56 protein-coding genes (1 of these 56 running past the window's edge) are annotated in these 57,671 nt (G+C 42.3%); 18 read left to right on the forward strand and 38 right to left on the reverse strand.

Going from position 1 to position 57,671, the window contains the following annotated elements; genetic code table 11:
- Window positions 1–58: 58 nt before the first annotated feature.
- The 10 genes from AC30SF_RS07890 to yihI form a co-directional block, all read right to left on the reverse strand.
- Window positions 59–826: an energy transducer TonB gene (locus tag AC30SF_RS07890; RefSeq protein ID WP_489608099.1), complete on the reverse strand. Its 768-nt coding sequence runs from the start codon at window positions 824–826 to the stop codon at window positions 59–61.
- A gap of 10 nt (window positions 827–836) precedes the next feature.
- Window positions 837–1,313 (reverse strand): TonB system transport protein ExbD, encoded by a 477-nt coding sequence (gene exbD, locus AC30SF_RS07895; protein ID WP_489608100.1) that lies wholly within the window; start codon window positions 1,311–1,313, stop codon window positions 837–839.
- A gap of 3 nt (window positions 1,314–1,316) precedes the next feature.
- Window positions 1,317–1,787 carry a TonB-system energizer ExbB gene (exbB, locus tag AC30SF_RS07900; RefSeq protein ID WP_479745117.1) on the reverse strand — a complete coding sequence of 157 codons (471 nt, stop codon included), beginning with the start codon at window positions 1,785–1,787 and terminating at the stop codon, window positions 1,317–1,319.
- A gap of 312 nt (window positions 1,788–2,099) precedes the next feature.
- Complete coding sequence (gene rplS / locus AC30SF_RS07905) at window positions 2,100–2,450, reverse strand: 50S ribosomal protein L19 (protein WP_021615897.1); 351 nt, start codon at window positions 2,448–2,450, stop codon at window positions 2,100–2,102.
- 24 nt (window positions 2,451–2,474) lie between these two features.
- Entirely contained in the window at window positions 2,475–3,224 is a 750-nt protein-coding gene (trmD, locus tag AC30SF_RS07910) for a tRNA (guanosine(37)-N1)-methyltransferase TrmD (RefSeq protein ID WP_021615896.1), read from the reverse strand.
- Window positions 3,225–3,288: 64 nt separating this feature from the next.
- A complete protein-coding gene (rimM, locus tag AC30SF_RS07915; protein WP_109859901.1) occupies window positions 3,289–3,816 on the reverse strand; it encodes a ribosome maturation factor RimM in 528 nt (175 codons plus the stop codon).
- A 24-nt stretch (window positions 3,817–3,840) separates the two neighbouring features.
- Window positions 3,841–4,089, reverse strand: coding sequence for a 30S ribosomal protein S16 (rpsP, locus tag AC30SF_RS07920; RefSeq protein ID WP_005701759.1), 249 nt, complete (start codon window positions 4,087–4,089; stop codon window positions 3,841–3,843).
- 161 nt (window positions 4,090–4,250) lie between these two features.
- The gene (hemN, locus tag AC30SF_RS07925) at window positions 4,251–5,618 is read right to left on the reverse strand and encodes an oxygen-independent coproporphyrinogen III oxidase (RefSeq protein WP_489608101.1); all 1,368 of its coding nucleotides are present in this window, start codon (window positions 5,616–5,618) and stop codon (window positions 4,251–4,253) included.
- A gap of 20 nt (window positions 5,619–5,638) precedes the next feature.
- Complete coding sequence (locus AC30SF_RS07930) at window positions 5,639–6,073, reverse strand: DUF2489 domain-containing protein (RefSeq protein ID WP_021615893.1); 435 nt, start codon at window positions 6,071–6,073, stop codon at window positions 5,639–5,641.
- A gap of 14 nt (window positions 6,074–6,087) precedes the next feature.
- Complete coding sequence (yihI, locus tag AC30SF_RS07935) at window positions 6,088–6,648, reverse strand: Der GTPase-activating protein YihI (RefSeq protein ID WP_489608102.1); 561 nt, start codon at window positions 6,646–6,648, stop codon at window positions 6,088–6,090.
- Window positions 6,649–6,875: 227 nt separating this feature from the next.
- Here yihI and AC30SF_RS07940 point away from each other — a divergent pair, with 227 nt between their 5' ends.
- Window positions 6,876–8,102 (forward strand): MFS transporter, encoded by a 1,227-nt coding sequence (locus AC30SF_RS07940; protein WP_489608103.1) that lies wholly within the window; start codon window positions 6,876–6,878, stop codon window positions 8,100–8,102.
- 126 nt (window positions 8,103–8,228) lie between these two features.
- Here AC30SF_RS07940 and rpsT read toward each other — a convergent pair whose 3' ends face one another.
- Window positions 8,229–8,492 (reverse strand): 30S ribosomal protein S20, encoded by a 264-nt coding sequence (gene rpsT, locus AC30SF_RS07945; RefSeq protein ID WP_005548279.1) that lies wholly within the window; start codon window positions 8,490–8,492, stop codon window positions 8,229–8,231.
- Window positions 8,493–8,761: 269 nt separating this feature from the next.
- Between rpsT and murJ the strand changes: the two genes are divergently transcribed.
- Entirely contained in the window at window positions 8,762–10,342 is a 1,581-nt protein-coding gene (murJ, locus tag AC30SF_RS07950; protein WP_489608104.1) for a murein biosynthesis integral membrane protein MurJ, read from the forward strand.
- Window positions 10,343–10,473: 131 nt separating this feature from the next.
- Here murJ and lysC read toward each other — a convergent pair whose 3' ends face one another.
- From lysC to AC30SF_RS07965, 3 genes are all read right to left on the reverse strand, one after another.
- Entirely contained in the window at window positions 10,474–11,826 is a 1,353-nt protein-coding gene (lysC, locus tag AC30SF_RS07955; protein ID WP_489608105.1) for a lysine-sensitive aspartokinase 3, read from the reverse strand.
- Window positions 11,827–11,945: 119 nt separating this feature from the next.
- A complete protein-coding gene (proA, locus tag AC30SF_RS07960; protein WP_489608106.1) occupies window positions 11,946–13,208 on the reverse strand; it encodes a glutamate-5-semialdehyde dehydrogenase in 1,263 nt (420 codons plus the stop codon).
- A gap of 8 nt (window positions 13,209–13,216) precedes the next feature.
- Window positions 13,217–13,888 (reverse strand): trimeric intracellular cation channel family protein, encoded by a 672-nt coding sequence (locus AC30SF_RS07965; protein WP_209364341.1) that lies wholly within the window; start codon window positions 13,886–13,888, stop codon window positions 13,217–13,219.
- A gap of 211 nt (window positions 13,889–14,099) precedes the next feature.
- Between AC30SF_RS07965 and AC30SF_RS07970 the strand changes: the two genes are divergently transcribed.
- Window positions 14,100–14,906 (forward strand): hypothetical protein, encoded by an 807-nt coding sequence (locus tag AC30SF_RS07970; protein ID WP_489608107.1) that lies wholly within the window; start codon window positions 14,100–14,102, stop codon window positions 14,904–14,906.
- Between the two features lie 101 nt (window positions 14,907–15,007).
- Here AC30SF_RS07970 and fbp read toward each other — a convergent pair whose 3' ends face one another.
- Window positions 15,008–16,012 (reverse strand): class 1 fructose-bisphosphatase, encoded by a 1,005-nt coding sequence (fbp, locus tag AC30SF_RS07975; protein ID WP_295972898.1) that lies wholly within the window; start codon window positions 16,010–16,012, stop codon window positions 15,008–15,010.
- A gap of 154 nt (window positions 16,013–16,166) precedes the next feature.
- Here fbp and mpl point away from each other — a divergent pair, with 154 nt between their 5' ends.
- Both mpl and AC30SF_RS07985 read left to right on the forward strand, forming a co-directional pair.
- Entirely contained in the window at window positions 16,167–17,540 is a 1,374-nt protein-coding gene (gene mpl / locus AC30SF_RS07980; protein ID WP_489608108.1) for a UDP-N-acetylmuramate:L-alanyl-gamma-D-glutamyl-meso-diaminopimelate ligase, read from the forward strand.
- A gap of 26 nt (window positions 17,541–17,566) precedes the next feature.
- Complete coding sequence (locus tag AC30SF_RS07985; RefSeq protein ID WP_489608109.1) at window positions 17,567–18,148, forward strand: uracil-DNA glycosylase family protein; 582 nt, start codon at window positions 17,567–17,569, stop codon at window positions 18,146–18,148.
- Window positions 18,149–18,263: 115 nt separating this feature from the next.
- On the opposite strand, the gene AC30SF_RS07990 is transcribed toward AC30SF_RS07985, so the two are convergent.
- A complete protein-coding gene (locus AC30SF_RS07990; protein WP_209364336.1) occupies window positions 18,264–19,526 on the reverse strand; it encodes an HlyC/CorC family transporter in 1,263 nt (420 codons plus the stop codon).
- 75 nt (window positions 19,527–19,601) lie between these two features.
- Window positions 19,602–20,396, reverse strand: a complete 795-nt coding sequence (locus AC30SF_RS07995) for a cytochrome C assembly family protein (RefSeq protein ID WP_489608110.1) — start codon at window positions 20,394–20,396, stop codon at window positions 19,602–19,604.
- Window positions 20,397–20,548: 152 nt separating this feature from the next.
- Here AC30SF_RS07995 and ffh point away from each other — a divergent pair, with 152 nt between their 5' ends.
- From ffh to AC30SF_RS08030, 7 genes are all read left to right on the forward strand, one after another.
- On the forward strand, window positions 20,549–21,928 hold the full coding sequence (gene ffh / locus AC30SF_RS08000; protein ID WP_006716828.1) for a signal recognition particle protein: 1,380 nt from the start codon (window positions 20,549–20,551) through the stop codon (window positions 21,926–21,928).
- 152 nt (window positions 21,929–22,080) lie between these two features.
- Window positions 22,081–22,320, forward strand: coding sequence for an integrase core domain-containing protein (locus AC30SF_RS08005; RefSeq protein WP_489608320.1), 240 nt, complete (start codon window positions 22,081–22,083; stop codon window positions 22,318–22,320).
- 235 nt (window positions 22,321–22,555) lie between these two features.
- Complete coding sequence (locus AC30SF_RS08010) at window positions 22,556–22,996, forward strand: HvfX family Cu-binding RiPP maturation protein (protein ID WP_005699852.1); 441 nt, start codon at window positions 22,556–22,558, stop codon at window positions 22,994–22,996.
- 34 nt (window positions 22,997–23,030) lie between these two features.
- Complete coding sequence (gene hvfA, locus AC30SF_RS08015) at window positions 23,031–23,267, forward strand: oxazolone/thioamide-modified RiPP metallophore HvfA (protein WP_297928848.1); 237 nt, start codon at window positions 23,031–23,033, stop codon at window positions 23,265–23,267.
- 76 nt (window positions 23,268–23,343) lie between these two features.
- Complete coding sequence (locus AC30SF_RS08020; RefSeq protein ID WP_046953480.1) at window positions 23,344–24,264, forward strand: HvfB family MNIO-type RiPP peptide maturase; 921 nt, start codon at window positions 23,344–23,346, stop codon at window positions 24,262–24,264.
- Complete coding sequence (locus AC30SF_RS08025) at window positions 24,254–24,967, forward strand: HvfC family RiPP maturation protein (protein ID WP_489608111.1); 714 nt, start codon at window positions 24,254–24,256, stop codon at window positions 24,965–24,967. The genes AC30SF_RS08020 and AC30SF_RS08025 overlap by 11 nt, the downstream gene beginning before the upstream one ends.
- Before the next feature lie 462 nt (window positions 24,968–25,429).
- Entirely contained in the window at window positions 25,430–26,224 is a 795-nt protein-coding gene (locus AC30SF_RS08030; RefSeq protein ID WP_297928843.1) for a formate/nitrite transporter family protein, read from the forward strand.
- A gap of 147 nt (window positions 26,225–26,371) precedes the next feature.
- On the opposite strand, the gene putP is transcribed toward AC30SF_RS08030, so the two are convergent.
- Both putP and putA read right to left on the reverse strand, forming a co-directional pair.
- Window positions 26,372–27,862 carry a sodium/proline symporter PutP gene (gene putP / locus AC30SF_RS08035; protein ID WP_109103596.1) on the reverse strand — a complete coding sequence of 497 codons (1,491 nt, stop codon included), beginning with the start codon at window positions 27,860–27,862 and terminating at the stop codon, window positions 26,372–26,374.
- 12 nt (window positions 27,863–27,874) lie between these two features.
- Window positions 27,875–31,327, reverse strand: coding sequence for a bifunctional proline dehydrogenase/L-glutamate gamma-semialdehyde dehydrogenase PutA (gene putA / locus AC30SF_RS08040; RefSeq protein ID WP_489608112.1), 3,453 nt, complete (start codon window positions 31,325–31,327; stop codon window positions 27,875–27,877).
- A 967-nt stretch (window positions 31,328–32,294) separates the two neighbouring features.
- Between putA and AC30SF_RS08045 the strand changes: the two genes are divergently transcribed.
- Window positions 32,295–32,453, forward strand: a complete 159-nt coding sequence (locus AC30SF_RS08045; RefSeq protein ID WP_489608113.1) for a hypothetical protein — start codon at window positions 32,295–32,297, stop codon at window positions 32,451–32,453.
- Between the two features lie 63 nt (window positions 32,454–32,516).
- Window positions 32,517–32,792 (forward strand): hypothetical protein, encoded by a 276-nt coding sequence (locus tag AC30SF_RS08050; protein WP_489608114.1) that lies wholly within the window; start codon window positions 32,517–32,519, stop codon window positions 32,790–32,792.
- Between the two features lie 28 nt (window positions 32,793–32,820).
- Here AC30SF_RS08050 and AC30SF_RS08055 read toward each other — a convergent pair whose 3' ends face one another.
- Together AC30SF_RS08055 and AC30SF_RS08060 are read right to left on the reverse strand one after the other, a co-directional pair.
- Window positions 32,821–33,258: a DNA repair protein gene (locus AC30SF_RS08055; protein WP_109059941.1), complete on the reverse strand. Its 438-nt coding sequence runs from the start codon at window positions 33,256–33,258 to the stop codon at window positions 32,821–32,823.
- A complete protein-coding gene (locus AC30SF_RS08060; RefSeq protein ID WP_489608115.1) occupies window positions 33,258–34,292 on the reverse strand; it encodes an IS1595 family transposase in 1,035 nt (344 codons plus the stop codon). Before AC30SF_RS08060 ends, AC30SF_RS08055 begins: the two co-directional genes overlap by 1 nt.
- A 104-nt stretch (window positions 34,293–34,396) precedes the next feature.
- Here AC30SF_RS08060 and AC30SF_RS08065 point away from each other — a divergent pair, with 104 nt between their 5' ends.
- From AC30SF_RS08065 to AC30SF_RS08080, 4 genes are all read left to right on the forward strand, one after another.
- Complete coding sequence (locus AC30SF_RS08065; RefSeq protein WP_489608116.1) at window positions 34,397–34,738, forward strand: helix-turn-helix domain-containing protein; 342 nt, start codon at window positions 34,397–34,399, stop codon at window positions 34,736–34,738.
- A 5-nt stretch (window positions 34,739–34,743) separates the two neighbouring features.
- Window positions 34,744–36,126, forward strand: coding sequence for an AAA family ATPase (locus AC30SF_RS08070; protein ID WP_489608117.1), 1,383 nt, complete (start codon window positions 34,744–34,746; stop codon window positions 36,124–36,126).
- A 17-nt stretch (window positions 36,127–36,143) separates the two neighbouring features.
- Window positions 36,144–36,752 (forward strand): hypothetical protein, encoded by a 609-nt coding sequence (locus tag AC30SF_RS08075; protein ID WP_489608118.1) that lies wholly within the window; start codon window positions 36,144–36,146, stop codon window positions 36,750–36,752.
- 661 nt (window positions 36,753–37,413) lie between these two features.
- Complete coding sequence (locus AC30SF_RS08080; RefSeq protein WP_489608119.1) at window positions 37,414–38,550, forward strand: IS1595 family transposase; 1,137 nt, start codon at window positions 37,414–37,416, stop codon at window positions 38,548–38,550.
- 285 nt (window positions 38,551–38,835) lie between these two features.
- Here AC30SF_RS08080 and sucD read toward each other — a convergent pair whose 3' ends face one another.
- From sucD to AC30SF_RS08165, 17 genes are all read right to left on the reverse strand, one after another.
- Window positions 38,836–39,708, reverse strand: a complete 873-nt coding sequence (sucD, locus tag AC30SF_RS08085; RefSeq protein WP_048749544.1) for a succinate--CoA ligase subunit alpha — start codon at window positions 39,706–39,708, stop codon at window positions 38,836–38,838.
- 11 nt (window positions 39,709–39,719) lie between these two features.
- Window positions 39,720–40,889 (reverse strand): ADP-forming succinate--CoA ligase subunit beta, encoded by a 1,170-nt coding sequence (sucC, locus tag AC30SF_RS08090; protein WP_212510544.1) that lies wholly within the window; start codon window positions 40,887–40,889, stop codon window positions 39,720–39,722.
- An 86-nt stretch (window positions 40,890–40,975) separates the two neighbouring features.
- Window positions 40,976–42,181, reverse strand: coding sequence for a 2-oxoglutarate dehydrogenase complex dihydrolipoyllysine-residue succinyltransferase (gene odhB, locus AC30SF_RS08095; RefSeq protein ID WP_111294789.1), 1,206 nt, complete (start codon window positions 42,179–42,181; stop codon window positions 40,976–40,978).
- A gap of 116 nt (window positions 42,182–42,297) precedes the next feature.
- Window positions 42,298–45,102, reverse strand: a complete 2,805-nt coding sequence (gene sucA / locus AC30SF_RS08100; protein WP_489608120.1) for a 2-oxoglutarate dehydrogenase E1 component — start codon at window positions 45,100–45,102, stop codon at window positions 42,298–42,300.
- Window positions 45,103–45,273: 171 nt separating this feature from the next.
- Window positions 45,274–46,467, reverse strand: coding sequence for a BaiN/RdsA family NAD(P)/FAD-dependent oxidoreductase (locus tag AC30SF_RS08105; RefSeq protein ID WP_489608121.1), 1,194 nt, complete (start codon window positions 46,465–46,467; stop codon window positions 45,274–45,276).
- On the reverse strand, window positions 46,464–47,513 hold the full coding sequence (gene nrfF / locus AC30SF_RS08110; protein ID WP_489606974.1) for a heme lyase NrfEFG subunit NrfF: 1,050 nt from the start codon (window positions 47,511–47,513) through the stop codon (window positions 46,464–46,466). The genes AC30SF_RS08105 and nrfF overlap by 4 nt, the downstream gene beginning before the upstream one ends.
- Window positions 47,510–48,040, reverse strand: coding sequence for a DsbE family thiol:disulfide interchange protein (locus AC30SF_RS08115; RefSeq protein WP_489606975.1), 531 nt, complete (start codon window positions 48,038–48,040; stop codon window positions 47,510–47,512). The genes nrfF and AC30SF_RS08115 overlap by 4 nt, the downstream gene beginning before the upstream one ends.
- Window positions 48,033–49,943 carry a heme lyase NrfEFG subunit NrfE gene (gene nrfE / locus AC30SF_RS08120; protein WP_489606976.1) on the reverse strand — a complete coding sequence of 637 codons (1,911 nt, stop codon included), beginning with the start codon at window positions 49,941–49,943 and terminating at the stop codon, window positions 48,033–48,035. The genes AC30SF_RS08115 and nrfE overlap by 8 nt, the downstream gene beginning before the upstream one ends.
- A gap of 351 nt (window positions 49,944–50,294) precedes the next feature.
- On the reverse strand, window positions 50,295–51,260 hold the full coding sequence (nrfD, locus tag AC30SF_RS08125) for a cytochrome c nitrite reductase subunit NrfD (RefSeq protein WP_021615859.1): 966 nt from the start codon (window positions 51,258–51,260) through the stop codon (window positions 50,295–50,297).
- Window positions 51,257–51,934, reverse strand: a complete 678-nt coding sequence (gene nrfC / locus AC30SF_RS08130; RefSeq protein ID WP_033002482.1) for a cytochrome c nitrite reductase Fe-S protein — start codon at window positions 51,932–51,934, stop codon at window positions 51,257–51,259. Before nrfC ends, nrfD begins: the two co-directional genes overlap by 4 nt.
- Entirely contained in the window at window positions 51,931–52,587 is a 657-nt protein-coding gene (nrfB, locus tag AC30SF_RS08135; RefSeq protein WP_489608122.1) for a cytochrome c nitrite reductase pentaheme subunit, read from the reverse strand. The genes nrfC and nrfB overlap by 4 nt, the downstream gene beginning before the upstream one ends.
- A gap of 72 nt (window positions 52,588–52,659) precedes the next feature.
- The gene (gene nrfA, locus AC30SF_RS08140) at window positions 52,660–54,183 is read right to left on the reverse strand and encodes an ammonia-forming nitrite reductase cytochrome c552 subunit (protein WP_489608123.1); all 1,524 of its coding nucleotides are present in this window, start codon (window positions 54,181–54,183) and stop codon (window positions 52,660–52,662) included.
- 395 nt (window positions 54,184–54,578) lie between these two features.
- Complete coding sequence (locus AC30SF_RS08145) at window positions 54,579–54,860, reverse strand: hypothetical protein (protein WP_485860920.1); 282 nt, start codon at window positions 54,858–54,860, stop codon at window positions 54,579–54,581.
- 9 nt (window positions 54,861–54,869) lie between these two features.
- On the reverse strand, window positions 54,870–55,808 hold the full coding sequence (ccmI, locus tag AC30SF_RS08150) for a c-type cytochrome biogenesis protein CcmI (RefSeq protein WP_489608124.1): 939 nt from the start codon (window positions 55,806–55,808) through the stop codon (window positions 54,870–54,872).
- Window positions 55,805–56,290 (reverse strand): cytochrome c-type biogenesis protein, encoded by a 486-nt coding sequence (locus AC30SF_RS08155; RefSeq protein WP_489608125.1) that lies wholly within the window; start codon window positions 56,288–56,290, stop codon window positions 55,805–55,807. Before AC30SF_RS08155 ends, ccmI begins: the two co-directional genes overlap by 4 nt.
- Window positions 56,290–56,841, reverse strand: a complete 552-nt coding sequence (locus AC30SF_RS08160) for a DsbE family thiol:disulfide interchange protein (RefSeq protein ID WP_479745168.1) — start codon at window positions 56,839–56,841, stop codon at window positions 56,290–56,292. Before AC30SF_RS08160 ends, AC30SF_RS08155 begins: the two co-directional genes overlap by 1 nt.
- Before the next feature lie 29 nt (window positions 56,842–56,870).
- Window positions 56,871–57,671, reverse strand: partial view of a heme lyase CcmF/NrfE family subunit gene (locus tag AC30SF_RS08165; protein ID WP_295976735.1) — the final stretch only. 1,158 nt of this gene lie beyond the right edge of the window; 801 of the gene's 1,959 nt are visible here — the last part of the coding sequence; its start codon lies beyond the right edge, outside the window; the stop codon is at window positions 56,871–56,873.

A 57,671-nucleotide genomic window follows, 5' to 3' on the forward strand; every position in this document is an offset into this window, starting at 1 on the left:
AAAAATACGCCTCAGGTTGTCACACAATCCCGAGGCGTATTTTTATCAGTAAGAAAAACTAGTCGATTTTAAAACTAATCGGCACAGAAATCGATGCGCCCATGCCTGCCGGTCGAGGCCCAATCGATCTGGCACTATTTACCGCACTTAACGCTGCATTATCCAAATCTTCAACCCCTGAACTCTTCGCAATCGCTACACCGGTGATAGAACCATCTGCACCAATAGTAAAGGAAACCGTCACCACGCCTTGCTTACGCATCATTTTCGCACGCGCAGGATAGCGTTTGTGTCGCTCAATTTCACGGCGTAACGCAGAACGGTAAGCATCAAGCTCACTGCCGCTGGCGCCATTTCCCACTAAGTTAGGATTCGTCGTCGTTGCCGGACCGGTTGTCGTCGCCTTCGAATTCACAGAAGCATTAGATTCAACCGTTCTATCGCCTATCGGCACATCAGGGCTTGGTTTGACTTTCGGTTTTTCTTTTGGCTTTTGTTTAGGTTTTTCTTTTGGCTTCTCTTTCGGCTCTTGCGGCTTTTCCGGTTCTTTTGGTTTTTCAACCTTTGGCGGTTCCGGTTTGACGGTTGGATCCTCAACGGTTTCCTGTTTTTCCGGTTCCGGGGCTTTTTCTTCTACCGGCGGCGGATCTGCCTCCACCATGGCCATCATCATTTCCATAGAAATACTGGTTGAAATTTCACCGGTCGCACTGTTAGCACTCGTATCCGTTGTATTCACATGGCTGTCAAAAAGCCAAACTATTATCGCAATATGAATCGCAGCAGATAAGAGAAAGCTCAAGAGTGAACGTTTTGCATTCTGCATTCACATTCTCCTACTTGCCGGCACCGACGGCTTGTTCTGCAGGTTTTGTCCCTTGAGATTCCACTGATTTGAGCGCCTGCGGATTCGTGTTTTTGGGTTTCTCGCCACCTTTATCTTTCGTTGCCACAATGGCGACATCTTTAATGTCATTTTTCGCCAATAAATCCGTGACAGACACAAAATCTTGGAATGTGGCATCGGCATCAATTTTTAAAGTCACTTTTTGGGTTTTATCCCAACCGGCAATTTCAGTCTCCAACGCTTCAAGCGTGGTCGGTTTGTCATTAAAAAACAGCTCACCCTTTGCCGTAACGGTTAATAATTTTGCCAACTCGCTAGACTTAAACGCGACGGAAGCACTCGCTTTCAGCACATTCACTTGAATTTTCCCTTGTGAAATGAAAGAGGCGGTAATCAACACGATAGCCAACAATACCAACATAATATCAATAAAAGGGATAATGTTGATTTCATCAAACTTTTTCACAGACTATTCCTTATGTTCGCTATCGTCTTTATTCTTTTGCGCATTTAAAACTTTCCATTTCAAGCGGTTAACTTCAACTTTGCGCCCTAATGCGTTATAGAAAATCATGGACGGGATTGCCACCAAAATACCAAGTGCGGTCGCTTTTAACGCCAAAGATAAATGCATCATAATCTCACCGGCATTGACTTCGCCACCGGCTTGACCGATTTGATAAAAGGTTAAAAGAATGCCGATAACGGTTCCTAGCAGACCAACATAAGGTGCATTCGCGCCGATGGTGGAAATTACGGTGAGATTGCGGTTTAAATCAATTTCAAGTGCATGAATGGTGGAATATTGACTGACTTTAACGCGGGCTAAGAAAATAAAACGCTCAATCACCATGGCGAGCATTAAGACGCTCATAAAAAGCAATAAACCGATAATAATGTAATCACTGTACTTTTGTAAAAAGTCAAAAATCTGCGGCATTTGTTTTTCCTTTGAATAGGCTCGAAAAAATAAGTAAAAGAAAACTGTGAATAGGAATTTTCTTTAACTGATAATAAGTCGCATTTATTATAATCCTCTTCAATGATTTGTAAATCAAAACTTATCAATAGGTTAAAAGCATTGATGACGTGATTTAAGGAGAAAACAAGTGAGAGAATGGGAAGAAAAGAGAGAAAGGAAATCCTGTGGCTGAGGCGATAGTCGGACGCTAACAAATAAAAAAATCTGCACCTTAGTCCGTGAGTTATGTTATCTAACGTTTCGCGTGCAGATTCTTCTAAATATACGAAATTATTCGCCCAAACGCTCTTTAATACGAGCTGCTTTACCGGAAAGTGCACGTAAGTAGTAAAGTTTCGCTTTACGTACCGCACCTTTACGTTTCACTACGATGCTATCCACTGCCGGAGAGTGAGTTTGGAATACACGCTCAACACCAACACCGTTAGAGATTTTGCGTAGGGTGAATGCAGAATGCAAGCCACGGTTACGAATTGCAATAACCACGCCTTCGAATGCTTGCAAACGACGCTTACTACCTTCAACAACCCATACTTTCACTTCTAATGTGTCACCTGGACGGAAGCTTGGTACGTTTTGTTTTAATTGTTCTTGTTCAAGTTGTTTAATGATGTTAGACATTTTTGATCCTTTTTGATCCTAGAGTTAACTGAGTTTACTGTTATATTCGGCTTTCACCTGTTTTAACAGCTTACGTTGTTCGTCAGTCAGAGCTAGGCCTTCCAGTAGCTCAGGGCGTCGTAACCATGTTCTCAATAACGATTGTTTTAATCGCCATTTACGAATTTCTTCATGGTGTCCCGACATCAGCACGGGGGGCACAGTTAATCCGTCAAGCACTTCAGGGCGCGTATAATGCGGGCAATCCAGTAATCCGTCGGCAAACGAATCTTCCTCGGCGGAAGCTTGTTTACCAAGCACACCTGGGATAAATCGGGCAACTGCATCAATTAACGTCATTGCCGGCAATTCACCACCAGTGAGGACATAATCACCTACCGACCATTCTTCATCAACAACCGTTTCAATCAAACGCTCGTCAATGCCTTCGTAGCGGCCGCATAACAAAATTAACTTCTGATTCTGCGCTAATTCCTCTACGCCTTGTTGATCGAGTTTACGACCTTGCGGCGAGAGATAAATCACTTTCACACCTTCACCTGCGACTTCTTTTGCCGAATCAATAGCATCCTTTAATGGTTGCACCATCATCAGCATTCCCGGGCCTCCGCCATAAGGACGGTCATCCACGGTTTTATGCTTATCGTGCGTAAAATCTCTTGGATTCCAGCACCGCACTTGTAACAGGTTTTGCTTAACAGCCCTGCCGGTTACCCCATATTCCGTAATTGCTTTAAACATTTCAGGGAACAGACTTATTACCCCAATCCACATAATTTAGCCTTAACTTTTGAGCCTTATGTTAATGTTACCGCAAAGCGCTACGGCATACCTGAGATTAGAAACCAGCGTCCCAATCCACTGTAATCGTCTTAGTGGCGGGATCGACTCTTTTAACTACTTGTTCATACAAGAACGGAATTAACCGCTCTTGTTTTCCGAAAGCATCTTTTACGTTGGCTTTTACCACCAATACATCATTAGAACCGGTTTCCATCATTTCAGTCACGGTTCCCATGGCATAACCTTCCAGATTCACCACCGCACAACCAATTAAATCGTGCCAGTAGTAATCCCCTTCTTCCAAGGTTGGAAATACCGATAAATCGACACCGATTTCCACATTGGCAAGAATTTGCGCCGCTTCACGATCATCCACGCCTTTTAATTTAACGATCAGTTCGTGATTATGATGACGCCAGTTTTCCAGTTCGGTTGGCTGCCACTGCCCTTTGATTTTCAAAAACCAAGGTTGATAATCAAAGATACTTTCAGCTTGTTCTGTGGATGAGTAAATACGTAACCAACCGCGAATACCATAAGTCGAACCTAATTTGCCGACAGTTTCGATTCTTTGTTGTTGCATATTCATCACCTCAAAAAAGTAAAATTACGCGGCTTTTTGCGCTTCTTTTACTAAACTCGCAACGCGATCGGACAATGAAGCACCTTGGCTAACCCAGTGGTTAACACGGTCTAAATTGATACGAACACGTTCTGCATTGCCTTGTGCGATTGGATTGAAGAAACCCACACGCTCAATGAAACGACCGTCACGCGGTGAACGGCTGTCAGCAACGACGATTTGGTAAAATGGGCGTTTTTTAGCTCCGCCACGAGATAAACGAATGGTTACCATAACCTTCCTCTAATAATTTAATTACAAAAAGAAAACCCTCAAATATCGAAAGTTAAATGAGAGTTAAACTTACTTTTTTCTCTGTATATATAGACAAAAAGCCTGTGGATTTTACTCTTTTCCCGGCAAAAAGCAAGCCGGAAATACGATGTCGGCTTTTCTTAAATAATCCGCGAAAATTGCTGTTGCTTGGCTTGTACGCGAGAGTAAGTGTCAAAACACAAACAAATATTACGAATCAACAAACGGCCTTTCGGAGAAACGACAATTTGTTCATCGCCAATCTCTAATAAACCGTCGGCTGCCAAAGGCGCTAGCAACGCTAAATCTTCTGCAAAGTGTTGTTTAAAGTTAATGTTGTACTGTTTTTCTAATGGCGCATACGCTAATTTAAAGTTACAAATTAATTGTTTAATCACATCACGACGCAGGCAATCTTCTTCTGTCATCGCCAAGCCTTTGTGTAAGGCAATGCCATTTTCCTCCACATGGGCATAATAGGTTTTCAGATCCTTTTGGTTTTGTGCGTAAGTGTCGCCTAACAAGCTAATAGCCGACACACCCAATCCCAGCAAATCACATTCTTCCTGTGTGGTGTAACCTTGGAAATTACGATGCAAAATGCCTTTTTGCTGTGCAATGGCAAGTTCATCATCCGGTTTCGCAAAGTGATCCATACCGATAAATTTATAGCCGGCATTGCCCAAGGTTTCGATGGTTTTTTGCAAAATTTCCAGCTTAGTTTCCGGTTTAGGTAATTGCCATTCTTTAATTTTCGCCTGACCAGCAAAACGGCTTGGCAGGTGGGCATAGTTAAACACACTGAGACGATCAGGATTGAGCTCAATCACTTTTTGCAATGTGAACATAAAACTTTCTACGGTTTGCAACGGAAGACCGTAAATTAAATCCAAATTAGTCGATTGGAAACCCAACTCACGGGCGCGCACCAATAAAGCATTGACAAATGCCTCATCTTGCTCGCGATTCACCGCTTTTTGCACGTCTTTATTGAAATCTTGCACGCCCATACTAATACGGTTAAAACCAATGTTGCGCAAATGGTCCAGCATAGAAAGCTCAATTTCACGCGGATCCATTTCAATACTCACTTCTGCATTGTCAGCGATGTTGAAGTGTTCACGTAGCATATTCATTAAACGTGCCGATTGAGCTTCCGTTAAATAGGTCGGCGTGCCGCCGCCCCAATGCACTTGGGTCGCCACGCGATTTGTAAATAATTTCGACCGCGCTTTGATTTCTTTTTCAAGAAAATCTAAATAGATATCCGCTTTATGTTGATGACGGGTGATGACCTTATTACAACCACAGAAATAACAAAGTTTATGACAAAACGGAATGTGTACATATAACGACAGCGGGCGGTCAGGATAACGCTGTGTAGCCGCGATAAAATCCTCGTTCGTATAATGTTCATTAAACTCCAATGCTGTCGGATAAGACGTATAACGCGGACCGGATTGATTATATTTCTGAATTAATGCCAAATCCCAAATAATCTCAGACATTAAATTTCTCCCAATATTTTTTATAATTTTTCAATATCAGCCAATAGCTGATGTAACTCCAACTTAATGTTTTTTTCAAGTGCCGCTTCAGCACTTTCACGTTGCAAATCTAAACGCATACGTTCGTTCTTTTTTAATGCTTTGCGCGCCTCATGTGTCGGCATCGTTTCAACCACTTCATATAACTGCAGCATGGTAACATGGTTTTTAATGCTCATTCCCACCGGTTCTAATAGCATTTTCAGACGCAACACGCCCTCGGAAAGATTACAATCGCCATTCAGCATGGCTTTGGCAATGATCTCGATGCTTTCCTTAATACGATTGATTCGGTTTCGACGAGCTTGTTGCAACGCCTTTTTTTGCTTTTGCAAGGCAAGCAATAAATAGGTGGCATAGCCTATCATCCCCACAATGATACAAACTGCCACAAGCAATAACACTGTCTTCCACATAATAAATAACGGGTTTATTTGAATTGGTTAATGTTGATTGTCTCAAAAGTGCGGTATAAATCTTCGGCGTTTTCCTCGTCTTCTACAATACCTAATTCTTCCATTAATTGCGCGACTCGCGCCAAGCACTCATCCACAAATTGCTGATCTTTGAGAGACAATTGCTTGCCTTCTTCCAGTTGATCCAACAAGTGATTTAAGCATTCATTATTTTCCAATTGCGTCAATTCTATCATTGGATCCAATGGCGCTTTTGATTCGGTTTGTGGTATTGGAATACGTTGCCCTTTTTCCGGTTTATTGACGAATTCCACGATTAACGGTAGTTTTTTACGACTGCCAATGCGCGGATCTTTCATCTCCAACGCTTGATTTTCGGCTTTCGCATTCACCGCACTATGGCGGGAACCTGAGGCTAATCCTTTGTGTTTACGTTTTTTCTTCTCTTCACGCGCCTTTGCATCAAGTTCATAACGCGTTGCCTGACGACCTGAACGTGGTGCGGTCGGTTTTTTATCTGTTTTGCGGGTCGGCATAATATCCGTCACGCGACGGGTCTTTTTCTGACGGGACATAACGTATCTCTTAGCGAATAAAATTAAGCGGCGATTGTACCACCGTGTAAGAAATTTAACGAGAGGAACGCCAAATCTTCTACCGATTTTATCATGCCATTCATTGAAATTTTCTTAAAAAGCAGTAAACTAGCGCACAATTTTTTGGCCTTGTTTTATGCAAGCTAAAAAATCACTTCTTTATAAACTTTAAATGTTACCTGTGAGTAACAGAAGGACAATTCAACATGACTACAAAAGTAAATAGCTATGGCTGGAAGGCCTTGCTAGGCTCTGCCGTCGGCTATGCGATGGACGGTTTCGATCTTCTTATTCTCGGTTTTATGCTTAGTGCCATTTCTGCGGATTTAGGATTAACCCCGGCGCAAAGCGGTTCTTTAGTGACGTGGACGTTAATTGGGGCAGTTTTCGGTGGCATTGTTTTCGGTGCGTTAAGTGATAAATATGGCCGTGTGCGCGTGTTAACCTGGACAATCATTCTTTTTGCGGTATTTACCGGTTTATGCGCATTGGCGCAAGGTTATTGGGATTTACTGGTTTATCGTACGATCGCCGGTATCGGTTTAGGCGGTGAGTTTGGAATCGGTATGGCATTAGCGGCGGAAGCTTGGCCGGCACGTCATCGTGCAAAAGCGGCTTCTTATGTGGCGCTTGGCTGGCAGGTTGGAGTGTTAGGCGCGGCATTGTTAACCCCATTATTATTGCCACAAATCGGTTGGCGTGGCATGTTTGTGGTAGGCATCTTCCCTGCATTTGTCGCGTGGTATTTACGTGCCCGTTTGCATGAGCCTGAAATTTTTGTGCAAAAACAGACCGCACTTTCAAAGCCAACAAACCGTTGGGCGTCTAAATTGGAGTCATTCAAGTTATTGGTGAAAGATAAAGCCATCGCCAAAGTCAGTTTGGGCGTGGTCATCCTGACCTCCGTACAAAACTTCGGTTATTACGGCATTATGATTTGGATGCCGAACTTTCTTTCTAAGCAACTTGGCTTTAGCTTGACGAAATCCGGTGTATGGACGGCAGTGACCGTTTGCGGCATGATGGCGGGCATTTGGATTTTTGGACGTTTGGCCGATCATATTGGGCGTAAACCGAGTTTCTTGTTGTTCCAAGCTGGGGCTGTCGTCAGTATCATCGCCTATTCACAATTAACGGATCCGAATACCATGTTAATTGCCGGGGCATTCTTAGGGATGTTTGTTAACGGCATGATGGGCGGCTACGGTGCTTTAATGGCAGAAGCCTATCCGACACAAGCGCGCGCTACCGCACAAAACGTGTTGTTTAACTTAGGACGTGCTGTGGGCGGCTTTGGTCCAGTAGCGGTGGGCGCAGTGGTTTCTGCGTATTCCTTCCAAACCGCCATTGCCTTTTTGGCGGTGATTTATGTCATCGATATGTTAGCCACGGTGTGTTTAGTGCCGGAATTAAAAGGGAAAGAGTTACATTAATGTGATGAAAGTGCGGTTGAAAAATGAGGTGTTTTTTCACCGTACTTTACTTCTCGTCCTATCCAAAAAGCAAAACAAAAAACCGCTCAAATGAGCGGTTTTTCTTTAATCACAAAAAGACAAAAATTAAGCTAATTTTTTGATTTGTGCAGCTAATTTAGATTTGTGGTTTGCTGCTTTGTTAGCGTGAATTAAGCCTTTAGAAGCCATGCGGTCAACAACTTTTTGCATTTCAACGAATGCGGCTTCAGCTGCTGCTTTTTCGCCCGCTGCGACTTGCGCATAAACTTTTTTGATGTAAGTACGCATCATAGAGCGTTGGCTTGCGTTGTGTTGACGGCGTTTTTCAGATTGAACCGCACGTTTTTTTGCTGACTTGATATTAGCCAAGGTCAAACTCCTAAAAATTTCTGTTAGTTAATAGTGACAAAATAGGGGCGTAAATATGCCGATTTCTTGTACTTTTGTCAACGGGGATTTTGTTTTGATTTCGGTGAGACACAACCGAAAGTAAGCATCGTTATTCTTAACAAGTGCTTCCTAAATGGGCTCACACAAACGATGTGGGCGGAATTTTAACAGTTTTTTCCCTTAGAATATAGCGTAAAAACGAAATTTCTATACAATTAGGCAAATTTTATCATTCAGAGTAATTCGTTTTGAGTAAAAGATTATTAAAATCCGGCATTATCGTGAGTGGGATGACGCTTGTTTCGCGTGTATTAGGCTTGGTTCGCGATGTGGTGATTGCTAATTTAATCGGTGCCGGTGCTACGGCGGATGTGTTTTTATTCGCCAACCGTATTCCTAATTTTCTCCGTCGATTATTCGCCGAAGGGGCGTTTTCACAAGCGTTTGTGCCTGTGTTGGCGGAATATCAAAAATCCGGTGATTTATCTAAAACCCGCGAATTTATCGGTAAAGTGTCCGGCACCTTGGGCGGTTTGGTCACGATCGTTACGTTATTGGCGATGATCGGCTCGCCGGTGGTTGCGGCCATTTTTGGCACGGGTTGGTTTGTGGATTGGCTGAATGACGGGCCAAATGCGGAAAAATTCACGCAAGCCTCGTTATTGCTCAAAATCACCTTTCCTTATTTATGGTTTGTGACCTTCGTTGCGCTGTCCGGAGCAATTCTGAATACCATCGGTAAATTCGGCGTGATGTCGTTCTCGCCGGTGTTGCTCAATATTGCCATGATTGCCACCGCACTTTGGTTGGCACCACAGTTGGAAAATCCGGATTTAGGCTTGGCTATCGGGATCTTTCTCGGCGGGTTATTACAATTTCTGTTTCAACTGCCTTTCTTATATCAAGCCAAATTATTAGTAAAACCCAAATGGGCGTGGCATGACGAAGGCGTGAAGAAAATCCGCACACTGATGATTCCCGCCTTATTCGGGGTTTCTGTAAGCCAAATCAACTTGCTACTTGATACCTTTATCGCCAGTTTCTTAATGACGGGCTCCATCAGTTGGCTATATTATTCCGACCGCTTGTTAGAGTTTCCGCTTGGGTTGTTCGGTATCGCCATTTCTACGGTAATTTTGCCAACCCTTGCCCGCCACCATGTGAACCGTGATGATAACGCTAAAAGTGCGGTAGATTTTCGCAACACAATGGACTGGGGCGTACGCATGATTTTATTGCTCGGTGTGCCGGCAATGATTGGTATCGCTGTATTGGCTCAGCCTATGTTGTTGGTGCTGTTTATGCGTGGCAGTTTTACTTTTAGCGATGTGCAATCAGCCTCTTATTCCCTGTGGGGCTTTAACGCAGGGCTTCTGAGTTTCATGTTAATCAAGATTTTGGCGAACGGTTATTATGCCCGTCAAGACACCAAAACGCCGGTGAAAATTGGCATCATTGCCATGGTGAGCAACATGGCATTCAATGTCTTAGCCATTCCGTTTAGCTATGTGGGTTTGGCGATAGCCTCTGCCATGTCGGCAACGTTAAACGCGTATCTGCTTTATCGTGGCTTGGCAAAAGCGGACGTTTATCATTTTAGCCGTCAAAGTGCGGTGTTTTTTCTAAAAGTTTTTTGCGCTGCTGCCATGATGGGACTATTGGTTTGGTATAACAGCCCAGCACTCATTGAATGGAATGCCATGAGTTTTCTTACCCGCGTACATTGGCTTGCATGGCTGATTGTTTTAGCAGCAATCGTTTATGGCGGCATGTTGCTGGTCTTGGGGCTGCGTAAACAACACCTCTTAGTAAAAGAGCTAAATCAGTGAGAAAACATCGCCAAATCCAATGAAAAGAGGAGAAAATGACATTTCATCTTCTCCCCTTTACCACATCAAACAGACGTGAGGTTTTTCCAACGGATCAATGACCGCAAAGTGCGGTCATTTTTTCATACGTTTTACTCAAACAAAGAGCGATGTAAGGAACGAACAATGTCATCGGCTTTATCGCTGTCTGCCAACAAGCAAATATTGTTAGTGCTGGCGCCGTAACTAATCATACGGATATTGTACGCATCTAAGGTTTCAAAAATACGTTTGGCGACACCGGAGGCTGTGTGGAGTTCATTGCCGATTAAGGCGACCAAAGACAAGCCGGTATCCACTTTCACCGTGCAGAATTGGCTTAATTCTTCGATTAATTCCTGAGAGAGTAAGCTTTTACCGGAAGAGGCTGAACCCGTTTTATCCAAGGTTAAGGCAACGCTAACTTCCGATGTTGTGATGGTGTCTACGGAGATTTTGTGTTTGGCTAAAATCGTGAAAATATTCGCTAAAAAACCTTGTGCATACAGCATATTTAAGCTGGAGAGTGTGAGCAGGGTTTGGTCACGACGTAGGGCGATCGCACGGAATGTCGGGCGAGGTTGCGGATTGCGGGTGACCCAAGTGCCGCCGTCTTGTGGCGCTTTGCTGGAGCCGACATAGACCGGGATATTGCTACGCACGGCAGGAAGTAAGGTTGCCGGGTGCAATACTTTCGCACCGAAGGTTGCCATTTCTGCCGCTTCGGAAAAACTCATGGTATCAATGCGTTGTGCAGTTTGCACGATGCGAGGATCGGTGGTGTAAATGCCGGCAACATCGGTCCAAATTAACACATCTTGCGCATTGAGCACTTCAGCAAGTAGGGCGGCAGAGTAGTCGCTACCACCACGTCCTAAGGTGGTCGTTTTACCTTGTTCATCACGGCCGATAAAACCTTGAGTAATGACTAACTCTCCGCGTTCGATTAACGGTTTCAAGAGGTTATCGCAGTTTTGACGGGTTTGTTCATCATTTGGTGCGGCTTTGCCGAAATGGCTGTTTGTGGCGACAATGGTACGCACATCCAACCAAGTGGCTTCAATTTGTAATTCACGCAACACTTCCACAAAAATCAAAGAAGACATCATTTCACCATGGCTGATTAATTCATCGGTTAATGCCAAAGAGGTGGCTAAATTTGCGGCTTCCGCCAATGAGGTGATATTGGCTAATAAGGCTTCGATTTTTGGACGCACGCGACTGTCGTCTTTTAATGCTGTCAAAATGTTTTCTTGAATTTGACGCACTTCATTCAGCAATTTATTGCGTTCCGGTTCTTCACAACCGTTTGCTAAGGCGACCAATAAGTTGGTGATACCGGCGGAAGCAGATAGGACAACAACGCGAGTATTAGGATCGGCAATCACGATGTTGGCACAAGATTGCATGGCAGGGTAGTTGGCGACGCTGGTGCCACCGAATTTAGCGACTGAAAGATGAGACATAAAAAAACTCCGATAAATAAGTATGATTTGTGTGTTTACCCTACAAATACTGATTTACCGGAGTTTTGTCAAACAATTAATTTTAATTTTTAAATAATATTTAAAAAATGCCCTCTTTTTTAAGAACGGATCGAATAATCGCCTACGCACACCCATTTATAGGTGGTGAGTGCCTCTAATCCCATTGGGCCGCGAGCGTGTAATTTTTGTGTGCTTACCGCCACTTCTGCTCCTAGACCAAATTGTCCGCCGTCAGTAAAACGGGTGCTGGCATTGACATAAACCGCCGCCGAATCCACTTGCGCGATAAATTTCTGCGCCTGCTTTTGCGAAGAGGTCAAAATACTGTCGGAGTGTTGACTGCCATATTGACGAATATGGGCGATGGCTTGTGTTAAATCTTCGACGACAACGACATTTAAATCCAATGACAGCCATTCTTGTTTCAGTTCGGCTTCCACTAATGGCACCACATTGGCACCGGCTTTTTGCAATAAGAAAAGTGCGGTCGGATCTGCGTGTAATTTTACGTTTTTCTCTTTCAACGTTTCTGCCAGTTTAGGCAAGAATTCATTCGCAATGCTACGTTGCACCAACAGCGTTTCCAAGGTGTTACAGGTGCTTGGGCGTTGTGTTTTTGCATTGAAAATTACCGGCAACGCTTTTTCCAAGTCGGCCGTTTCTTCAATGAACATATGGCAAACGCCAATGCCACCAACAATCACCGGAATGGTTGAGTGTTCTTTTGCTAATTGATGCAATGCTGCACCGCCACGAGGAATAATCATGTCCACATATTGGTCTAATTTCAGTAATTCCATGACCAGCGCACGATCGGGATCAGTAATCGCTTGAACCGCCGCTTTAGGCAAGCCCACACGCGCTAAGGCGGTTTGCACCACGTCCACCAAGATTTTATTAGAATGTTGTGTTTCTTTGCCGCCGCGTAGAATGACAGCGTTGCCGGTTTTTAAGCAGAGACTTGCCACATCAATCGTCACATTTGGACGCGCTTCGTAGATCGTGCCGATAACCCCTAAAGGCACGCGAACTCGTTCAATTTTGACCCCACTATCCAACACGCCTCCGTCAATAATCCGCCCAACGGGATCAGCAAGGGAAATCACATGACGCACGTCATTAGCTATGCCCTGTAAACGCTCAGGTGTTAACAATAAACGATCAATAATGGCGTCGGATAAACCGTTTTGTTTGGCACTTTCGATGTCTTGCGCATTGGCGGCTAAGATACGAGCTTGTTCTTGTTCTAATTGCTCGGCGATTAATGCTAAGGCTTGATTTTTTTCGCGTTGGGAAAGCTGGGAAAGTACGAAAGCAGCCTCTTTCGCCTGTTTTCCCATTTCAATTAAATTGACGGACATCTTTTCTCCTATTTCGCTTTTTGCGGTAATTTGTCGTCTTTATGATGCGTTGAAATATCTTGTTCCTGATAATCAAAAATCGGCAGGCCCCATTCAAAGTAAATTGCTAGTAAGCGGGTAATAAAGCCGACAATCAAGGTAATGATAATGACGATGTTTTGATCTACCTGTAGATGTTGTAGGCCGATGTAAATAGCCGTCGCCAATAATGCCACGCTGGCGTATAACTCTTTTTGGAACACGAGAGGAATGCGATTACACAATAAATCACGCAACACCCCGCCGAATGCGCCGGTAATAATGGCGGCAATTACAGCTATTGTCGTGCCGTGCCCCATATCTAACGCGATTTGAGCACCAATAATGGAAAACACGATAAGCCCAACGGCATCCAGTACCAAGAAAATGGTGTGAAAATAACGCATGAAATGGCGAATAAAAGGCGCGATAAATACGGTTAACACCGCAGCCGAGGCCACGATAATAAAATATTCGGGATGTTTTACCCACCCAAGCGGATAATGCCCTAAGAGCACATCGCGTACAGAGCCCCCACCGATAGCGGTCATGCTGGCAATAATAACGACGCCGAAAATATCCATTTTCTCTCGACCTGCGGCAAGGGCGCCGGTAATGGCTTCGGCGGTAATACCAATGATATAGAGAATGCTGAGCAGCATAAGGTTCCTTAAAGTGCGGTGAATTTTTTCGTTATTTTAGAGAGAGAAAGGGCAAAATACCATGTTTTAGATCATAACTTTATTTTGCCTTGTGAGAATTGAAAAAACGTTGTGTTTTTCAACCGCACTTTTGTCCTAGCTTTTGACCGTTTTGGGGAATTCTTGCATAATGCACGGCAATTTTTGTCTTTGTTTATCACAAGGAAATCGTATGTCCGAAGAACAACCTAAATTTTTCACCGCACTTTCGTCTTTCTTCCCCGTTTTTTTGCTACTCGTTATTGATCTTTTTGCCTTTTGGTTGCAGCCGCAGGCCAACGTAATGTCGCATTTGGCGCTTGGTGTATTAACGGCACAGCTGATTTGTTTGATCGCCTTTATTAAAGGTGAAATTTGTAATGGACAACGTTCCCGTTTAGGGCGGGTAAACCTTTATTTTGGTCTATTTTGGGTGGTGTGGCTGTTGTTCGGTTTAGGGACAAGCTATCACCATGTATTCATGGACTTGGTTTGCCTTTGTGGTTTGGCAATGACTATCATCACATGGAAGCAACCGTTTGAGGTTAAATTACGTCATCTCTTATTAAAAATCGCCGGTTTCATCGGTATGTTGGGTGTCATTGGCTATGGCTTGATGCTGGCTAGCGAAGAAAACTTCATTCAATTTAATCCTGTGGCACAAATTCTGTTGGGGATTATTTTGGCGAATTTAGCTTTAGTGATTTCTCGCAATCGTCTGAAAGGATTTATTGCGTTGTTGATGTTGGCGGCGATTGCGTTCCTGGCACTGAATGCGCTGTTTGTATGTGCGAATTTATTCATTCTTTCTCAACAAAGTGCGGTGGTTTTTAGCAACGAATTTGCTTTGTTACTTTATCTCTTATTGCATTTAGTGATGGCCGCCATGTTGGCAATCCATGTTTTCAAAAAATGGGCGTTGTCTTATAACAGCCTTCTCATTCTCTTATTTATGACGGCCAGCTTGCCATTGTGGGCAAATTTTGCGTATTTGATGTAATGCGTGATTTAGGTAAGAAAAAATCTCCTCAGAATTGAGGAGGTTTTTTTATGAACGTTTCTTTAAATAAAATACGTCATTTTCTGACCGCACTTAATGGATTACTCTTTAAAATCACGCATTAATTGTTCGGCTTTTTTCACCATTTCTCTGGAACCGATGAAAAGCGGAACGCGTTGGTGTAATGCAGTCGGTTGAATATCCAAAATGCGATTATAACCGTCACTTGCCACGCCGCCGGCTTGTTCTGCGAGGAACGCCATTGGGTTGCCTTCATAGAGTAAACGCAATTTGCCGTTCGGGTAGTTTGTTGCGCTTGGATAAATATAGATACCGCCTTTAAGCATGTTGCGGTGGAAGTCGGACACCAAAGAACCGATATAACGAGAAGTGTAAGGACGTTGGGTTTCTTTATCTTCTTCTTGGCAATATTTCAGGTATTTTTTCACGCCCATCGGGAATTTGAGGTATTGCCCTTCGTTAATGGAATAAATTTTGCCGGTTTGCGGAATTTGAATGTTTTCATGGGAGAGGCAGAACACACCGAGTGATGGATCGTAAGTAAAACCATTGACACCATGTCCTGTGGTGTAAACCAACATGGTGGAGGAACCATACACGATATAACCTGCTGCCACTTGGCGATTGCCCGGTTGCATGAAGTCTTCTAAGGTGACCGGTGTGCCTACCGGTGAAACGCGGCGATAAATGGAGAAAATGGTACCAACGGAAACATTCACATCAATGTTGGAGGAGCCGTCCAATGGGTCAGTTAAAATGACGTATTTCGCGTTGCGACCACGCTCCGTATCAAAGGCAATGAAATTTTCCTCTTCTTCAGAAGCAAAACCGGCGACTTCTTCGCGGCTCATAAGGGCTTGTTTCATCGTGTTGTGAGCGAATAAGTCTAATTTCATCTGCGCTTCGCCTTGCACATTTTCTACACCGGAATTACCGATAATATTGTTAGTTAAGCCGGCTTTGTTGATATCGCGGTGAATCACTTTTGCCACTAAGCGAATGGAGGACAAAATGCCACTTAACTCCCCTTTAGCATTTGGGTATTCCGCTTGTTTTTCTACAATAAATTCGCCTAACGTTTTCATACTTTTTCCTTATTTGATGAATAAATTTACTCAAATTGTAACTTGCCTTATTATAACAGCTCCGTTTTCAGATGATTAAAAAGATTCCTATTTCTGTGATTCACAACACATTTTTCGCCTTTACATCAGAAATTGGAATGCATAAGGACTCCAAATGACAACCAAACATCTTCATATTTTAGGTATTTGCGGCACGTTTATGGGCGGTATTGCCATGATCGCCAAACAAATGGGCTACCACGTCACCGGCTCTGATACCAACGTTTACCCGCCGATGAGCACGTTCCTCGCAGAAAATAATATTGAAATCATACCGCACTTTGACCCAAGCCAACTGCAACCGGCGCCGGATATGGTGATTGTGGGCAATGCCATGAAACGCGGTAATCCTTGTATTGAATATATGTTGGCAAACAACCTGCCTTATACCTCCGGGCCACAATGGTTACATGATCATCTATTGCGTGATCGTTGGGTTCTGGCGGTGTCAGGTACCCATGGAAAAACCACTACCACCGGGATGCTGACGTGGATTTTGGAACAAAACGGTTTGCAACCGGGCTTTTTAATCGGTGGCATTGCAGGCAATTTCGGGATTTCCGCCCGTCTAGGTAATAGCCCGTATTTCGTGATTGAAGCGGATGAATATGACACGGCATTTTTTGATAAACGCTCTAAATTTGTCCATTACAATCCGCGCACGTTGATTATTAATAATATTGGTTTTGATCACGCGGATATTTTTGACGACTTGAAAGCCATTCAACGCCAGTTCCACCACATGATTCGCACCATTCCAAATAATGGGCGAATTCTCTCTTTTGCAAACGAAAAAAGCGTGCAACAAACCTTGGCAATGGGGTGTTGGTCTGAATGCCAATATGTCGGTCGCGATCAGGAATGGTATGCGGAGCGCATTAAACACGATTGCACGGAATTCGCCGTGTTCCATAACGGTGAAAAAGTGGCAGAAGTGCATTGGAGCATCGTGGGTGAGCACAATATGCGGAACGGCTTGATGGCGATTGCGGCGGCGCATCATGCGGGCGTGAGTATTGAAAATGCCTGTGCTGCACTGGGGACATTTATTAACGCAAAACGCCGTTTGGAAGTGAAGGGCAATGTTCAGGGCGTGACGGTTTACGATGACTTCGCCCATCATCCAACAGAAATACAAGCTACATTGACCGCACTTCGCGATAAAGTGGGGCAAAATGAACGTATTTTAGCAGTGTTGGAACCGCGTTCTAACACCATGAAAATGGGCGTACATAAAGAGGAAATCGCGCCAGCCTTAGAAAAAGCGGATGCGGTATTTTTATTCCAACCGGACACCATTCCATGGAAAGTGGCGGATATTGCCGCGCATTTAACTCAGCCGGCGTATGACAGCGATAATTTGGATGACTTGGTTCATCACATTATTGCTGAAGCCAAACCGACAGATCATATTTTAGTGATGTCTAACGGCAGCTTTGGGGGCATTCATCAGAAATTGTTAGACGCATTGGAAAAGAAAACGGCGTAATCGTTAACACAACGTTGGAGGTGTGTATGCAAACGCAGGCTCAAATCACCCAAGCCATCATGGCGGATCCGGAAAATCGTTCTTTCACCGACAGTGGTATTGCACCCTTGTTCGCGGCGCCTGTTACCGCTCGCATTAACATTGTGGGGCAAGCGCCGGGGTTGAAAGCACAAAATAGTCGCTTGTATTGGAACGATCAAAGTGGCGACCGACTTCGTCATTGGCTCGGTGTAGATCGCGATCTGTTCTATCATTCCGGCTTATTTGCCGTGATTCCTATGGATTTTTATTATCCGGGCAAAGGCAAATCCGGTGATTTACCACCACGTAAAGGTTTTGCCGCAAAATGGCATCCTCAAATTTTGGCACAACTCCCCCAACTTGAATTGACCATTCTCATCGGGCAATATGCTCAGCGTTATTACCTGCCGGGCAATACGCTGAATGTGACGGACACAGTAAAAAACTACCGCGAATTTCTACCGCACTTTTTGCCCTTAGTGCATCCCTCTCCACGAAATCAACTCTGGCAGGCGAAAAACCCTTGGTTTGCACAGGAAGTCATTCCAACGTTACAAGCCTTGGTGAAGCAGATTATTGAAAAATAATCTTGCACATTCTGCGGCTGATGACATGTCATATTGATTTAAAAAAACAAAAATCCGTACCTTGTCTTCTCTGTTAAGATAGTTTTAGGTACGGATTTTTCTTCATCAAGACGCGCTATAATTTCACGACTTTTGCCTGTTTAATCATATTTTCACCCACTTCTAAAATGGTAATGCGTAAACCATTAATTTCACAGACGGTGCCTTCTTCAGGAATTTCTTCCAAATGCTCCAAGATCAAACCGTTAAATGTACGCGCATCTTCGGTGTCCAAATTCCAATGAAACATTTTATTTAAATCACGCAAATTGGCAGAACCTTCAATAATCATTGAACCATCAGATTGTGGCATCACTTCTTCATCAATGGTCGGCGTGTTAGAGGTGGTGAAATCGCCCACGATTTCTTCCAAAATGTCTTCCAAGGTAACCAAACCTTTAATATCGCCGTATTCGTCCACCACCAAGCCGATACGCTCTTTTTTATTACGGAAATTAGCTAATTGCGTCTTTAAGGCCGTGCCTTCAGGAATGAAATACACTTCATCGGCAGCACGAATCAACGTTTCTTTGGTAAATTCATTTTTTTCCAGCAACAAACGGAACGCTTCACGCACGCGTAAAATACCCAGTACGTTTTCGTCCATACTGCCTTTATACAACACCACACGGTTATGTGCCGCATGATTGAGCTGGCGCATGATAGATTTCCAGTCATCATCAATATCAATGCCGCCGATTTCATTACGCGGCACCATGATGTCATCCACGGTAACGGTTTCCATATCCAAAATAGACAGCAACATTTGCGGATGTTGCTCATCCGGTGTCGCTTCTCCCGCTTCGGAAACGATGCTACGCAATTCTTCGCGGCTAATGACTTGTTTCTTCAGATCCGGTTTTAAGCCCACTAAACGCATTAAAAATTTGGTGAACACATTCATCACCCAGACTAAAGGAGCAAAAACCTTGAGTAATGGGGTTAATAGATGGCTCGAGGTCAATCCCACTTTTTCCGGGTGCATCGCTGCCACAGTTTTGGGGAAAATTTCAGAGAAAATCAACATCACGAACGTTAATGCACCGGTGGCAATCGCCACACCGGCATCGCCATATAATCGCATCCCAATCACGGTCGCAATCGCCGAAGCACTAATATTCACAAGGTTATTAAAGATAAGAATAAAACTCAGTAGTTTGTCCGGTTTAGCAAGCAACATCTCCGCTTTTTTTGCGCCTTTATTGCCCTGCTCTGCTAAAAAACGCAGGCGATATTTATTTAAAGAAAGCAAACCTGTTTCAGAGCCGGAAAAATAGGCAGAAAGGACTAAACAGGCAATTAAAATGATAAATAACGTACTAAGGGGAATACTGTCCAAAGTGAAATCCTTACATTGACTTAAAAATAAAAAAGGCGGGAAAAACTCACCGCACTTTTTTCTCATTTACTGATATTACACAATCAGACGACTACCGAAATAAGCAATCGTGAGCAAAATCATACCTGAAATTGCATAAATAATCATCTTTTTTCCACGCCAGCGGTAGTGCTTATAGCCCAAAATCGCAATGCCGAATACAATCCAACCGAATAACGAAAATAAACCTTTATGAATATTATCCGGGGTCATAGCGTTAACCAAATGAAAGGTGCCGGAGATGAGGGTGAATGTCATCAATACTTCGCCACTGACCAATAAACGGAAAAAATGACGTTCTACCGTCATAAGCGGCGGCACCATTGGTGAAAAAGTCATCTTTTTGCTTTTCAAACGACGATCAAGCCAGACCAACTGAATCGCATACAGGGTCGCGATACAGCACACGGCATAAGCAAAAATCGACAAGCCGATATGAAAAAGCATAGACGTATTTTGGTTCAATAATTGAATAATGTGGCTTGGAAGAAAAGTGGCATAAATCAAATTAATAATGGAAAAACAATAAACAATCGGTAACACAAACCACATGGTGTTGACGCGCAACATGGCTAACGTGGCAAGTATAGCAATCATGACACTCATCAATGAAGCCACTTCCATAATGCTGAAATTCTGTCCTTCCGCTAAGTTTCCCAATAGTGGGAAAGTGCTAATAAGGTGAAAAACCACCGCCAAAAGTGCGGTCAAAAAAAACGGTGTTTTTTGACGTTTCACATCCGCGCCCGCCACTTGCGAGGTTAATAAAATGGGCGCAATGCGTAACACACTGATGAGGTAAAAAAGAATTGATAAAACAGCAAACCACATAATTATTCTTCCTTTGTTTTGTTGGCGTTTTATTCTAACGAGATCAAGCTAAAATCGCCACGACTTTATTTGACGTGAAAATGCACGGAATTTCAGTATAATGAACGGCATTTTACCGATGATGCCTTTCCGATTTAACCACAGGAAATATTATGTTTGAGAATTTATCCGATCGTCTTTCCAAAACCTTACGCAATATTAGCGGTCGAGGTCGTTTAACCGAAGATAACATTAAAGAAACCTTGCGTGAAGTGCGCATGGCATTGTTAGAAGCCGATGTGGCATTGCCGGTCGTGCGCGATTTTATTAACAATGTAAAAGAACGTGCCATTGGGGTAGAAGTCAATAAAAGCCTCACCCCGGGACAAGAATTCGTCAAAATTGTCCAAGCCGAATTAGAAGCGGCGATGGGTGAAGCCAACGAAAGTTTAAATCTGGCTACCCAACCGCCTGCCGTGATTTTAATGGCGGGTCTGCAAGGGGCAGGGAAAACCACCAGCGTGGGTAAACTGGCCAAATTTCTGCGTGAACGCCATAAGAAAAAAGTGCTTGTGGTGTCTGCCGACGTTTATCGTCCTGCAGCGATCAAACAATTAGAAACCCTTGCCCAAGCGGTTAACGTGGACTTCTTCCCATCCGATGTGAAACAAAAGCCGGTAGATATTGCGAAAGCCGCCTTGGCAGACGCGAAATTAAAATTCTACGATGTGCTGATCGTGGATACCGCCGGTCGTTTGCACGTTGATAGTGAAATGATGGATGAAATCAAGCAGGTTCACGCGGCGTTAAATCCCATTGAAACACTCTTCACCGTGGATGCCATGACCGGTCAAGATGCGGCAAATACAGCAAAAGCCTTTAATGAGGCTTTGCCGCTTACCGGTGTCATTCTCACCAAAGTGGACGGCGATGCACGCGGTGGTGCAGCACTATCGATTCGTCAAATTACCGGCAAGCCGATTAAATTCCTCGGGGTGGGTGAAAAAACCGATGCATTAGAACCCTTCCATCCGGATCGTGTGGCGTCGCGCATTCTTGGCATGGGTGATGTGCTTTCTTTGATTGAAGATTTAGAGCGTTCCGTTGACCGTGAAAAAGCGGAAAAAATGGCGCAAAAATTCAAAAAAGGCGACGATTTCACCTTAGAAGATTTCCGCGAACAATTACGCGAAATGAAAAAAATGGGCGGCATGATGTCCATGTTGGAAAAATTACCGGGCGCAAAAAATCTACCTGATCATGTAAAAAATCAGGTGGATGACAAAATGTTCAACAAACTGGAAGCCATCATTAATTCCATGACCTTAAAAGAACGCGCGAATCCGGACATCATCAAAGGTTCTCGCCGTCGTCGCATTGCTCTTGGTTCGGGCACGCAGGTGCAAGATGTAAACAAGTTGCTCAAACAATTTGACGAAATGCAACGCATGATGAAGAAAATGCGCAAAGGCGGCATGGCAAAAATGATGCGCGGCATGCAAGGCTTAATGGGCGGCGGGCTCGGCGGATTAGGCGGAATGTTTAGACGCTAAATGTACCCCTCTCCCCACATAAAAAGTGCGGTAAATTTTAAAAACATTTTCGGTATTATGTAGCAGTTGCACAAAGTCCTAAAATTGACTAATTTACCGCATAAATTTTCCATTTTTTCAAACTCAAGGTGTAGCTATTCCTCCCAATCTTCATTCAGGTAACCCAAAGTATGAGTCGCCAAGGTAACTATTGGGATAATGCCCCAATGGAGCGTTGGTTCCGCAGCTTTAAATATGAATGGATGCAAGAGGGCGACTATCTAACCTTGGGGCAAGCGATGGACGATATGAGAGCTTATGTGATGTATTACAATTTTGTTAGCCCACATCGTTACAATCAAGGTTTGCCGCCTGTTTTAACAGAAACAACCTATCGGGGACTGTTGAATTAGCTGATTACTACATTAATTAGTAAAAGATAAAAGGGCGAAGATTATTAGAATCTTTGCCCTTAATGTTATCTGCATTTTTACAAAAAATAATATTTTCAATTTTTTGAAAAAAAAGTGTAAGAAAAAAGGCTTATCTCCGACTAATAGAATAACAAGGAAGCATTTCCTACCATAATGAACTAAATAATTTCATAAAATAGCTAATCAATCAGAGGAAAAAATGAAAGATTGTAAGATGCAAGGTATTAGCAGCGGCGTGAGTTTATTGATTTTACGCTTTTTTCTTGCGTGGGAGTTTTTAGAGGCAGGGTTAGAAAAATGGAATGGTCAAAATTGGTTTACAGAAATACAAGATCGTTTTCCTTTTCCATTTAATCTTATTCCAGCCGATATTAATTGGCACGTTGCAATGGGATCTGAATTAATTTTCCCATTCTTGCTGATATTTGGGGTGCTAACACGTTTTAGTGCATTAAGTTTAACGATTTTAATCTCTGTCGCGTGGTATAGCATTCACGCCGATTCAGGTTATAACGTTTGTGATAATGGTTATAAATTACCCTTAATTTATGTGGTAACTTTATTAATCTTAATTACGCAGGGAGCGGGGAAACTCTCTTTAGACACGCTTATTAAGAAGGTTTATCCAACTAAAAGCTGGTTGAAATTCCTCTAACTATATATTCAATATCAAACTCTAGGAGATTTAAATGAAAAAATTATCCACTTTAGCCGCATTAGCAGGAGCATTAACGATGACAGCAGCTACTGTTGCACACGCTGAGCCAAAATCAAGCAGTACAGATAAAGCTGCAACACCTTGTGTGGGTGATAAATGTGTGAAAACAAAAGCTGCAGAAGGTAAATGCGGAGAAGGTAAATGCGGTGCGAGCAAACCAAAAGCCGCAGAAGGTAAATGTGGTGAAGGTAAATGCGGTTCTAAATAATCGTATTTAAATCTAGATGCCATCATGACACTGGTGTAAATTTACGCCAGTGTTGTTTTAAAAGGACTAAATAATTATGTTACAAGGTGCAGGATTAGGGTATCGTCGAGATTTAGCAGATGATTTTTTGAATCTATCATCAAATAATGCGATTCAGTTTATGGAAGTTGCTCCAGAAAATTGGGTAAAAATGGGGGGAGCTGCTCGTTATAAATTTGATCAGGCAGCAGAAAGATATCCACTTGCGGTACACGGACTATCGCTTTCATTAGGCGGACAAGCACCACTTGATCGCGAGTTATTAAAAAATACTAAAGCATTAATGACTCAATATAATTCGACATTTTTTTCTGAACATTTGAGTTATTGTGAATGTGAAGGGCATTTATATGATTTATTACCTATGCCATTTACAGAAGAAGCTGTAAAACACGTAGCACAGAGAATCCGCTATGTACAAGATTTTTTAGGATTACAAATTTCATTAGAAAACACCTCTTATTATTTACACTCTCCCACCAGCACAATGAATGAAGTAGAATTTTTAAATGCTATTGCACAAGAAGCGGATTGTGGTATTCATTTAGATGTAAATAATATTTATGTAAATGGCGTCAATCACGGTTTACTTGATCCTTATGTTTTCTTAGATCAAGTAGATGTGAAACGTGTCAATTACATTCATATTGCCGGACACGACGAAGAACATTCTGCGGCACAAGTTGTAGAGGATTTAGAAGGGGAATCATTTAATAAAATAAAAGGGGCATATCGCCATTTACCAGAGTTATTAATTGATACGCACGGTGAGGCAGTAAAAGGTACTGTGTGGGATTTATTAGAATATGCCTATCAACGACTACCTGTCATTCCGCCAACATTATTAGAGCGTGATTTCAATTTCCCTCCATTTGCAGAACTTTATGCTGAAGTTGAACATATTGCACAACTACAGCAAAAATATGCTCAAAAAGAGGTGATATCCTATGCAGCCTAAACCTTCGCTTATTGAAACACAAAAAGCACTTGCCACAGCAGTTCGGTTGGCTCATGCTCAGCCTCTAAATGGTTATGCTCCGAATCGCCTTGCTGTTTATGCTCGCTTAGTTCGAAATAACATCTTTGGTTTTATTGACCGTTGTTTTGTTGAAGCACCTAAACACGTTTCTGCTGAGAGTTGGTCTCAGACAAAAGAAGCGTTTGTACTAACAGGAAAATCACATTCGCCTTATTTTCAAGATATTGCTGGAGAATTTCTCTTATTTTGTCAAGAAAAAGAGAGTTTTGATACCAATATACTGGCATTGATGGATTTTGAAAATACACAATTACTTGCAGAAGTTTCTTTAGCCAAAGTACCTAAAAAATTTGAGTGGAATAAGCATAGCGTAATGCAGTTATCTGATGCCGCTTATTTAAAACGCTATGAAGTCGATTTTTTATCAAGCGATTTTAAACAATTTGATGAAAACCCTATACAGGCTGTTATATGGCGGGATAGCGATTTTAATATTCTGCAACAACGCTTATCTGAACTTGACTTTTGGCTATTAAGTTATATACAAGAACAACCTTCGTCTTTAGAAGAGGTATTATCTGCCTTAAATACTGTAGTTGAAGATAGCATCCCCTTAATTCCATTATTGGAAAACACTTGGGTGAATTGGATTAATGCTGAAGTGCTTTATCCCAAAGTATGAGTCGCCGAGGTAACTGTTGGGATAATGCCCCAATGGAGCGTTGGTTTCGCAGCTTTAAATATGAATGGATGCAAAGAGGGCGACTATATAACCTTGGGGGCAAGCGATGGACGATATGAGAGTTTATGTGGTGTATTACAATTTTGTTCGCCCACATCGTTACAATCAAGGTTTGCCACCTGTTTTAACAAAAACAACCTATCGGGGACTGTTAAATTAGCTGATCACTACATCCCTATTGAGTTAAAATTTCAATAGGAATTTTAAGATTTTTAATCGATTAAACCTTTGTGCAACTGCTACATAATACCGAACATTTTTAAAATTCACCGCACAATGACACGCCCAACGCTTATTCAATTTCGTTATAACTAAAACGCCATATATATACTTAACAATTCTTTCGTTTTTTTCTTTTGCTTTGCTAGATTTTTACCATCTTATTTCACTAGAGGAAAAACTATGCAACACCGTGATCTTTACCCCCATGAAATCTTACAAGATGTCATTGAAAAAAGTTATGCGAAATCAGAAGGACGCTTAAAAACGCTGGCGATTTTAAGCTTTTTAGGCGGTGGCTATGTCAGTTTTGGTTATATGGCGTATTTAAAAGTGGTGAGCGGCATTCCACCAGAATGGAGTGGATTAGCCACCCTGCTAGGCGCGGCAGTATTCCCAATTTGTTTAATTTGTATTTTAATCGGCGGCGGTGAATTGGCCACCGGCAACATGATGATGATGGCATTAGGCCGTTTAACCAGAAGAGTGAGCTTTAAGAAACTCTTTCGTAACTGGATTGTCGTCAGCTTAGGAAATTTAGCCGGTGCGTTATTTATGGCCTATTTCTTAGGGCACTATGTCGGGCTTTCAGAAGGTGCAGCTGCCGCAAAAACTATCGCCATTGCCGAAGCCAAAGTGCAAATGGATTTTGGTCGAGCCTTTCTTTCCGCCATCGCCTGTAACTGGATGGTCTGTATGGGCATTTGGTTCTATTTCGGCGCCAAACAAACCTCCGGCCGAATCCTTGCCATGTGGTTTCCGGTGATGATCTTCGTTCTTGTTGGATTACAACACTTTGTCGCCAATATGTTTATTATTCCGGCAGGCATTTTTGCCGGCGCCAATGTCACTTGGCACCAATTCTTCTTTAACATGATTCCGGTCTTTCTAGGCAATGTCACCGGCGGTGCAGCATTTGTGGGTGCCTCTTACCTTTATGCCTATCGTCATCTGTTAAAAGAAGATTATTGCATTTAGCCATAAAAAATCTGCACCTCAATGGTTGGATGTTGAGTCCAACGTTTGGGGTGCAGATCATTTTTATTTACATAATTAAATAAGAAATGTATAAAAATAGGGTGGAAATTCCGCCCTATTTTGCATTTAAATATGACCGCACTTTTTTTAGCGTCGTGCTTCAAATTCAGCTAAAGCAGCATCAAATTGTTCCATCACTTTCGGATGTACCGGTGCGAACACGGAAGAGGTAATGGTGATGAAAGAACAAACCAAGAAACCTGGGACGATTTCATAGAGGTGAGACAAATCTTCCCAGCCCAAGTATTTCATTAATGGACTCCAGACCACCACGGTGATAGCGCCGGATAACATTCCCCATAATGCCGCTTTGGAGCTAATATTGCGGTTGAATAAAGAGAGGATAACAACCGGACCGAATGCGGCACCAAAACCCGCCCATGCATAGGAAACTAAGCCCATTACTTTAGAGTTTGGATCTTGTGCGATAGCGATGGCAACCACTGAGATTAACAATACCATTAAACGACCGACCCAGACCAATTCAAGGCTTGAGGCTCCTTTACGGAAGAAACCTTTATAGAAATCCTCCGTAATTGCAGCTGAGCACATTAATAATTGAGCGGACAGGGTACTCATGACCGCCGCTAAGATCGCGGATAATACGATGCCGACAATCCAAGGGTTAAACATGGCTTTGCTTAATTCAATGAAAACTGCTTCTGCATTGTATAGTTCAATATTTTGGGTGGTGAAATAGGCCAATCCAAAATAGCCCACTGCAACGGCGCCGCCAAGGCAGAGGAACATCCAAGAAATTCCGATTCGACGGGCTTTTTCGAGAGAGGCGACAGAGTCTGCTGCCATGAAACGGGCAAGAATGTGTGGTTGTCCGAAATAACCCAAGCCCCAAGCCAATGCAGAGATAACACCGATACCGGAAACATTGTGCAGCCAGTTGCTGTAAGGAATGCCGGTGACGGCAGATTTAGCTTCCAAAGACATCGTGATTTCATCCCAACTGATGTTGAGCAATACCATAACCGGCGCAAGAATCAGGGCGAAAATCATTAATGAGGCTTGGATAGTATCACTCCATGAAACCGCTAAATAGCCACCGATAAAGGTATACGTAATGGTCGCTAATGCCCCTAACCAAAGTGCGGTGGAATATTCCAAGCCCAATAAGCTTTGGAATAACTTTGCTCCCGCTACCACGCCGGAAGCGCAGTAAATGGTGAAGAAGAAGAGAATAATGCCTGAAGAAATAATCTTTAATGCTTTTTTCTGACGCGGAAAACGTTGTGCAAAAAATTCCGGTAAGGTCAGCGCATTGCTATATTTCTCAGTGAAAATCCGCAAGCGTCCTGCCACAACGCGATAGTTCAGATAGGCGCCAACGGTTAAGCCGACAGCAATCCATGCCTCGGAAAGGCCTGATAAGAAAATCGCGCCGGGTAACCCCATTAATAGCCAACCGGACATGTCAGAAGCACCGGCAGACATGGCGGTCACGAAACTTCCCATTTTTCGACCACCCAAAATGTAATCATCAAAGTTTTTGGTGGAACGATAGGCGTATAACCCAATGCCTAAAATAATTGCCAAATAGAGGCCAAAGGTGATGTAGATTTGCATAAAACACTCCTTTTATTCTTCTTGAGAGGACATTAATGAGGTGTTTCCACCTGCCGCAGTGGTGTTATAACTGCGGGAAAATTCATCATACAATGGCAGTAAATCTTGGGTATCTTGCCAGTCGTAACATTTGAAAATAGCTTTACTGTTTTCAGCCAACCATTGACGTTTGGCTTTATCAAGTGCGGTCAAATAAATGCCTTTTTGACAATGACCTAACTTCGTATCAACACGAATCCCCGGTTTGGCTTTGGCGGCTAATGGATGCTGAGGTTCCACCAAAATGCTAAAACCTTTGGCGAGCAATTTTTCTGCCGCTTTTTCTGCTGCCGCTAAGTCGCCGTTGAGAATGGCCACTTCACAAGGCAGATAAGCTAAGGAGTTGTGTTCACCGGTGATACTTTCTAATACCGGTTTGGTTGTGCCTAGCGTATTTTCATCGCCAAATTGGCTGTAATAGCGAGGTGTACGAGTTAAGCGTTGCAAATAGAACTCACCGCCGGCTTTTGGTCCTGTGCCGGATAATCCGTGTCCACCGAACGGTTGAACACCAACCACCGCACCTACAATATTACGGTTGATATAGAAGTTGCCGCAGTTTAAGTGGCGTTCCACAATATCCATGTGTTTACGAATACGGGTATGGCAACCACCGGTCAGCGCATAACCTTTTTTATTTACCGCTTGGAGGACATTGAGCAAGTTATCTTTTTTATAACGTACGATGTGTAGAATCGGACCGAAGACTTCGCGTTGTACTTGATCGAGGTTATCCAACAAATACACACTCGGCGCCACGAAATGCCCTTGAGTTGGTGTGTCGATTTCCGCATAAGCACGGGCAACTTTTCGCATGGTTGCTTTGTGGTTTTCAAGATTTTGTTTGGCTTCTTCATCAATCACAGGACCGATGTCGGTTTCCAATAAACGTGGATCGCCCAAACTTAATTCTTTAATGGCTTCGGTGATCATCTTGTAATAGTGATCTGCCACATCTTCTTGTAATAATAAGATGCGTAATGCGGAACAACGCTGACCTGCCGAGTCAAAGGCTGAGCTGAGAACATCAGCAACGACTTGTTCCGGTAAGGCTGAAGAATCAACAACAAGGACGTTTTGACCGCCGGTTTCCGCAATCAACACTGGATCGTTATCTGCGAGTGTCAGACGTTGCTCAATGAGTTTGGCCACTTCGGTTGAACCGGTAAATACGACGCCATCAAAAGCTTGTTGCACTAACGCAGCCCCTAAATCCCCTGCACCTAACACCAGTTGCAGGGTTTCTTTCGGGATGCCGGCTTGGTGTAAGAGTTTCACGGCGGCATACGCAATTAATGAGGTTTGTTCAGCCGGTTTTGCAATCACTGCATTGCCAGCCGCTAAAGAAGCAGCAATTTGGCCGGTGAAGATGGCTAATGGGAAGTTCCATGGAGAAATACAAAGCACTTTTCCACGAGGCTCGGCAAGGTGATTTTGTGCTGCGAGCTGTTCTAATTGAACGGCGTAATAGCGTAAGAAATCCACGGCTTCACGCAATTCGGCAATGGCGTTTGGCAAGGTTTTGCCCGCTTCAACCACAGCGAGTTTCATCAACAAGCCGAAATGTTCTTCATATAAGTCGGCGGCATTGCGTAAAACGTTGGCTTTTTCCACCGCACTTTTAGCTTTCCATTGGGTATTGTCGGCAGCGGTAAACGCTTTTTCCGCCTGATTCACGGCTAAAAAGGCGACTTCTGCGACAGTTTCATTGAGATTTGCCGGATTAGTGACTTGATGGGCAGGGGCATTTTCGACATTTTCAAATGCGACTAAAGAGGTAGCGTTTTCAATGGTTGCCGCATTCAGCGCTTGTTCTAATCTTGCTAATTCCAATTCATTACTCAGATCGAAACCGGCGGAGTTTTTACGGTTTTTAAATAATTCTAGCGGTTTGAGAACAGATTTATTCGGCTCACCGTGAGATTTGGCATAAAGCTTCCATGGTGGTGTCACAAGTTGTTCGACCGGAATGTTTTCATCAACCAGCTGGTGAACGAAAGAGGAGTTAGCACCGTTTTCTAAGAGGCGGCGGACTAAATAGGCTAACAAGGTGGCGTGAGTCCCTACCGGTGCATAGACACGAACTTGTCGGTTCAGATTTTCTTTCCCCACAATATTGTCATAAAGGGATTCTCCCATGCCGTGTAGGCATTGGAATTCAAAGTTTTTACCTTGTCCTAATTCGTGAATCGTGCACATGGTTTGCACGTTATGGGTGGCAAATTGCGGATAAATGACATCTTGTGCAGCAAATAATTTTTTCGCACAAGCAATATAAGAAATATCGGTGTGATTTTTACGTGTGTAAAGTGGGAAACCGTCCAAACCATCTGCTTGAGCCCATTTAATTTCGCTGTCCCAGTAAGCGCCTTTAACAAGACGAATCATCAAATAGCCTTGTTTTTCTCGGGCTAAATTAATCAAATAATCCAATACAAATGGACAACGTTTGGAGTAAGCCTGTACTACGAAACCAATGCCTTTGTAGCCTTGTAATTCCGGTTCATCTAATAATTTTTCCACAAGATCGAGGGAAAGCTCTAAACGGTTGGCTTCTTCCGCATCAATATTGATACTGATGTTGTATTTTTTCGCTAATAAGAAGAGTTCTTTTAAGCGAGGGTAAAGCTCATTAATGGTACGATCATATTTGGAGCGGCTATATTTCGGGTGAATCGCAGAAAGTTTAACGGAAACACTGTTGCCGTTATAAATGGTTCTGCCGGCCGCATCTTTGCCCACTTCTTCAATGGCGTGTAAATAGTCATTGAAATAGCGTTGTGCATCAGCTTCTGTCATGGCAGCTTCGCCCAACATATCAAAAGAAAACGTAAAACCTTTTTCGTAACGTGGTTTGATGTTTTGCAGCGCCTCTTGCATGGTCACGCCGGTAACGAACTGTTTACCCAAAATCTGCATGGATTTGATAATTGCCATACGCATAATGGGCGCAGACAAACGGGAGAAACTACGGGTGAGCGCATTCGATAAACTGTTTTCATCAAGCGTTTCGCTGATTTTTTTACCAAAGAGTAGGCCATAACTTGCGGCGTTGATGAAGAACGAATTGGAATTGCCGATGTGAGATTTCCAGTTCCCTTCTTGTAATTTTTCATAAATTAAGTCATCGCGGGTTTGTGCATCAGGAATACGTAACAAGGCTTCAGCCAAGCACATTAACGCAACCCCTTCTTCACTGCTTAATGAAAACTCTTGCATTAAGGCATCCGCGCCATATTGTTTTTGTTTAAGTTGGCGTAATTTTTTAATTAACTTAATAGCATTGTCTGTGATGCGTTGTTCTTGTTCTGGAGAAAAATCTAATGTTTTCACTAAAGAATCGACCGCACTTTTCTCATCTAAACGATAGTTTTCAGTGATCGCTTGGCGAATAGGGCTATATTGTTTTGATAGTGTGAATTGCATGAGAGAACCTCCTTTTGTTATATAATTGTTAACAAAATATAGATGGTCTGTTTATTAGTAAACGACTTTTTTGGTGATCTGTGACTGAAGTCACATAAAAAATGAGGATTTATTGTTTGTAATCTGTACTATGTGGGTAATTTACATACTGAAAAAGACGAAAAAACAACATGCCAGTACATTTCATACACATGATTGTCACTTGTTACTAAAAATTATCGGGTTGACTCGCTTAACATGCTATTACACTCCGCAGAAAACAGCAGATTATTACACAATTTGACGGCGTATCCCCGAACTTTATTGAGTAAATCAGAAGCTGGATGGTTACCCCATCATTCTACGCAAGTTACATAGTGAAAGGATTTTCCCCTGTGGTAAAACAGTATTGGCTCAATTAAACGAAACGGGATTTAACGATTATTTACCCTGACCAAGGCTGTTCTTATAGGCTTGCCGATTATGGAAGGTATGGAAGGTATAATTTGCGAAGACAGTTCGTCTTATGCCCAAATTAAATAATTTAAGCTCTGTGCAACACAGAGCCTAATATTTAAGTAGGGTTTAGAATCGTAGCGTGCAACTTGTTGCACGAAATCATGAATGCCCGAAAGAATTAAATAACGTTCCGTGCGTAATTTGGTCGTGCATCAAGATGCACGCTACGCATGAAATCGTGAATTACGCATCGAGGTTAATTATTCGTGCAACAAGTTGCACACTACGCACAAAATCGTAAATTACGTATCGAGGTTAATTATTCGTACAACAAGTTGCACGCTACGAGGAAAGACTCCATACGCATAGCGTATGTTTTTTATAGCCAGACTTTGGCTGGCTATAATAAAAAGAAAAAGTGCGGTCTATTTTAAAAACGTTCGGTATTATGTAGCAGTTGCACAAAGACCTAACCGATTGAAAATATTAAAATCTCCATTGAAAATTTAACTCAATGGAGATTTTTATTATGGCGGAATCCCACCTTATTTCTCAATTTAGCAAATTAATTGAAAGCAGCTATAAAGAAAAAGCAATTCTTGAACATCAGCTTGAGCAGTTAAAACAACAGAAATCAGATTTAGAAGATAAAATACTCTGTTTTGAGAATACTTTGATGTACCTCTAACCCAATTTCGATTTAAGACAAATCAAAACACAATTTAATGCTTCAAAGCTAATAAAACCTAGTTTGTTTAAACAAAATCTTCAATTGTTGGTCGCAAGGGTATTAAAGCAAAGTGAACGTTGGAAAACATTATACTTGATTGCAAATGAGGCGTTGGTATTAGATAGTGGCAAAGATTATTTTTCACCTAAAAGAGAGCATGAATTAGCCGTTGCTCGCGTATTGAAAGAACTGTATAAGAAAGGAATTATTGAACGGAGAGAAGTTGAATTACATAAACGGACAATAAAGCGAGGATTTTTCAGACGTTCTGAATGGCGATTAAAACCTCTTGAGTAAAAATGGATAAGTAGCGGTAGAAATACCGCTATTTTTGTTTTAGCCGCCATTTGACATCAGTCACGCCTCTTTCTAACCGTTCTACGACGCCTTTTGTCAGCCAATGTTTTAACGCGCCACGCACGGAAACCGTATGTTTCGGACGAACGATAGGGTCTTGTCTGTCTTTTATTAAGACAATCTCAGTGATTTCATTGACCGTAAAATAATGGTCGGGTTGAGCTTTGAGTACCGCTAAGACCATTGGTCTTAATTTTCCACGGAATCTATGTTTGTAGGTTCGATATGAATAAACCTCAGTATCGTATTCATCGGTTAAGGCTTCATCTTCCATTACTTCGAGAGCATCGTTGAGTTTTTTAATTTTTCGTTCAACTAATTCGAGATGTTCTAGCACCTGTGTTCGTTCACGCTGCAATCGGTCGATTTTAGCCTGAATTTGGCTAAAGTAGATTTTATTTCCCATTACATTATCAGCCTTTCTGCTTGTCTATGATTACCTTGCCAATAGCCTTGCCAGTCTGTTGTATTGTCGGTAGCAAGACATTGCCCTAGCGTGCTGTTAAATAGGCTTAAATTATCAACACGGCGATTATCTTCTCGATAAGCACATTCGTTGGCGTAGTTATCAAGATACTTATTGCTGATTTTGTGGTGCGTACCGATAATCATACGTTTAAAACGGCTGAAATAGCTTTCCGCAAGATTGTTAGTGATACCGTCATCGCTGCGGTATTCTTTTTGATGGTTCACACGCCGCAAATCGTAGTGAATCATCAATTCGTCATAAGCCGAGTTTTCGTCTGCGTGAATACGGCTACCTGCCTTAATATAGCTTGTTGCCAGTTTATTCACGACTTGGCTATTTTCCGATAAAATCGGAAAGGTTAAGGTTTTCTTTGCGCCCACTAAATACGGATTTTCTACGGTTTCTTCCTCAGTGTAACGACTTCGCATTACCAAAATTGACCGCTTGTGAGGATTAGCATTTTCCTTCAGTCGTCTATCAACGCGTTCACTTTTCTTATTTTTAGGGCGTGGAGCGGAATGCACGTAAGTGCCGTCAATATGGATTTCACCCGAAAGCGGAAATAACTGTTTCTGAATTTGTAAACTTTCACGAATTTTGTGAGCAAGCGTAAAAGCCGTCTTATATTGCACGTTCAAGTCGCGCGAAAGTTGGCAAGCAGACAAGCCTTTAGCGGCATTAACAAATAAAGCTATCGCGTAAAGGTAGGTCTGAATAGACAGTTTACGGTCGGCAAAAATCGTGCCTGATGTGACGCTAAAGGTATGATGGCAATGTTTACACCGCCATTGATGGCGACTGGTAATGCGATAAGCAATATGTTGTACGCCACATTTCGGACACACCACATTTTCCTCACTCCCCCAACGAATTTGGCATAGCAATGCCCGCGCTTCGGTATCAGATAACTGTGCCATCTTAATAGGCGAAAGCGTGCGGGCTTTGCTTGAGAGGAGGAAGTTTTGAATCATAGTAATGAATGAAGTGTCCTTTAATTAGCAATAAAAAAGTTATATAATACACAATAGGCGTATTTTATACGCATTTGAATCAAAAGTCAATACAGGGTATCTAAATGCGTATATCTGAACGTCTAAAATTAGTTTGTGAAGAAAGAAAATGGAAGTTAAAAGATTTTTCTGAAATAACAGGCCTTCCTTACAGAACAGCTCAAGGTTATCTTAATGGTTCAAGAGAACCTAATTCAGAGGGGTTATCTATCATTTGTGAAAAAATAAATATAAATTTGAACTGGTTGGTTTGTGGAAAGGGAGCAGTATTTGGTGAGGGGTCTATGGATTTATCTATGACTGAGATTAAGTTGTTAAACGATTTTAGAAAGTGTAATGAGATCGGGAAGAAAGCTATTTTAGTTAATTGTAATGCGGTTTCTGAAATTATTGAATTTAAAGGTTAAATATTATGCGATTTAATATATCTAAAATTGGAAAAGTAAGATCGACTGAAATTGAGTTAAATGATCTCACTATAATTTGTGGAAAGAATAATACTGCTAAAACATATATAACGTATACTTTATATGGATTTATGGATTTTATTGAAAATCTTAGATTTGAAATATCAGATTTTTTTAAAGATGATTTAATGATTTTTGAGACTTCTAAAGAGGAAGAAGTAAGAATATCAATAAATCGTTTAAAAGACTTTGTTAAAAATGATTTGACACAACAATTCTCTAGAACTATACCTAATTTATTCTCTAGCAAAAATAAAGCTTTTAATGATTCTTCATTAAAATTATTAGATGATTTTAATATAAAAGATATTTATTTTGATAGATTTTCTTTTCTTGGCGGCTTTGCAATTGAAATAATAAAAAGAAAAGAGGATGAATATTTTTCTATAATAAAAACAAGTGTGCAAAATGAAAGTTTAAAAAATAAAGATGAGCTAAGTTCTAATTTACTTTATTTCGCAATTAATAATGGAATTAAAGCTATAATAAGGGAAGTTATTCTAAATAAAATACCAAATGCTTTTATTTCTAGCGTTGAAAGAAGCGGCATTTCACTTTTTCAAAAGGAAATAACCTTATCCAGAAGTAGAGTTTATGATGAGTTTTTCTATAACAAAAAGTCTATTAAGGATTTATTTTCTGAAACTAATAGAAACAAATTTAGTGCATATCCTTTACCAATAAGAGATAATCTTAAGTTTGTTCAAGATTTATTTTTTACAGATAGAGAATTAAGCCCATTTATAAAAAATCACGACTATCTTCTTCATGAGTTTAGGGATTTAATAGGTGGGGAATATTTAATTGATGATGATAATGAAGAAGTTAGATTTATTCCTCATAATGAGAGCTTAGAGTTATCAATGATGGAAAGTTCTAGTTCTATTCGTTCTTTATGCGACTTGGGTATTTATTTGAAATTTTTTGCAGAGGAAGGTGATCTAATAATAATAGATGAGCCTGAACTGAATCTACATCCAGAAAATCAAAGAAAATTAGCTAGACTTTTTGCCAGATTAATAAATAGCGGTCTAAAAATATTAATTACAACACATAGTGATTATATTATAAAGGAATTATCTATTTTATGCATATTAAATAGTAGAAAAAATATTTTGCCAAGTATCAATAAAATATCTAATGTAAAATATGAACTAAGTAATTTATTAGATTTAAAGAGAGTTAATGTATTTTTATCAAAAGTTCAAAATGAGTATATAAACCTATATCCTTGCGAAATTAACGATATGGAAGGGATCATACTTCCAACTTTTGATGACACAATTCAAGACATCAATAACATTATGGATGAAATTGCATTTTCTTAAAAAATCTGGGTTTTAGTATGTTAGAATACATAAAAAAGGTAACTAAAAAGGAAATAATTAAAGAGCCTTGTATAGAAAATGGGAAAGGATATTTACAATTATTTGAGAAAAATGAGCAGGGAGAATTATTATATACTTTTACTTTTTTTAATGTCCCTCAAGATAGCATTTTAATTAAGCTGGACGAAAAACTTTTAGAAACTAGGAATATTTTTATTAGCTCTAGTAGTGAAGAATGCAAAAACAAAAATGATTTTGAACATTATTTGTGTAAGAAAGCAGATTATCTTTTAATTGATTTAGAAAATAAAGCTATATTTGTAATTGAACTGAAATCTTCCTCTTGTAGTGAAGATCATATTATTGCTCAATTAAAAGGAGGATTTTGTATTCTGAAATACATTGAAGCCATAATAAATAATTTTTCTAATCTATTTAGATACAAATCATCTTTAGATCTTCCTTTTGATGGTTTCTCATATCGTTTTATCTCAATTAAACATATTAGAAATGCGACCAAAGGAAATAAGTTGTGTAACTCTAAAAACTATGAAGATTTTTCATCTGCTGAAAAGTTTTTACATATAAGAGGTAGAAATAAGATTATATATCCTCATTTAATATAATTGTATAAAACGGCAAGCATCAATGTCTTGCTGTTTTTATAATTTGAATTAAGTCTTTTAAATGTATTATTTCAACATTCTTCTGCGCAAGCATCTTCTTCAACTTTATCTAGTTGGTTTGCTATATATATTAATTATGCTAATCACTGCTATCGGTGAGGTAAATTTTGTCATTTTCTCAATCGTAATTAGAGCAGTATAAGACAACGCCGAATCGAATAAATTTGGTGAAAATCCTATAATAGGATTACGAAGAAGAGTGGCAATAAATAACACTCGGAAGCAACTTCAAAAGAGGTTGCTTTTTTGTTTGACAAAAACACTTTAAAGGACTACATTTAACTGAGTTTGCAAGGAAGTTTTCCCTGTAAATGATACAACGAGCCAAAGAATGCAACTTCATTCAATCACCAATTGACACACATTAACAGGCGTGTAGCGAATGTTTAGGTGGCAGAAAATTTCATCTTGCGGATTTTTTGTTTTAGCACTCGTAATTTCACTCATTTTAAAATGAGTTTTTCCACAAATTTCTTGTGGTGTACTAACGGTATTCGAGGCATAAACGCTTTGAGCCGACTTGAGATTTTCAGGTGGGCGATTTTTCGTGTCTGGCGTTTAGCAAATCTCGAATGCCTTGTACTACACAAGGAAATTCGCAATGGCTCAACATTATTTACTTTCAAGCAAATCAAAAAGCATCAATTTAAAAGATATTTTACGCCTTACAGAAGAAGATGCTTTTCACCTTTTAAAAACTCACCGTTGGGGAAATACTGGTAATATTCGTGATGTGTGTTGTCCGCATTGCGGCATTCGTCACGAAGCCTACTTCCTTAAATCTCGCAAACGCTGGTGCTGCAAGCATTGCCAACGTCATTTTTACGTTACCACCAACACCATTTTCTCTTTCCACAAGCTTCCGTTGGTCGATATTCTTGCTGCCGCGTTATTGATGGTAAATAGCTCAAAAGGCATTAGTGCCATTGATATTAGTCGCCACCTCAACATCAATTACAAAACGGCTTTCGTACTTTGCCACAAGTTGCGTGAAGCCCTGTTCAAAACGCGTGATTTACGCCCAATGCAAGGCGAAATTTACGAAGATGGAATGTGGATTAACTTTACCCTACGCCCAACTAATTTCCGTAAGAACAACCACAAACAACGCCAACAAGCGGACGAAAAAGGACGGAAATTTCCCAAATTTAGACCGACTAAACGCTGTATTATCAGCCTTAACCAACGTTCCGCCAATGATGAACAAATGTGGGGTTCAAACCGCACTATCGTGGCAATGGATTATACCGAAAATGCTGATACTGTTTTTGCATTGAACCAACGTTTCGTAAAAGCAGGTAGCGATATTATGTGTGACGAAAACCCTGCCTACAATAATCTTAATTTTCATTACAACCGTTGGTCGGTGAATCATCAAGAGGCTTATAGTGCGAAAGGTGTAAATAATAACATTGCGGAATCCTTTAATGCCAGAATGCGCGACTTAATGCGTGGCACACATCACAAAACCGATAATAAATACGCCTTACATTACGCCAATCAAGCGGCATTTATGTCAGACAATCGTAGAAAATCGAATAGTGAATTATTCTCCGACGTGCTTCAACGCTGTCTATGGGCATTGCCACTCAAAGAATGGGTCGGTTACTGGCAAGGAAATCACCGTCAAGGTGAGTTAATCGGAATGAAAGCCTTTGCCCCCGAAGAAATTTCACAAAACTACTTCAAGCGACTAGAAGAACAAATGAAGTACGATGAAATGCTGTTAGCTGCGTAGATTGCAATAGCCTTAGCGATATTTCATCAAATTTAAATAGAAAGGGATAATTAGCTTACCGAAATCACGGTCGAGCGGATTTCTCATGCCTAAATCAGCGGAAAATGAAGAATTTGCGTGAAAAATCGCGTAGAATTTCAGGAAAAATAAATGCCTTTCGCAAGATCATCTCGGAAAGGCACTTAATTTGGAATGTGGTTTTAGTCAATTTTCGGTCTTTGTGCAACTGCTACATAATACCGAAAACGTTTTTAAAACCGACCGCACTTTTTTCGTTCAAGGCAATTATTTATTCAACATTTCTCTTAACGCTGAACCGATTTCTGCCAAACTTCTCACGGTTTTCACACCGGCAGCTTCAAGCGCCGCAAATTTTTCATCGGCAGTGCCTTTTCCACCACTGATAATGGCACCGGCATGCCCCATGCGTTTGCCTTTCGGCGCCGTCACGCCGGCAATGTAGCTTACCACCGGTTTGGTTACATGCTCTTTAATGAACGCTGCCGCTTCTTCCTCCGCGGAACCGCCAATTTCGCCGATCATGACAATCGCTTCTGTTTGTGGATCCTCTTGGAATAGTTTCAAAATATCCACAAAATTGGAACCAGGGATTGGATCGCCGCCGATACCCACACAAGTGGATTGGCCAAAACCTTCGTCAGTGGTTTGTTTCACGGCTTCATATGTCAACGTGCCTGAGCGAGAAACAATGCCAATTTTTCCTTTTTTATGAATGTTGCCCGGCATGATGCCGATTTTGCATTCTTCCGGTGTAATCACGCCCGGACAGTTTGGCCCAATCATGCGCACACCGCTTTGATTCAAGCGTTGTTTCACCACCAGCATATCCAAGGTTGGGATGCCTTCGGTGATACAAATAATTAATTTAATCCCGGCATCAATCGCCTCTAAAATCGCATCTTTACAGCCCGGCGCCGGCACATAAATCACCGTTGCTGTGGCACCGGTTGCCTCGACTGCATCGCGTACGGTGTCAAACACAGGCAATCCTAAATGGGTCGTGCCACCTTTGTTTGGTGAAACGCCCCCCACCAGTTTAGTGCCATAGGCTAATGCTTGTTCGGAGTGGAATGTACCTTGACCGCCGGTAAAACCTTGGCAAATCACTTTTGTATCTTTATTAATTAAAATTGACATGCTATTGCTCCTTATGCGTTAGCCTTTGCCGCTTTCACCGATTCTACCGCCGCATCAGTCAACGTTTGGGCAGCAATAATATTCAAACCGCTCTTCGCTAAAATTTCACGGCCTAACGGGGCATTGTTACCTTCTAAACGCACCACCACAGGCACGTTGACACCCACTTCATTCACTGCCGCTACAATCCCTTCTGCAATCAGATCGCAGCGTACAATACCACCGAAAATATTGACGAGTACCGCTTTGACATTTTTATCAGAAAGGATGATTTTGAAGGCTTCCGCAACGCGTTCTTTGGTTGCGCCACCGCCGACGTCCAGGAAGTTTGCCGGTTGACCACCATGCAACTTCACAATATCCATTGTGCCCATGGCAAGCCCTGCGCCGTTCACCATGCAACCGATATTGCCGTCTAATGCCACGTAGTTAAGTTGAAAACTTTCCGCTAAGGCTTCGCGAGGGTCTTCTTGGCTTGGATCTTGCATTGCCGCTAAAGCCGGCTGACGATATAACGCATTGCCATCCACCACGATTTTGGCATCTAAACAAAGGAGATTGCCTTCTTTGGTGACTACCAGCGGGTTCACTTCTAATAAGGACAAATCTCTTTCGACGAACATTTTTGCCATTTGAGTAAAAATATGGGCAAATTGTTTCACTTGATCGCCTTTTAAACCCAATTTAAACGCCAGCTCACGCCCTTGATATGGCATACCACCGGTAAGCGGATCAATCGCCATTTTGTGTAATAAGTGCGGTGTTTTTGCCGCGACTTCTTCAATATTCATTCCACCCTCAGTGGACACCATGAACACCACACGTTGAGAAGCACGATCGAGCACCGCGCCTAGGTACAATTCACGTTCAATTTGTGAGCCTTCTTCTACATAAATCGTGTTTACCGGCTGACCATTAGCATCCGTTTGGAAAGTGACCAAGCGTTGCCCTAACCATTTATTCGCAAACTCTCTGACTTCCGCTTCGTTGCGTACAAGTTTCACGCCACCCGCTTTACCACGTCCACCGGCATGCACTTGACATTTCGCCACCCAAGCATCACCGTCTAACTGTTTAATCGCCTCTGCCGCTTCATCTGCGGTTTTACAGGCAATGCCTTTGCCCACCGGCAATTTGTATTCGGCAAAAACTTGCTTACTTTGATATTCATGTAGATTCATAGAAAATCCTCTGTTAAATGCCCTAATTTTTATCGTCTGTTGAAACAAAGAACCGCCTGTCTTACGCACACGCGGTTCTTCTTTCTTTAGATTTCTAGCAATAATCTTGTTGGGTCTTCCAACAATTCTTTCACGGTGACCAAGAAACCCACAGACTCACGACCGTCAATTAAACGGTGGTCATAACTTAATGCCAAATACATCATTGGGCGAATCACCACTTGACCATCCACAGCAACCGGACGCTCTTTAATGGCGTGCATACCCAAAATCGCGCTTTGCGGTGGATTGATAATTGGGGTGGACATCAAAGATCCAAACACACCACCATTGGTAATCGTAAAGTTACCGCCGGTTAAATCTTCCACGGTTAACTTACCATCACGTCCTTTTTCCGCTAAGGCTTTAATCGATTTTTCAATGTCTGCCATAGAAAGGTTGTCGCAATCACGCAACACCGGAGTCACCAAACCACGTGGCGTGGAAACCGCAATACTCACGTCAAAATAATTGTGATAAACCACATCGTCACCGTCAATGGAGGCATTCACTTCCGGATAACGTTTCAAGGCTTCCACCACGGCTTTAATGTAGAAAGACATAAAACCTAAACGTACGCCGTGTTGTTTTTCAAATTTTTCACCGTATTGTTTACGCAAATTCATGATCGGTTTCATATCCACTTCATTGAATGTGGTTAACATCGCCGTATTATTCTTCGCTTCCAACAAACGCTCTGCAATACGTTTACGTAAACGGGTCATCGGAACGCGTTTCTCACTGCGTGCGGAATATGCCATGGTGCTGACTGTTGTTTCTGCCGGTTTAGGCGCAGCTGCACGTTTTGCGATAACCGCTTCAACGTCTTCGCGGGTAATACGGCCACCAACACCGGTACCTTTCACCTCAGAAGCTTGAATATCGTGTTCCGCCAATAAACGACGAACTCCGGGACTTAACGCATCCGTGGTATGAGGTTCATCCGGTACTTCGGTGCGACGATCCGCCGGTGTCGGCTCTGCCGTTTTTTCCATGGCTGCTGCAGCGGCTGTTGCGGAAGCTTCCAATTTACCCAACAACTGCTTGCTCACCACTGTGGCACCTTCATCCTGCACGATTTCACTGATCACGCCGTCAGCTTGCGCCGGCACTTCAAGCACCACTTTGTCTGTTTCAATTTCCACAATCACTTCATCACGTTTCACCGCATCGCCTGCTTTTTTATGCCAAGTGGCGACTGTTGCATCAGCAACTGACTCAGGCAAATCCGGGACAAGAATTTCAATAGTCATAATTTCATTCCTTTTTTGTATTCATTTAGCTAAGTATCAATGTTGTTAAGCATAAAGTGCGGTCGTTTTTCAAGGTGTTTTTAAAACAAGCGAAAAATACACCGCACTTTAACGGATTAAAGCGTCAATGCATCTTCCACCAATTGTTTTTGCTGTTTGGCATGCAGTGACAAATAACCTACCGCCGGTGAAGCAGACGCCGGGCGGCCGGCATAAGACAATTTGGCGTTGTTCGGAATCACTGCCTCAAAGTTATGTTTACTGCAATACCAAGCCCCTTGGTTCAGTGGCTCTTCTTGGCACCATACGAAATCCGTAACATGTGAATAAGGCGCTAAAGCGGCTTTCACATCGTCATGCGGGAACGGATAAAGTTGCTCAATACGAATGATAGCCACATTATCCTGTTCATTTTTACGGCGTTGCTCCAATAAATCGTAATATACTTTACCGGCACACATCACCACACGTTTCACATTTTTCGGATCGATATTGTCAATTTCACCAATGACCGTTTGGAATGTGCCGTTAAGCAATTCATCCATACTCGACACCGCTAACGGATGACGTAACAAGGATTTCGGTGAAATACCAATTAACGGACGGCGCATTTTACGAATCGCTTGGCGACGTAACATGTGATACACCTGCGCCGGCGTTGAAGGCACACACACTTGCATGTTTTGTTGTGCACAAAGCTGCAAATAACGCTCCAAACGGGCGGATGAGTGTTCCGGGCCTTGTCCTTCATAACCGTGTGGTAGCAACATCACTAAGCCACACATTCTGCCCCATTTTTGCTCGCCGGAGCTGATGAATTGGTCAATCACGATTTGCGCCCCGTTGGCGAAATCACCAAATTGCGCTTCCCAAATGGTTAAGGTTTTCGGATCCGTGGTGGCATAGCCGTATTCAAAGGCAAGCACCCCTTCTTCGGTTAAAACGGAATCCCATACTTCAAAGCGACCTTGATTGGCGTGTAATTGGGTTAATGGCACATAGCCGGTACCATCTTTTTGGTTATGTACGACGGCATGACGATGGAAGAACGTACCACGACCGGCATCTTCACCGGATAAACGCACATGAATGCCTTCATCCAATAAGGTGGCGTAAGCCATGGTTTCCGCCATCCCCCAGTCTAATAATTTTTCGCCTCGCCCCATTTCTTGACGATCGGCATAGATTTTCTCAACGCGAGGATGCGGTTGCACATAATCCGGATAGTGAGAGACACGTTTTGCTAAGGTTTTAAACCGCTCTTCCGGGAATTTACTTTCATACGGCGCCGTCCAGTCATAGTTGAGATACTGCAACCAGTCCACTTTTGCCATATCCATCGGACGCCATTCCGGCACGACACATTCACCATTATCCAAAGCATCGCGGTATAAATTGGCAATTTCAGTCGCATCTTCTTCCGTAATGACGCCTTCTTGAATTAAACGATTGGCATACACTTTCGGTGGTGTTGGATGTTTTTTGATAATGCCGTACATCATTGGCTGAGTTGCCAACGGTTCGTCTGCTTCGTTATGACCATGACGGCGATAAGAAATCAAATCAATGAAAATATCCCGTTTAAAGACCGCACGATATTCCACCGCCATACGGGCAGCAAAAGCAACCGCTTCCGGATCATCACCGTTCACATGAATAATCGGCGCTTGAATCATTTTGGCGATGTCGGTACAAAACTCGGTAGAACGGGTATCGTTTGGGTTAGAGGTGGTGAAACCAATTTGGTTATTGATCACAATACGAATCGTACCACCCACTTTATAACCGCGGGCATTAGACATATTCAAGGTTTCTTGCACGATACCTTGTCCCGTTACAGCGGAGTCGCCATGCACCGTTACCGCCAACACTTTATTATGTTCGGTGTCTTGTTTACGGGTTTGTCTTGCGCGGACGGAACCAATCACAACCGGGCTCACAATTTCTAAGTGAGACGGGTTAAAGGCAAGTGTCAAATGTACTTTTTTATCATCTACCGCAAAATCAGAGGAGAAACCTTGATGATATTTCACATCACCGGTGCGGTTATCTTCCGCATGTTTACCGGCAAATTCATCAAATAAGTCGCTCGGGCGTTTACCAAACACGTTAACCAACATATTTAGACGACCACGGTGTGCCATGCCCAACACCACATCGTCTATACCGTTACGGCTGGCATGACGGATGATCTCTTTCATCATCGGAATAAAGGCATCACTTCCTTCTAAAGAGAAACGTTTCGCGCCCGGGAATTTCGCGCCTAAATAACGCTCTAAGCCATCCGCTGCCGTTAATTCTTTCAGTAAATTGATTTTTTCGTCTTTACTGAAAAGCGGCTGTTGAATCCATTTTTCTTGTTTACTTTGCAACCAATTACGCTGTTCCATATCATGAATGTGCATAAACTCCAGACCGATATTGCCACAATAGGTCGCTTTCAAATCACGGGCTAAATCACGGAGCTTCATGCTTTCCTTGCCATAAACAGCATAGTCGATATTGAAACTTTCGTCCAAATCAGCGTCTGTTAATCCATGTCGGTGATAGTCTAATTCAGGCACGGAGGAAGTTTTCCAACGGTAATAATTGAGGGGGTCGAGAGTGGCTTCAATGTAGCCACGAGAACGGTATGCATTGATGAATTGTAAAACTTTAACTAATTTCGCGCTCGCTTCCGGATCAATCACGCTCACGCTCTGTCCATGATTTTCTCGCGCTAAACGGCGAAAATAATCGCGCACCGTTGAATGGGGTTGCTCAAGTGCGGTGGATTTTGGCAGCGTTTTAAAAATTTCCTGCCAACTGGCATCCACACTGTTCGGGTCTTCAAGATAACTTTCATAAAGATCCTCAATATAAGATTGATTTGCCCCACCTAATGCACTGGAGGAGAGCCATTCATTTAAAGAATGCTGCATACATACCACCTTAAGATTTAAATACGCTAACAAACAACATGATAATAAACAAAGAACAATCTTGTCCTAAGGGATGCATTATGCCTGATAAATAAAATACATTCTGTGATCTGGATTGAAATTTTACAAAAAATTAACGAAAAAATAAAAGCAATAAAAATACACACGGGCTTATTTATTCGTAATCGCCTGCGCACAGGCATAGGCAGAACTCCACGCCCACTGGAAATTGTAACCGCCAAGCCAGCCGGTAACGTCTAATACTTCGCCGATAAAATACAAGCCTTGCACGTGATTGCTTTCCATGGTTTTGGAGGAAATGCCATGAGTATCCACGCCGCCCATAGTCACTTCTGCGGTGCGATAGCCTTCCGTGCCATTCGGCACAAACTGCCAATGATGGATTAAATTCACTAAATTTTCTAACCGCACTTTGCTTAATTGGGCAATGGCTTCATCTTGTATAAAGCCTTTTTCAAGCCATAACTCCACTAATTTTTTAGGTAATAAACGGCTTAATACGGTTTTTAACTGTAATTTAGGTGAAGATTGGCGCAGTTCGTTTAAATGATGACAAATATCCTGTCCCGGCAATAAATCAAGATGAATGCTTTCACCCGGTTGCCAATAGTTAGAAATTTGCAAAATCGCCGGTCCGGATAAACCGCGATGAGTAAATAGCATTTGATGGGTAAAGGTTTTTTGTTGATTGCTCGCGGAGACATCTAAGGAAATACCGGATAACGCCGCATAAAACTTATCGCATTCACGCCAAGTAAAAGGCACTAAACTTGCCCGAGGTGCAATCACATGAATGCCAAATTGCTCGGCGATTTGATAACCCAAAGGCGTTGCGCCCAAGCCCGGCATAGACAAACCGCCGGTAGCAACGACTAAATGCGTACAATACAATGTCTCACCGTTTGTCACGACAGAAAATCCGTTTTCCGTTTTTGCCACAGCAGAAATACTTTGTCGTAAGGCAATCTCCACGCCGTATTTTTTACATTCTGCCAGTAGCATATTGACGATATCTTCCGCACCGTTATCGCAAAATAACTGGCCGAGCTCTTTTTCATGATAAGGAATGCCGTATTCTGCCACTAAACCGATAAAATCCCATTGGGTAAAGCGTTTTAAGGCGGATTTCACAAAATGCGGATTTTGGCTGAGATAACGATCTGAAGAAAGCTCCATATTGGTGAAATTACAAAAACCACCGCCGGACATTAAAATTTTTCGCCCGACCTTTTTACCGTTATCTAAAATTCTGACTTTGCCACCGCACTTTGCTAATTGCGCCGCACAAAACAAGCCTGCCGCCCCCGCACCGATAATCAGCGTTTCAATAGCATGCTGGCTCACTGCAATTCTCCTTTTTGCATGAAATCGACCATTTTCATTTTCTGAATGGTGGCACGACGATCCACTGCAGAATTGCCGGAATCCAAAATTTGCTGCCAATAATCAAGTGCGGTGGAATAATCGCGCGTTTTGAACGCCTCTGCTGCCAACAACGATAAGGCAGAAACTTCTTTTGGATCTTGTGCTAACGCCTCATCCAAGAATTGTTGAACTTGTGGTGTAATCTGTTGATTCGCTTGAAGATATAATGCTGTCGCCATCAACCCTCGCGTAGTCGGCTTACGACCATCAATTTTTTCAGCATTGCCATAACAAACCAGGGCGCTATCAAAATCGTTATTTTGCATATACGCGTCACCTAGCTTCACCCAGTTTTCTGCACTATTCGGATCTTGGCGTAATTTATCCTGAATTTTGCCGATAATCGCCTCGCTTTTATTTTCTTCCGGCGTTTCAAGTTGCTGATTGTGTTGTGCAATTTGTTCCTGCTCACCTTGCTGTACACGAGAAAAACGTTCCAAAGAAAAATAATACGCAAAAGGAATGGCAAGCAATAAAGCAAAAACGATCAATGCCGATTTAAGCTCAAATTTGACCGCACTTTTCTCTTGTAAGGTTTGAAAGTGCGGTCGATTTTCCACCTGTTTTTCCGATTCAAGCGGTGATGAACCACGACTGGAAACCCAAATCAACCCAAACGCCACCAACAACAAACCTGCCGGTAATAGCCAAAGCAACGCCGTGTTCCATTGGAACGGCGGCTTATAATTGACGAAGTTCCCAAAACGCGATGTCATGGCATCAATAATTTGCTGGTTCGTTTTGCCTTCATTCACCATGTTATACACCTCAATACGCAAGTCGTAAGCAATCGGTGAATTCGATTCGACTAAGTTTTGGTTTTGACATTGCGGGCAACGCAAAGATTTCGCCAATTCCACGGCGCGGGTACGATCCGCCTGGTTATGAAATTCAAAGGTATCCACCATTTCAGCAATGGCATTCACACTGATCAATAAAAAAATTAACGCGAAAAATCGTTTCATGGTTGTAATAGCTGGTTAAGTTGAGGCACGAAAGTTTTTTGCCAAGTTTCCCGATCTAATAAGCCGGAATGACGATAACGAATAATGCCGTTAGCATCCACTAGATAGGTTTCCGGCGCGCCATCCACCCCCAGTTTCAGCGCCAATTCGCCACGGCTGTCATCAATGACTAAGGTGTAAGGATTGCCCATATGTTGTAACATCGCAATACCATTTTGTGGTTTGTCGCGATAGTCCACGCCCACGATAGGAATCTCTTTTGCTAACTCAAGCAATAATGGGTGTTCTTGCTGACAATAACCGCACCAGCTTCCCCAAATATTGAGTAAAAATGGGCGTTTCGGAAAATCTTTTGGGCTAAGCGTTTGACGATTATCCAATAAATTTGCCTGATAAAACTCAGGCACAGGCTTATCAATTAACGCAGAGGCGATTTTTTTCGGATCTTGGTGCAACCCTGCTAACAATAAAACACATACGCCAAGTAACAATACTAACGGCAGGAAGAAAATTATTTTTCTATTCATCACGTTTTCCTCTTCGCTTCATCGTCAATACAGAACACAATGCACCCAATGCCATCAATATACCGCCAAACCATAACCAACGAATCAGCGGTTTGTAATGAAGACGGAACGTAAACTCCCCCTTGCCGAGCGGATCGCCCATAACAATATATAAATCGCCCCAAAAACCGCCGGACAGTCCCACTTCACTCATGGTCATGGTGCGCACATCATAATAACGGCGTTCCGGTTGCAATTCGGCATACGGCTTACCCTTTTCTGCCACGCTAAACGTTGCCACTTCAGCCGTAAAATTCGGGCCGATTTCATTGGAAAATCGTTCATAGTGAAAATTAAATGCACCGAGTTGTTGGCTTTGTTGTGGCGATAAACGTACACCAATTTCACTACCGAAATAACTGCTCATGACGGCGCCCATTGTGGCAATGGCCACACCGCTATGCGCAAAAATCATCGCATAGTGAGAAAGGCCTAACTTTCGCCAATTTTGCCACAACGTCGCCAATAACAACCAAATCGCTAAGGTGAGTAGGAAATAGGCTGTCCATTTGAACTGTAATGCACTGTCATTTTGCATAACGTGGTGAATGGCTAAATAGGCAAGCAACAAAGAGGGCAACAATAACACGGCACGGTTTAATAAAATGCGTTTATCCGCTTTTGCCCAATGCAAGCCGAGGGAAATCACCATGGCAATTAACACCAATGCAATCAGCGGCAGGAAAATACTGTTGAAGTAAGGTGCACCAACAGAAATAGAGCCCCAATTCATGGCTTGGAATAACATTGGATAGAAAGTGCCGAGAAACGTGCTGACGGTCGCGATGCTCAATAAAACATTCAAAAAAAGCACCGCACTTTCTTTGGAAAGCAACTTTAATTTCACAGCTTGTTGCTGCATATTCGCTTTGAACGCAAACAAACTGAGCGCTCCGACAGTCAACAGGAAGAAAATCACCAGCAATGCGGTGCCTCGCTGGCTATCCACTGCAAAAGCATGTACAGACGTCAATGCGCCTGAGCGTACAATAAAGGTGCCGAGTACACTGAAAGCGAACGCTAACAGCGAGAAAAGCGTTGTCCAATAATTAAAGATGCCCCGTTTTTCACTGACAATTAAACTATGTAACAACGCTAAGCCTAATAACCAAGGCATTAATGACGCATTTTCTACCGGATCCCAGAACCACCAGCCGCCCCAGCCGAGTTCGTAATATGCCCACCACGCCCCTAGCACAATGCCTAAGGTTAAAAATAACCAAGAGACCAATACCCAAACCCGCATCACGCGGGCAATTTGGCTTTCTAAATGTTGATGCAACAAGGCGCTAACACTCAGGGCAAAATTCACTGCGAAGCCAACATAGCCGAGATACAACAACGGCGGATGAAAAATCAGCCCCACATCCTGCAACATCGGGTTCAGATCACGCCCTTCCAACGGTGCGGGAAAGAGGCGTCCATACGGATTAGAAAAGAAAACGATAAAGACAGCAAAGCTAAAACAAATTAAGCCTAAAATCACCAAGCTTTGTGCCACAAAAGTGCGGTTATTTTTTCGATTAAATAATGCAAACAGGACAACCCAAACGGAAAGTGAAAACAGCCAGAACAACATGGATCCTTCATGCCCACCCCAAGTCGCCGCAATTTTAAAGAACGTTGGCAATTGAGAATTCGAATGGGCGGCGACATATTCCAAGGTAAAATCATCGACCGCAAAGGAATACGCCAAGATGGAAATCGCGGCTAACGTAAATAAGCCAAAGCAATAGCTTAATCCCCAAGCTAATTGGGTCAGTGCCGGCTTACGCAGCCAAAGCCCAAGTTGTGGAACAACGGCGAGCAGCAACGCGCTCATCGTAGCAAGAAGAAGAGAAAGAAAGCCTAGTTCGGGGATCATAAAATAATCTCGTGTTTTAGATTGTCATGTTGGTTTTGTGGATGCTCACTTCAGGTTTCGCCTGCATTTATACTGCCTCTTTAATAAAGAAGAGGTTAGGAGGAGATTTTAACGATATTAAACAACCCATAAGGTTGAAATCACTTCTGCCAAATCTCCCCTTCCCCTCTTTGCTAAAGAGGGGAAAGTGAGATAAAAACGTTTAAAATTTTAACCGCACTTACTCGTAGAAAAACAAATCAGATTTCCTTCTTTGAGTCGCCTTTCTTTTTTATTTTTCTTTGCCAAAGAAAATAACACCAAACAAAAAGGCGTATTTTACTACGCCTTTTGATACAAACAAAAACCTTATCATGCGGTTGTAAGCTGTCCTGCGTACAGAATAAAGTAACGCAAGCATAACACCCCAATCAAGTCGAAAATCGACACAAGGATGATAAAATTCTTGTTGAATTTCAAACGATCGCTAACAAACATATTGGCAATCAACGGAATTAAGATACCGATAAAGAATACCCCAATCCAGAAGACTGCGCCCCAGAAGCCGGATAACGCATTATGTAACGCCACCACTTTTTGTCCGCCACCGAAGTAGAGTCCCACGAAGAAACAGATTAATAGACCGAGCTCGGTTACCATAATCGGCACTTCAAATTTATGAATGAAGTGTGATTCGTGGGAATCGCCTTTTAATTTACCTGCAATCAGGATAAATAAGAAGGTCGCAGCGATACCGGAAGAGGTTCCGGAGGCTAAGAAGAGTGCCGGTAATACCGGGTTATTCAACATCGGATAGCTAATCAACGCAGAAAGTAAGAAGCCGGTATAAGCCCCTAGCACTGCGGCTAAGATGAAGAGAATAACTTCAACAGGGGAGGTTACGCGTTCTAATACATTGATAATGTTACCGATAAAACGGAGTTTTGGCATAAAACGTTGGATCAATGCCATAATATCTTCTTTGAAGATAACGACACACCAACAAACCAAAAACAGCATATACACTTGGAATAACATAACCCCCATAGACATCACGGAGTTAAATTGATAGTTAAACATCAATTTCCAGAATGTCCAAGGACGCGCCAAGTGGAAAATCAACAAGGTTAAACCGATTAATGTCGGCACACTCCCCAATACGGCAGCGGCACGAATAATCCAGTTTTTGTTTGGATTTTCAAGTTTGTTACTACGTTTATACGCAATCGCTAATTGTACCGCACCGGAAGAAATACCAAGTAAGAACAAGTAGATAGCGATTGTTGAATCCCACACCAAGTTAGGTGTGTGAAACGGAACAGGATAATCTAATGTCATCTTCTTGGTTCTCCGTGTTGGAATGGAATATGGTAAAGATTCGGTTGTGTACCTAATTCCACTTTCGTGCGGTAAACAGGACTTTGTTTTACCTTGCGTGCCACTGCGCTTGTCGGATCATTCATATCACCAAAGGTTAATGCTTTGGTTGGACAGGCTTCTACACAAGCCGGTTGTTTACCAGCTGCTAAGTTTGTATCACGACAGAAGTTACATTTATCTGCAGTACGGTGTACCGGATGAATGAAACGTACGCGATATGGACAGACGGCAATGCAATATTGGCAACCGACGCAAAGATCTTTATTCACATCCACGATACCGGTTTCAGGATCGATGAATGATGCCCCGGTTGGACAAACTGCCACACAAGGTGCATTCGTACAATGTTGGCAAGATTGACGGAAAAACTCGTACTCTTGATTCGGGAATTCCCCATAAGGTTCGCTACGTAGGATTTCCAAACGTGAAACGCCTTCAGGCACGTGGTTAGTTTCACGACAAGCATCCATACACGCAGTACAGCCAATACACGCGGTTTCATCGTGCACCATCGCGTAGCGTTTCGGTTTATCCGCCTTTTCCTCTTTCGCTAAAGAGGTCACTGATGTTCCCGTCATAAGGATCAACGCCCCCATGCCGGAAACAAAGTTTCGGCGTGAGCAAGTTGTCATTGTTTATCCTTTTGTTCGGTTGATTGAGTTTGTTCTTTTTGCGCTTTACGTTTTTGTTGTTCACCGTGGCAATCCACACAAAGTTTCACACGATTTTTTGGTTGAATACCTTTCATCGCATCATCTTTCGGGTGTAATGTGTGACAACTTGCACAAGGCAATTTCATTGCATGAACATCATGCGCCCAAAGTTTTTCACGAAGTTTATCCGGTTGGTGACAAGAGAAACAGACTTGGTTTTGTTCTTGTGCGCTATACATCGGTTTTTTCTCACCGAAAATATCGCCGTCAAAACGCATCACGTCTTTTGCACCACGACGGTGATCTTCAGAAATATTGCCATGACAGTTGACACAATTAATTGGTTTACCGTTATTCGGATTTTTCTGATTTAAGTGTGCACCATGAAACTTACCGAAGTGTAATTCACCACCGGATTGATCCAAGGTTTGATTTTTATCGACTTTGTCGAATTTATGGCATTTAGCACAATATTGGTTTGGATCGCGTTGATTATCCAATTGCGGTTCGTAAGTAAACTTGTCCGCTGCAGACGGCTGACCTTCTGCTTGTGCGAGCATCGGTGCGGCGACCAATACTGCAAGCAATGCAAGGGCTTTTGCCGGTTTGCGGAATAGAGACGTTAAATTCATTCTGATTACCTCAAATTTGTTTTTGAAAATGACCGCACTTTTATAAAGTGCACAAAAGTGCGGTACGTTTTTCTATTGTTTTGTTGCGGAATCTTCAGCTAATTTGCCATTGGCTTTAGCTTCTTTGACCCATTGAGGTACAACAGTTTCTAAGAATTCTTTTTTCGCTTCACGTTCTTTCTCAATATCAATACCCATGACTTTCCATGCTTTATCCGCTGTAGAAATATCTGGTACTTCAACCGGAGTTTTCACGCCATGTTTAGTTAAGATAGCGGCAAGTTTAGCGCGCGCATCTGCAGCTCTATCAAGACCAGAGCCTAACACACGAAGCATAACATCAGGTGCGTGCATGTGACCACCGTGGCTTGCTGCTGAGTAATCCCAACGCCATTGTGCGTGGCGGATATCCATTAAAGCCGGTTCCATTTCTTCTTTAGTTGCGCCAGCATCCCATGCGGCTTTCGCTTCAAAGTGGGCACGAACAACTTGATCTTCTAAACGACCCATGATGTCTTTCACTTCTTTCTTACGAGAGGCAACAATGTCTTTTAACTTCTCTTTGCTTTGATCGTGGCAGTTCGCACAAGTGGTATCAAATGCATCGAATGGGTTTTGGATTTGGTGGTCGGTGTAAACTTTACCGTCTTTACCTTGTACTTTAGGCATGTGACAGTCGATACAAGTTACGCCGTTTTTACCGTGCATACCTAAAGACCAAATTTCAAAGTCAGGGTGTTGCGCTTTTAACATTGGTGCTTTAGAAAGAGAGTGAGTCCAGTCACTGAAGCCGATATCATCATAGTATTTTTCGATGTCATCAACAGTTTGACCGTTATCCCAAGGGAAGGTTACTTGTTTTAAGTCACCCGCGAAGTAGTATTCAACGTGACAGTTTGCACAGATTTCAGCACGTTTTTCAGTACGTGCTGCTGTATTGAAACTTAAATCGGCTTGCTCTTTGCCTGCGGCTTTCGCTTTGGCTTGAAGCGCATTATTTAGGTGATCCAACGCACGAAGTACGTGTGGACGAGCAATACGTAATGCAGGTTTGCCTTCAGCAAAGTCTTTTGATGTGGTGTCGTGACAGTCAGCACAACCGATTGAGTTAACCACTTCTGGTCCACCTTTAGCCCATTTGGCACCAAAGTAACCATCTTCACCCCATTCTGCAATTAAACGAGGAACGTCCGGACCTTTACAAGTCCAACATGCCATTGGTTGTGGGCCATCATTTGCATTTTTGGGCGCACCAGTACGTAAAATATTACGTACATCTTCTACTGCATAAACGTGACCACGAGGTGCGTTATATTCTTTTGCGAAAGAATAGCCCCCCCATAACACGATTAAACGAGGATCTTGTTCATCAGCATAGATGATTTTGTCGCCTTTTTCAGTCGCTTTCCACGAATTGAATTGGCTAGGATATTTCTCAGCAAATTTTTCATTTACTGCTTCAATTTTTAGATTTGGGTTAGGCGCTTCAACCGGCTGCTCAACCGGTTTATACACCAATTCCGCCATCGCCGAATTACATACGCCTAAAGCTGCGAAAGAAGCTGCTACGAGTAAGCTTTTTCTCAATGCGTTCACGATAATCACTCCAATAAGGTTATAAATATGGCTTCTATTAGCGTTAATAGAAGGTGGTAAAATATCTATTATCATTTGTTAGTAATGAGAATCTTTATTATTAATAACAATATGATAGAAGACATAAAGACTTTAAATCGTCGCTAACATAACCAAATGCACATATTTTTTCTATGGATATTTAGCATTTTCTTGTTTTTGATCAATTTTTTAAATTCAACTGATTATTTTGTGGCTTTTACCACTTAAGAGTGATGGATGAAAATACGGTGAGTGCCTCTTTACCGAGACAAATTAGAGAGAGATTGACGCCTAAAAAAAGCGAAGCTCCTCCAAGAAACTTCGCTCTTCTTTAAAGAAAATGCGGTGAAAAATAACCGCATTTTATGTTGAAACTACCAACCGTGATAATACCCCACTGACGGCATCACCATAATCGATGGGTGGCGCTCGCGATAAATCACCTGTTTTGGCGCATTATCACTGGCATTTAAAACATTCTCTGCCGGTTTTTCCGCCTTTACTTTATATTGTGCCGGAACGGTATTACCGCTGTAAACCTTTGCTTGGTAAGCGGCAACCGCTTGCGTATCCAAAGGCGCATTCCCTTGAGAAGGGGAAGAAGAACAAGCAGCTAAAAGAACACTTGCACCTACGATTAAAATCACGTTTTTCATCATATTACCTCAATTTTTCGGTGTTTCTGTCGGCGTTTGTGCCGGCATCATTTGTTGATGTTTTTCCTGCTCTTGCGCATCTAGCGCATCACGCGCAGAACGAATGCTGCGTTCAATAATGGAAACACGCTGATCGTCTTTCGGCAACAATTTTAACATCATCGCCCAAGTCACAATCGCCATTTTGTAATCTTCCGTTTCAAAATAACTGAACGCCAATAAACTTAACGCATCGATGTTCGTATGATCTTCACGAATCACTTCACGCAGTAAATTGTTTCCTTTTAATTTATCTGTCGGATCTTCAGAGAACATTAAAATACGTGCATAAGCCAACTTATATAAATTATTTTTCGGATCTAATTTATTGGCACGTGCAAAACTCTCTAAGGACATTTGCGGTTTATCCAAATTCAAACCAATTTGTCCGAGTAGCCACCAGTTTTTTGCATTCGTCGGATCTTTTTGTAAATCCAAACGTAATGCTGTGGCAAACTGTTGCATTTCACTTTCACTTAATGGGTTCGTTTCTTCCGTTTTCATTCGTTCAAAAAAGTGCGGTAACTTTTCAACAGATTTCTCTAACATAATTTCTGTTTGCCAAGCCCCCACCGAGAAATAGGCGGAAACCGCAATAATACCCAAGGCTAAGACACCGGAAATAAACCACAATTTACCGTAATTTTTGCCCTCCTCTAGTTTATTAGAGATGTGTTGTGGAATATCTTCTAATAAAGCTTGTTGCAATTCCACTTTAAGCTGTTCGGTATTTTCCAATAGCCCTTGTTTTTCATCACGTTCAATTTCTTTTAAACGTTCAAAATAAAAGGCTTTATTTAACGTATCGCGTTGTACTGATGGTTTTTGTATGCTTTTTTTCAAGAGTGGAAAGAAACAAACCAAGGCAGCGATCAGCGTTAGTGCAAGAATGCTTAACCATAACGTCATTTGTTATTCTCCTTGTTTAATAGCTCATTTAAGCGCTGTTGCTCCTCTTCACTTAAAGCGGTTGTCGTGGCAGTCTCGCATTTTGTTGCCACGGAAAGCGTTTGTGACTGTTTACGACGAAAAACAAACAATACGCCAAATAAAATTAAGATAATCGGTACTCCCCAAAGAACCACGGTTGCCGGCGTAAGTGGCGGATCATAAGTCACAAAATTACCGTAGCGATCCACCATGTACTTCACCACCTCTTCTCTGGATTTGCCTTCTTGTAACAACTCAAAAACTTTACCACGCATATCGACTGCAATAGTCGCATTAGAATCGGCAATATTATTATTTTGACATTGTGGACAACGCAATTCTTGGGTTAAAGAATGATAGTCATCTTCTTGCTGTGACGAACTGAAATTCAGTGCATCGATGGCACCAAATGCCGTTACACTAAAGAAAAGTGCAGTAGAAAATAAAAGTGTTTTTCTCATCACTCCTTCCCTCCGCCTAATTTTTGAAAAATCGGCAGTAACGTTTCCTGCCAAACTTTTTCATTCACATCACCGGCATAGCGATAATGAATCACGCCATTGCCATCTACAATGAAAGTTTCCGGTGCGCCGTACACGCCGAGATCTAATGCAAAAGATCCTTTTTCATCTTTCAATACCACTTGATACGGATTGCCTAAATCATTGAGCCATTTTACTGCTTTCGCACTGCTGTCTTTATAATCGAGACCGATAATCGGCACCCCCTGTTTTGCGAGCTGATTCAAGTACTGATGCTCGGCATAACAGGTCGGACACCACGTTGCCCACACATTTAACAAAAGCGGTTTGCCTTGTTTGAACAGCGATTCGTCATAGCTTTTATCTGCGGCCAATAAATCCTGCAAGGTTTTTGCCGGCACCGGTTTCCCGACTAATGCTGACTCTAAAGCTTTCGGATCATCCCCTTGTGCATTGCGTTGCAGTTGCACCAAAAACGCCGCCACCAAAGCAAGAAAAATAATTAAAGGTAAATATAATTTCTTATTCATTAACAATACTCTACTATTTCAATTCAGATTTATTGCACATTGTCTTTGGCTAAAATCTGACTAAACCGATAGCGACGGTCGAACATACACAATACGCCACCCAGCGCCATAAACAATCCGCCGAGCCAAATCCAGCGAATAAACGGTTTGTAATATAAACGTAGCGCCCAAGCATTATTGTCTAATTTTTCACCTAACGCAGCATATAAATCGCGACTAAAGCCCCAATCGATCGCCGCTTCGGTCATCGGCATTTTACTAACCGTATAAAGCCGTTTTTCCGCATAAAGTGTGGTTTCGTGTTTTCCATCACGGCTAATATCAATTTGTGCTTTTCCGCCCACATAGTTTGGGCCATTGGCATCGCTGATCCCTTTAAAAGTGAAATCGTACCCGGCGATTTGTACCGTATCACCGACATTCATACGAACATCACGTTCAATGCTGTAATTTTGGCTAAATGCAATCCCCCAAACCGTCATGGCGACACCCAAGTGTGCCAAAATCATGCCCCAGTGCGAGCGAGATAACTTGGTAATACCACGCCAGAAAGTGTCACGATACGTTGCCCGTTGATGCATTTCATAGAGACTTAACAGCACGATAATGACTGTCATCATGGTGCCGAGCACAGCGCTGACCGTAAGTTTATCTTGTAATAAATACGGCAAGGCAAACCCGGCAATAAGCATGATAATCACACTGGCAATGACCGGCGTGCGAATGGCGGAGAATTGGTCGCGGCGCCATTTCACCAAAGGCCCAATGCCGAGTAACAAGGCAAACGGCGTCATAATAATCAGGAACATTTGATCAAAGAACGGCGCACC

Source organism: Aggregatibacter valvarum, assembly GCF_980468985.1.

Excerpts from the sequence above, each read along its gene's own strand:
- trmD (WP_021615896.1), bottom strand. The coding sequence starts at position 3,224 with ATGTGGATTGGGGTAATAAGTCTGTTCCCTGAAATGTTTAAAGCAATT.
- AC30SF_RS08055 (WP_109059941.1), bottom strand. The coding sequence starts at position 33,258 with ATGGGAAATAAAATCTACTTTAGCCAAATTCAGGCTAAAATCGACCGA.
- AC30SF_RS08075 (WP_489608118.1), top strand. The coding sequence starts at position 36,144 with ATGTTAGAATACATAAAAAAGGTAACTAAAAAGGAAATAATTAAAGAG.
- AC30SF_RS07940 (WP_489608103.1), top strand. The coding sequence starts at position 6,876 with ATGACTACAAAAGTAAATAGCTATGGCTGGAAGGCCTTGCTAGGCTCT.
- hemN (WP_489608101.1), bottom strand. The coding sequence starts at position 5,618 with ATGTCTGAGATTATTTGGGATTTGGCATTAATTCAGAAATATAATCAA.
- fbp (WP_295972898.1), bottom strand. The coding sequence starts at position 16,012 with ATGAAAACGTTAGGCGAATTTATTGTAGAAAAACAAGCGGAATACCCA.
- AC30SF_RS08045 (WP_489608113.1), top strand. The coding sequence starts at position 32,295 with ATGGCGGAATCCCACCTTATTTCTCAATTTAGCAAATTAATTGAAAGC.
- AC30SF_RS08115 (WP_489606975.1), bottom strand. The coding sequence starts at position 48,040 with ATGAATAGAAAAATAATTTTCTTCCTGCCGTTAGTATTGTTACTTGGC.
- putA (WP_489608112.1), bottom strand. The coding sequence starts at position 31,327 with ATGCAATTCACACTATCAAAACAATATAGCCCTATTCGCCAAGCGATC.
- hvfA (WP_297928848.1), top strand. The coding sequence starts at position 23,031 with ATGAAAAAATTATCCACTTTAGCCGCATTAGCAGGAGCATTAACGATG.
- AC30SF_RS08060 (WP_489608115.1), bottom strand. The coding sequence starts at position 34,292 with ATGATTCAAAACTTCCTCCTCTCAAGCAAAGCCCGCACGCTTTCGCCT.
- exbB (WP_479745117.1), bottom strand. The coding sequence starts at position 1,787 with ATGCCGCAGATTTTTGACTTTTTACAAAAGTACAGTGATTACATTATT.
- AC30SF_RS08020 (WP_046953480.1), top strand. The coding sequence starts at position 23,344 with ATGTTACAAGGTGCAGGATTAGGGTATCGTCGAGATTTAGCAGATGAT.
- lysC (WP_489608105.1), bottom strand. The coding sequence starts at position 11,826 with ATGTCTCATCTTTCAGTCGCTAAATTCGGTGGCACCAGCGTCGCCAAC.
- AC30SF_RS08145 (WP_485860920.1), bottom strand. The coding sequence starts at position 54,860 with ATGAAAAACGTGATTTTAATCGTAGGTGCAAGTGTTCTTTTAGCTGCT.
- nrfF (WP_489606974.1), bottom strand. The coding sequence starts at position 47,513 with ATGAAACGATTTTTCGCGTTAATTTTTTTATTGATCAGTGTGAATGCC.
- AC30SF_RS08025 (WP_489608111.1), top strand. The coding sequence starts at position 24,254 with ATGCAGCCTAAACCTTCGCTTATTGAAACACAAAAAGCACTTGCCACA.
- yihI (WP_489608102.1), bottom strand. The coding sequence starts at position 6,648 with ATGTCCCGTCAGAAAAAGACCCGTCGCGTGACGGATATTATGCCGACC.
- AC30SF_RS07995 (WP_489608110.1), bottom strand. The coding sequence starts at position 20,396 with ATGTGGTTTGCTGTTTTATCAATTCTTTTTTACCTCATCAGTGTGTTA.
- AC30SF_RS07890 (WP_489608099.1), bottom strand. The coding sequence starts at position 826 with ATGCAGAATGCAAAACGTTCACTCTTGAGCTTTCTCTTATCTGCTGCG.
- AC30SF_RS08155 (WP_489608125.1), bottom strand. The coding sequence starts at position 56,290 with ATGAGAAAAACACTTTTATTTTCTACTGCACTTTTCTTTAGTGTAACG.
- sucC (WP_212510544.1), bottom strand. The coding sequence starts at position 40,889 with ATGAATCTACATGAATATCAAAGTAAGCAAGTTTTTGCCGAATACAAA.
- rpsP (WP_005701759.1), bottom strand. The coding sequence starts at position 4,089 with ATGGTAACCATTCGTTTATCTCGTGGCGGAGCTAAAAAACGCCCATTT.
- mpl (WP_489608108.1), top strand. The coding sequence starts at position 16,167 with ATGACAACCAAACATCTTCATATTTTAGGTATTTGCGGCACGTTTATG.
- AC30SF_RS08080 (WP_489608119.1), top strand. The coding sequence starts at position 37,414 with ATGGCTCAACATTATTTACTTTCAAGCAAATCAAAAAGCATCAATTTA.
- AC30SF_RS08065 (WP_489608116.1), top strand. The coding sequence starts at position 34,397 with ATGCGTATATCTGAACGTCTAAAATTAGTTTGTGAAGAAAGAAAATGG.
- nrfD (WP_021615859.1), bottom strand. The coding sequence starts at position 51,260 with ATGACATTAGATTATCCTGTTCCGTTTCACACACCTAACTTGGTGTGG.
- AC30SF_RS07930 (WP_021615893.1), bottom strand. The coding sequence starts at position 6,073 with ATGTGGAAGACAGTGTTATTGCTTGTGGCAGTTTGTATCATTGTGGGG.
- ccmI (WP_489608124.1), bottom strand. The coding sequence starts at position 55,808 with ATGACGTTATGGTTAAGCATTCTTGCACTAACGCTGATCGCTGCCTTG.
- AC30SF_RS08010 (WP_005699852.1), top strand. The coding sequence starts at position 22,556 with ATGCAAGGTATTAGCAGCGGCGTGAGTTTATTGATTTTACGCTTTTTT.
- ffh (WP_006716828.1), top strand. The coding sequence starts at position 20,549 with ATGTTTGAGAATTTATCCGATCGTCTTTCCAAAACCTTACGCAATATT.
- rplS (WP_021615897.1), bottom strand. The coding sequence starts at position 2,450 with ATGTCTAACATCATTAAACAACTTGAACAAGAACAATTAAAACAAAAC.
- AC30SF_RS07985 (WP_489608109.1), top strand. The coding sequence starts at position 17,567 with ATGCAAACGCAGGCTCAAATCACCCAAGCCATCATGGCGGATCCGGAA.
- AC30SF_RS07965 (WP_209364341.1), bottom strand. The coding sequence starts at position 13,888 with ATGCTGCTCAGCATTCTCTATATCATTGGTATTACCGCCGAAGCCATT.
- putP (WP_109103596.1), bottom strand. The coding sequence starts at position 27,862 with ATGCAAATCTACATCACCTTTGGCCTCTATTTGGCAATTATTTTAGGC.
- sucA (WP_489608120.1), bottom strand. The coding sequence starts at position 45,102 with ATGCAGCATTCTTTAAATGAATGGCTCTCCTCCAGTGCATTAGGTGGG.
- AC30SF_RS07970 (WP_489608107.1), top strand. The coding sequence starts at position 14,100 with ATGTCCGAAGAACAACCTAAATTTTTCACCGCACTTTCGTCTTTCTTC.
- AC30SF_RS08160 (WP_479745168.1), bottom strand. The coding sequence starts at position 56,841 with ATGAATAAGAAATTATATTTACCTTTAATTATTTTTCTTGCTTTGGTG.
- rimM (WP_109859901.1), bottom strand. The coding sequence starts at position 3,816 with ATGCAACAACAAAGAATCGAAACTGTCGGCAAATTAGGTTCGACTTAT.
- nrfC (WP_033002482.1), bottom strand. The coding sequence starts at position 51,934 with ATGACAACTTGCTCACGCCGAAACTTTGTTTCCGGCATGGGGGCGTTG.
- sucD (WP_048749544.1), bottom strand. The coding sequence starts at position 39,708 with ATGTCAATTTTAATTAATAAAGATACAAAAGTGATTTGCCAAGGTTTT.
- proA (WP_489608106.1), bottom strand. The coding sequence starts at position 13,208 with ATGTCCGTCAATTTAATTGAAATGGGAAAACAGGCGAAAGAGGCTGCT.
- AC30SF_RS08030 (WP_297928843.1), top strand. The coding sequence starts at position 25,430 with ATGCAACACCGTGATCTTTACCCCCATGAAATCTTACAAGATGTCATT.
- nrfB (WP_489608122.1), bottom strand. The coding sequence starts at position 52,587 with ATGAATTTAACGTCTCTATTCCGCAAACCGGCAAAAGCCCTTGCATTG.
- nrfE (WP_489606976.1), bottom strand. The coding sequence starts at position 49,943 with ATGATCCCCGAACTAGGCTTTCTTTCTCTTCTTCTTGCTACGATGAGC.
- odhB (WP_111294789.1), bottom strand. The coding sequence starts at position 42,181 with ATGACTATTGAAATTCTTGTCCCGGATTTGCCTGAGTCAGTTGCTGAT.
- AC30SF_RS08070 (WP_489608117.1), top strand. The coding sequence starts at position 34,744 with ATGCGATTTAATATATCTAAAATTGGAAAAGTAAGATCGACTGAAATT.